This is a genomic window from Stutzerimonas stutzeri (assembly GCF_000952685.1).
GTDB lineage: Bacteria > Pseudomonadota > Gammaproteobacteria > Pseudomonadales > Pseudomonadaceae > Stutzerimonas > Stutzerimonas stutzeri_E.
In genome coordinates this window covers 57,323-114,993 of the sequence record NZ_JYHV01000007.1, presented here as the reverse complement: position 1 = coordinate 114,993, position 57,671 = coordinate 57,323, and the positions used below count along the sequence as shown (strand labels likewise).

Sequence of the window (57,671 nt, the reverse complement as noted above, 5' to 3'; positions counted from 1 at the left end):
GACCAACGCCAAAACCTTCCGAACCAAGCGCGACGCCGAAGACTGGGCACGCCGCACCGAAGACGAAATGGTGCGCGGCGTGTACATCCAGCGCAGCGGCTCCGAGCGCATGACGCTGGAGAAAGCTCTAGAGCGCTACCTGTCCGAGGTGACGCCCAGCAAGAAACCCACTACGCGCAAAGCCGAAGCCACCAAGGCCAAGCAGTTGATCCAGCACCTGGGCAAGTACTCCATGGCCGCCCTCTCCGCTGAAGTCATCGCCAAATATCGCGACACAAGGCTCGGCACCCTGAGCAAGCGCGGCCTTCCCACCAGCAACAATACCGTGCGGCTTGAACTGGCCCTTCTCAGCCACCTTTTCACGGTAGCTATTCAGGAATGGGGCCTGGGACTTACCTTCAACCCGGTGTTGAATATCCGCAAGCCGAGCCCTGGAGACGGTCGCGACCGCCGACTGTCCGCTGACGAAGAAAAGCGTCTGCTCGCTGCGGTGAACAGCCACAGCAACCCCATGCTGGGCTGGATCGTCCGGATCGCCCTGGAAACGGGCATGAGGTCGTCGGAGATAACCGGCCTACGTTGCCATCAGGTAGACCTGAAAAAGCGCGTGGTGCGACTCGCAGACACCAAGAACGATAGCGCCCGCACCGTCCCTCTCACCAAGATGGCCACCGAAACATTCAGGGCCGCCCTGGAGAACCCTGTTCGCCCCAAAGACTGCAACCTAGTGTTCTTCGGTGAGCCGGGAAAGGACGAGAAACGTCGCCCCTATGCTTTCACCAAGACCTGGGGGCTGCTGAAGAAGAAGCTCGGCATGCCCGACATGCGCTTCCACGATCTACGTCATGAGGCGGTCAGCCGCCTGGTCGAGGGTGGCCTATCTGATCAGGAAGTCTCGACCATCAGCGGCCACAAGTCGATGCAGATGCTTAAGCGCTACACGCACCTGCGTGCTGAAGACCTTGTTCGCAAGCTTGATAAGCTCGAGAGGAAAACGACCAGGCGCAGCAGGCAACAGGCTGACAACTGATCTGCAGCCATGCAACCTGGCATTTTTTCACCGCGCTTACTGAGGGCTTTAACTGACCCAGCTTCGGTCACCAGCGCTCAGGCATCTTCGCTGTCTGGCTTGTAGAAAAGATCCCAGCTGCTCTGGTGCGTAACGCGAGGGTCTTGTCCTGGGATCGGAGTCAGTTTGAGGCCGAGGGACTTGCCCTCCTCCAACTGACGCTCCCAGGGCCGGTCAGTGCCTAGCACCCGACCAAGATGCTCAGCACGAGACTCTTCTCGGTCCTCCCAAGCTCTGACAAGCTCCTGATACTCATCGCTGGTTGCCAGTCGATAAGCCACGTCAACTAGATCGCTTCCAACCCAATGCGCCAAGGGAAGCGTCCTCTCAACTGCCGCAAGGCGCGCCTCATCGCTCTCCAGATCGACCTCACCCTCTTCATACAGTCGCTTTGCCAGGGCAATGGCCTTACTGAAATACGCATCCGCACCAGGCTGCTCCGCATGAAGAAACTCAGGGAAGGTCAACGCCGTTAATGGCGCCACATGACCATTGGCCGCATCGGTCACGCCAGTAACCAGCCAGAACGCATATTTCGGCCACAGGTGAGCAATCGACTCGATCATGGCTGAGGTCGGTTTCTGCTTGCGCGAGAACGCACTACGCCACCGGGCGGATGGAATACCTGTGAGCTGGGAGAGCTTTTCCCAGAAGCCGCGACCAGCGTACGGCGGCTGACTCCACAGGCTGAGCAGCGCTGAGAACGGCCCTTCGTGCCCCTTCAGGCTCTCAAGGTCAGCCGGAGACATCTGCTCCTTCAGAATCAGAATGACGCGGTCTTCAATCGTGCTTGACATCGTAAGCCTTCGATCATAAAAAGGACTAAATGTCTAAAATATGGACATTTAGTATTTTTTAAGGACTCTTACGCCTTTTTCGCGTAATGAGCGCAGTGTATCGCAAGCCATACAAGGAGTCGCAAGATGACAGTCGAAGAAACCCTGCTGAACCGCTACGGAGGCTCACCACTGCTTTCCCTGGAGCAGCTCGCAGAGGTGCTACATCGCAGTAAAAACGGCCTGAGAATCTCCCTGAGCGGCGACAACGAGCTGTCCGCGAAGCTACGCCCGTGCAAGGTCAAAATCGGCCGACGGATCTATTTCAAAACCTCTGCAGTCGCTCGCGTCATCGAAGAAGCCTGATCGCCATGAGCATCAAAGCCATGAACTGGGCATGGGAGCAGCCGCTCCCGCCTGTGCCGAAGCTAGTCCTCATGGCGCTCGCTGATAACGCAGATGATCACGGCTACTGCTGGCCGAAGATGAAGACGATTGCAGCGAAGTGCAGCACTTCGGAGCGCACCGTCCAACGCACTATCAAAACCCTGCTGGCTGCCGGCCTGCTCAAGAAGGACGCTCGATTCGATGCCAGCGGCCGGCAGGTTTCTAACGGCTACACACTCGCTTTGACCTACCCCGACAAATTGTCACCCCCGGCTGACGACATCGCCAGGGAGGGTGACACCACTGTCACCCCCGGGGTGACACAGCTATGTCAGGGGGAGGGTGACATAGCTATGTCACCCCTAGAACCACCATATGAACCATCAAATGAATCATCAGTAAGCCGCACGGCAAAACTGACGCGGCTGAGTGCTCTGGAGAGTCAACAGGTCGCCCTGCTGATCAGTTCTGTTCCGGCTGATCAACAGGAAGCGATCACCGCCCAGCTTTTGAACGCACTGGCCAAGGGAACCATCCGCACCTCCCCAACACGCTGGTTGAGAGCTGTCATTCGCCGGACAGGCAGCCACGCGCATCCGAGGAACGCGCCAGAGCTGTCGGAAGCTGACTATGTGAAACGTCTGGTTCAAGGCGGAATATCGTCTGAGGACGCTCACCGCATTGCTCATAAGACCTACAGCCGCCGTGGAGTCAGCCCTTCTGTGAAACTCTGGGGGAGCCACCTCACCCGCCAAACCGCCCAGGGCTGCGGCTGAAAGGACAGCTTGAAGCTGACGAGGTGCGTCACCGCACTTCCCCAGCGCGATTCGTCATGTGTATCGGTAGACGCTGGCTGCATCACCTGACGCCCGCACTGAGCGCAGCACCCAAATTTCCCCTACGCCACAGTAGGTTGCCATCCTGAAACCCTCGGGCTAGAGTGCGCCCGTCGTGGTAAATCCCACGACCGGGCGTCAGAACCCGATTAATCGAGGGCGCGGTTGCGTCATGGCGAAGCGGCAAATACTCCAGTGTTTGCTATCGCTTTTCTATGGCAGGCCGTGCGGGGCAGGCTTTTGCCTGGCCGGTTCCCTCGGTTACCGGTTTCTGACCCCCGTACGGTCTGCCACCATACTGCGTCAGAACGGTGGGTGGCAGCTCCTTAATCAAACCGAGGAGCATAAGGAAAATGCGCTACCCCCTTTTTACCCGAGAGCTCCGCCTTGGGCTTCAGGTCTTGCTGTCCACCTCTGATCTGGAGGTGCGCCATGGCTGAGTTCGAATCCTGCGTTGTACCTTTTCCACTGCAGCGAAGCCCGCTGCATGAATCCGAACGCTCTCCCCTGCCTTCCGAAGCAGCAGCTGAACTACGTGGCGTCATGCTCGGCAATCTGCTTGATCAACTGGCTGAACCGGATGGGCTGCAGCCGGATGATCTGCGCGTGCGGATCGCTGCTTACTCAGCTCTGGATCTGCTCGATGAAATGGTCGTGCTCTATCGCCGAGCCCTATCCGAGGCGCGAGGGGGGGCGAGATGAGCAAAGGCGTAATTACCTGCCTTCCGCCTAACGACGGCCATCCAGGCATGGAAATAGCCTGGGCAGCCGATTGCGGAGAAGCGTTCAACCAGGGCGTGAGGCTGGCCCAGACCTGGCTCGACAATGCCCGCACCGGCTGGCTCTGGGCAATCATGATTGCCGAGCGAGACTTGCTGCCATGCGCAATAGAACGACGAGCCTTCGAAGTGGGGTTCCTCAGCCGCCTACATCAGCGCATATGTGCTCACAGGTGCTGCGGCCACTAAACCACTTTGCCTAGCTCTAGAACGCAGGGGTTCGTGAGCCGGCCTTGCCGGCTTACGTTAACCGTAGGAAAGTCCCACGCTAAGGGTATGCAGAAACTTCCAGCCAACGTAGAACTATTTGAACTATGAGTAAGGCCAAAACACATTTAGGTCAAAGCCTCAGAGCTGACCGGCAGTGATCCGAAAAAAACTCCGATCGCGAGGCGATCTCCATACTTAGCAGGAAGATTAACTCGGTTCGAGAGGAGGTTGTATATCCGCGTTTGAGTAGCTGGCTAAACTGCGAATAGTAAATTTTTTGCGCTGGCGTCGACGATAGCGCGCCCTGACTCGCGTTGCGAAGTATAGAGAAATCACTTCAGTATTAATAAGCATAATTATAAGAGGCAACATACCTAAAGCAACGGACAGCATACCCAGCGTAGTGTCATTCTCGCCTCGAAGCACAAAGATAATCGCCAAGCCAATCAATATAGCGATACCGTAAGCGAGAGCCGTAACTCCAACAAACTCAAGCCTAGCCAAATTACGGAGCGGCTTCAACCTCTCCTTATGTATAGTAATATCCCGCACACGCAACTGCGCCTGATATTGATTCAGAGTGTTATCAATATGTTGCTGCCTCTTAACTCTCTCCTGCTCGGACAAATCCGCCTGTAGCTTGAGCTGATCCTCCAGCAAACGCACCTTAGCCTGACTAACTTCGCCTTCTTCCGCCTTGCGTTCCAGCACTGCCTTTTGTCGGAGCGCATCCTCAATGAACTCGCTTCGCAGAAATGCTGCAACTTCTTCTACGTTGTCCGAGTGAAAGTCTTCCGGCTTCGTTGTGCGTGAACGAAGTTCAGAGAGTAAATAGCCGGCACTGTCGTTGCTCATAAGACCAGATTCCATCTGGTTAAGCAGTGACTTGTAGTCTTCCGCCACCTTGCTACCTGCTTGCGTCGACAGAATTACCTGCGCCCGCGCAACTACGTCGAAGGTAGATGGCAGCTTACCATTTCCAAAGCCCTTATTTAATTTAAACCATAAACGCTCGGTCAAATAGTCTAAGTCCGTCGCAAATGGAATTTGCTTCGGCTCTTGTAGTATCGCTTTGGAAAACGCCAAGACTCGTGTGATGTATTTCCCTGAAACAAGAATGGCTGCAGACTGCTCTAAACCTTGATGACTCACCCCTCGGCGCAAATAATTAATTTTTGTGAACAAGCGCAACACACTTGGAATCTTGTCTTGGTCAAGATCGGGGTGTTCGGCTTGAAGCAATTTAAATGTCCCCATGTCGTCAACCACATATGTGGGGGGATCATAGTAATTCTGACTAATTTCTTCCTGAATACGCAACCGACGAAGATCCTGATAAAATTTAGCTTTTTTCAGCAGAACGTCAGCGGAACTACTACAGCCATTAGTTATATTAATCATTGCAGGTTTAGAGGGATCAGGCTCCTGATGCTGCTCAACGATTTTCTCTGCTGCATAGAAGAAATCCTCAACCTCTCGCTTGGTCTCATCAAAATAGCGGAGCTCGATCTTCGCCCCATGAGAGGTTCGCGCATTGATCTCTCTTATTAATGCATGAAAGTCATCGAAAATATTTTTATGTAAAGTACCATTGAACCCTTGCGAGAAAAATAAAACCTCCGTATCGAGGTAAATAGTGAAATTATTCCGCCATGGTTCATGATTTGCCAAGCTAGATGAATGACAGATTCCACCATAGAGGATTAGCCCTTCCTCAACGCGATTGAGTTTTTCAGTGAATTCTACATCACACGAATACTTAACAATAAACTCGCTAATAAGAAGCGAATTTTCACAAGGTTTTAGCCCTCCTAAAAAATAAGAGTGGAAATCTGCGGAAAGCTGCTCACGATCAGAGCCACTCAACTTCCTTGATGTTACTTTCTCAACGTATTCGGTCAGTGTATTGATAATATAACGCTGCTCGCTTTGGATGCCGGTATAATCATCCTTCAACGAATCAGCCCTGACGAATTGCTCTGTCGTGGTATATATACCCTGGCTTAAGGAAATCTCACCTGCTCGCTTAAGGCGTTTTTTCAGACATGTACGAATGACCGCGTCCGGAATCTTGAAGCCAAAATTTTCCTCCAAGATTCCGGAGCATTCTGTGACATTGAAGCTCCATAACGAACTCCAACTGATAGATGATCGAATAAATTCCGCCAATACATCATAAACATCTTTTTTATTATCGTGAAGCTGCCGAAACAGGGCCGCAGACGCAAGAAGGCGACGATCTTCCATATACTTTTCAACAGTCCTTAACATACTAACCCCGAAACTATTTCGTAGATATAGAGTCGAAAATCAGGGATGCGTTTAATTTTACTTTTAATTCACGTGATGGATCACAGAGCTGCCAACCCTATCAGTATGGCCCATGGCTATCAAAATTACATCTATACGGTTTTCTTGGATCTGCCCCTGAAGCGTTCTGGATGAGACTTCTGCCGAGGGCTACGTTTGGGCAGACGCCTGCTTCTGGCAGACTCCGACCGGTTACCGGCTCAAGCGAGCGTGCGCTGGACAGTTAGGGCAAATGCGAGGGCCGTGTCTGATCCTCCTGAGATATGCCGCCATAACAATGCCGCCACCGAGATAGGCCCGTAACGCAGCTAAAGGACACTATCAGCTAAGTGGCGTTTGGCGATCTGGTGCTGTTGACCTCTGCCAGGCAGCTCAGCACGACTGCCGGTCTCCGAAAATATCGCTATCGGAGGTGGCGGTGGCGCCGCCGCATGTCTGCTAGGCGCACATCATTGGTACCATTCTGGCCAGGCGGCGTTTTACTTGGTGCGGTGTTTGCTGCCGCTCAGCAACCACTAGGGTTAGTTGGACTGGCGCTTGTTTAGCCTGGCGCCTGTCGAAGGGGTAATCTTTCTGGCTCAACCCTTGTGATCAGAACAGTGTCGATGAACATCCGCTATTGCATCGGCGTTGATGTCTATAGTTCGTGCGGTCGAGTACCGCTGGACTGCCATCGCCGGGCATCTAGCGATGAGGGAGCCCCTTCCTCTGCCTAGTTACTCTACTCAGTGGCTCAGAATGCGTAACAAAGGTGGAGGGCAAGATAAAAGGAGGCGGCACTTCGTTGGCCTGAAAAGCAGTCTGCACGGGGGTTGGAGACGGCACTCAATGCATGCATGGGCGTGCCGTGCACAGCGCAAACGCCCGCCAGTCCTGGCTTTGACGCGTGCCTAGCACTCCTTATTGCGATCAGCTTGGAACAGACGTCGATAGCTGACCCTACAGCCGGAAACCGATGTAGATAAAGAATCATGCCTGGAAGCTTGTAGCCCCTGAGCCACAGAACCGCTCGGGAAAAGCCATTTTGTAGCCCAAGGGCTACATCTTCCTGCGTCACGTTTTATGGATGCCCAAGGGCTGCAAATGACCTATTTCAACGATGTTTCTGAAACGCTGAAAAAGGCGCGCGAGCTGGGTCACTAACCCTGATCAGGCGCGCTCACCAAGCCAAGCATCCTGGTTTGAGCATTAGACAGTGAGCCGAATAGCCGGCATTATCGGCTCACCCAATGAGCCGAATCGGCTCGCTAATCGGCTCATAGATGAACACCCCTATGAATGACCCGCTCTGGATCTGGCAGCAACCCAACTGGCCACACTTCAGCTGGCAAGGCGAAACGCTTGCCCCACTGCTGCGCGCCTGCGGTCAGGCTCAAGGACGCTTGTTGGGAATGCTCGGTGCGGTGGGCGGTGACACTGAAGTGCAGAGCAGCCTGGATGCCATGCTTCAGAACATCGTCACCTCTTCAGCCATCGAGGGTGAGCAACTGAATGTCGGTTCGGTGCGTTCATCACTGGCGCGGCGCTTGGGGCTGAGCGCAGAAGGTCGCACCACCTCACGTTCCGAAGGCCTGGCGGAACTGCTGCTCGATGCCACCTGCCTGCATCAACAACCGCTAGACGAACAGCGACTTTTCACCTGGCACCGTTGGCTATTCCCCACCGATGACCAACTGCTGGCTCGACCGCTACACATCGGCAAACTGCGCGGCGAAGAGCCGATGCAGGTCGTTTCCGGTCGCATAGACCGCCCTACGGTACATTTCGAAGCCCCTCCCCGCGCAGGGCTGGAAGCGCAATTGGCGGACTTTCTCGCCTGGTTCGAGAGCAGCCGAAGCGATGCCAACCTTGACCCCTTTCTGCGCGCCGGCATCGCCCATTTCTGGTTCGTCACCCTGCACCCTTTTGATGACGGTAACGGCCGCCTCACGCGCGCCATTACCGACCTTGCACTGGCCCAGGGCGAACAACAGGCCATCCGCTTTTATGCGATGTCCGCGAGCATCCTCGAGGACCGCGCCGGTTACTATCGCATCCTCGAAGCCAGTCAGAAAGGTGGGCTGGATATCACCAGTTGGCTGCAGTGGTTTCTCGCAACCTTACTCAACAGCCTGGAGCAGGCCCTTGCTCGTATCGATCGCGTGCTGGTCAAGGCGCGCTTCTGGCAGGCACACCGCAGCCAAACCCTATCGGCGGAGCAAGTCAAAGTGCTTAACCGCTTGCTCGATGGCGGCGAACGGGGTTTCGAGAACGGTATCAGCGCAGCCCAGTACCAAGCCGTGGCCAAGGTATCCAAAGCAACCGCGACCCGCCACCTGAGCGACCTGCTGGAAAAAGGTTGCATCGAGCGGCTGCCGGGTGGCGGGCGCAGCACTCGTTACCAGATAGCACGCTGAGCTCCTGAGCCGAGCCTGTCAGCCCCTGGTGCGTCATTGCGCCACAGGACAATGTCGCGATTCTATTGTGCCATTGAAGGCCAATTGGCTGCCTGACGGACGGTCAGCTCGCGGCCGCGTTACGGTTTGTCGCAATGCCTGCTGCTTTCGCCGCCACCTGAACTAGTCTCTTCCGACCCAGGGAGCGCCACAGTTCCGCATTGGAGTGCCAGCCAGGTGTGCCCCGTTACGTACGTATAGTCTAGAATTACATACCGCTTTTGGCGTTTAGGTAAGCGGCCTACGGAGGAATCGTGTCACCAAATGCATCACAGCTCTCAGCGCTATCACGGCTGTTTTCCCCTGGCGTTTTCCGTGAAATTTCACAAAAAGGGCAGTCGGCGCTGTTTGCTCGCCTATTCTCGCAGACGGGAATTGTCGGGAGGTCAAACCAAACGGTAGCCGATGCTTTCGATGCAGCTTTTGCAATTCTCCGACGCGCCGGTTACCGAGACGAGTACGTCTATCGCGCCGCGTTGACACAAAATGTTTTACTCGGCACTCATTCTCTCAATAGTGCGAGCATGCTCACCGAGTTCCGTGCGGGGTCTTGCAAAGCCGACTTAGCGATCTTGAACGGAACAGCAACAGTTTATGAAATAAAGTCCGAACGAGACTCCCTTACTCGACTAGAAAACCAAATTAATAACTATAAAAAAGTCTTCGCCAAGATATATGTTATTGCAGGTGAGGCACACGTCAATAGCGTACTGAGCAATACGCCTCTCGATATTGGCGTAATGTGCCTCAACCGCCGAAGCCAAATTTCAAAAATTCGCGAGGCTGTTGATAGATCCGAGAGTGTATGCCCCATTACAATCTTCGAGTCACTACGTGCCGACGAAGCCCGCTCTATTCTTAATGATCTTGGCATAATAGTTCCGGACGTACCGAACACTATACTGCGTAGCACTATGCGCGACTGTTATGCGCAGCTTGCACCAAAAGACGTTCACCACGCGATGGTTCACACCCTAAAACGCACACGGAGCCTTGCCCCTCTCAGCGAATTTATTGAGAGACTGCCGTTATCCCTACGCCCCATAGCGCTTTCGGTACAAATACGCAACACTGTTCAACAGCAGCGTTTTATTGAAGCCGTAAGCCTCCCTCTCATCAAAGCCATGGACTGGAAATAATCTGAATGTATTATCCATATTTTCGCGGAAAACAATTCGAGCTGATTTCCATACGTGACAACGCTCCGCTTATGGCTGCATCGAATTTTGCACCTATAATCGAGCCCGTCCGAGAGGCATTGAGCGGCCTTGAGAGATCAATAAAAGCAGTATGCGAAGCAAATGGAAGAGCGATAGTGATCGTTAACCCATATCATGGCGATCATAGAGAAAACGGGGCCGGAATAACGGATTTCATCCGGGAATATATTGATAGCCCTTCGATTGGTGCCGGAATTCTGCTCCGCCAAGATATGGGAATAGCGGAGGCGATGCAGCTTTGCGAACGACACCACCAACATCAGCTGAACTTTATTCATGCAGGGTTCACACATGGGAAGGAGTTGGCACAAGAGCTAGGAGAGAGGCTGACTACCACACGCCATATTTTTAATGAGAGCCACTGCCAAAAAACTTACCGAAAGCACTTTATCGGAAGCGAGCGCATTCTTCTACGCGACGGATTCAAACGTCGGCGAAATCGAGACTACCCTCCAGTTGAGTTGTTTTCTGATCTTAATGTGACCTTCGAAGAAGAAGGCATGAATGCTTTCGGGGACTTTTCTATTGTCGGGGATGATTATTCAGAATCTGGCGGCCCAGCTTATGCGGTAGCTATCCACCTAACATTTATCGACCCCGATCAAGATGATGCAATGTTTATATATCACTTTGTATCTACAAGCCAAGATACGCCTACTGATCCGGCGGGCAAGTTTGCTGAAGCGCTCGATAAGCTAATTGCAAAATTGGAGTCAGGGAATTCCAAACTATACGAAACAGACGCTCTGAAAGAGTTGCGCTTGCTTCATGCAAAGAGGCATTTCCCTGGATTGGGCTACCTAAAGAAAATCTCGTTAAATCATCACATCGAGACTATGGCCCAATTTTTTAGCTGAGACATTTTATGCCTGCCTACTGCTGCCCTGAGTGCTTTGGTGACCGTGGCTTAAAGCAAAGTATTATTCCGCTGATCTCCAAGACGGTTGGAAGATGTGACTTCTGTGATGCCACTGAGCAAAACCTAGTAGAACCCCAAGCCCTTGCAGAATGGTTTCATCTCTTAATCAGCATTTATGAACCAGATACAAACGGCAAGCTTCTAGTTGAGCGGTTGAAAGAGGATTGGGAACTTTTTTTACACCCGAGAATGGATATTGCTCACGCGAAAGAGTTGCTAGGCGAAATACTTGACGACGGAGATATTGTTCGCCGAAACTTCTCTCCATCTGAGAAGTATAAAAGTGAAGTTCTTGTTAGGTGGGAGACCCTCCGCGACGAGTTAATGTACAAAAATCGCTATTTTTTAGACGAGCCTTTAGATACGGATCGCCTCAAAGAACTATTAGATCATCTACCTGCAGACAATTTACCTCAATTATGGTATCGAGCTCGAATACGCACTGGTCAATCCAATTATGATATAAAAGATATGGGTCCACCGCCCAATCGATTAGCATCTCATGGTCGAGCAAATCCACCTGGCATTCCATACTTGTACGTTGGTTCACAGCCGGACACAGCAGCATCGGAAGTACGGCCTCACACCGGCGAAGTCGCTTGCGTTGCGGAATTCGCTATAACTACCCCTCTTAGAGCGGTTGATCTTCGACATCCCAGAAGACTCGTATCTCCATTTTTGCTGGGGGACGCTAGTGCCATTGGGCAACTGCGCGCAGACATTCCCTTTCTTGAGCGCTTAGGAGAGGAACTAACCAGGCCTGTTCTACCTCAAGGAGCAGCCATTGACTACGTCCCCAGCCAGTACCTTTGTGAGTTTATAAAGAAGAGCGGCTATGACGGAGTTATATACCGAAGCTCAGTCAGCGACGGAATGAATTTGGCACTTTTTAACCCCGCCAAGGCAACGGGCGGAAATGTAAGCCTATACAAAATTAAACGAGTATTGGTGGACGTTCAGAGGGAGGAATGAAAATTGTACTCTGACACTATCTACTCTCTCATTGATCCGCCATCAATAAGTATACCGCCTTGTAACCACCCATATACCCAAATGGATGATAGCCACCAATCCCCCTACTCTCCATAACGATAGATTTAACAGCTCCCAATATTATATCCAGACCGATCCATCTTGCCTCTAGTTCGACAATGCGCAGGACTTCTTCGAGGTCGTCAATCACAAGTCTCTCATACGGTCCTTGGTATAGACCTGACTCATTCACCGCGATGGTAAAATCTACATCACTGGGCAAAGCCTTGGCCAAATTCACCCAAAGAAACCGGTTGCAATGGCCCAGCTCTATTAGGTTTTTTGCCAATGGGCAGCCGGCAATCATGGGGATACCTAAGCTATGCCCCACGGCGGCCGCTACAACTACTTCCTGATTAATCTTAACATTAATCAAACCATCTTCAGCGCTCGAGATCTTAGGACGTCTTGCATAAAGACCTAACACTCTAAATCTCGACTCACGATGTAATCCCCTTGAAAACCTCGACCCCTCACGAGTCATCCATGGATAAATTGGGGTTACGAACGAATACCTCTCTTTCAGTTTTCTGACCAACTCAGGAATAAGCACATACTCTGCAGATCTTTCACAAACATAACTTACTAACTTAGACATAATCCTTGCCGCTAGCCAGTGGCTATCCCTTGATAGACTCGTAGTGATCTATACATTGTACAAGCCTATCCAAAATTGGTCTAAACCCTACAAAATCAATATTTCCCTTTTTAGCCAAAACGACCTTCTTAGCAAATATCTCCTTTCCATACTCTTTAGCAGGATCCATCTTATTTGATGGATTGAATGTTTTTCCGGAGACTATCTCTTTCAATGTGGACCGAGTGAACAGATCCTCAATTGCTGTACTTTTTGCTGTACCCAAAGGGGTTAGCACTAGATAAAGATTATGAAGCACATGAATAAAATCCGAATTTCGGTACCCGGCAACCCCGAGCCCCGTCGGATAAACAGCTGCGTTCGTCATTTTGCTTTTCAGCAAAACCTCAATGGAGTTAAAGCCTGTATCATTATCTAGAATCACAATAACGGGATTGGCAGGCTTTGGTGCCATATAAAAGTCATAGTGCTTTTCGTAAGTTTCTATGAAATCTTTAAGGTAAGAAGACCCACCGTATAATTGAAGAAGAAATCTTGTCCGCTCATTATATTTAAACAGAGAAACCAAAAGCTCATAGGGTTTGGTTGAGGTCTTGGCTCTCGCAAGCTTTGGATATTCAGCGGCGAGTCTATTTATAGCTGATCTTATGTATACGTTGTCAGTCTTTCCCTCACAAAGAATCGTAGGCTTATCGTTACCGTAAAATGCTCGATAATACAAAAACCTGCTAAAAGTTCGCTCCCTACCACTAAGAAGCCCACGAGTATTTAACTTATGATTAGCCAGTGCATACTCTGGATTCAGCGGAATCTTTTGCCGCAGACGATTATAATAGTCAACCTGATCAATAAAATTCAGACGACCCTCTAACTCAAATATGCTGCCATCTTTGATTTCATCGCCGTCTTTTATAGCGAACTTTCCGGTCCTAAAAAGTAAATGACACTGAGATTTTACCGTTCGCCAATACTCACACTTCACATTAGGCTTTCTATTCACCACCAGACCAGTAACATCTTGACGAGAATCCTTATACTGAATCCGTGTTTTCTTTTTATTTAGCTTCAGCCCCGCCCGAGCAAACTCACTCTCAAGATCATCACCATATACGTAGCCTTCAGAATCCCATCTTACAAGATTTGAAGGGAAAACCTTTTCTCTCGTAGAGAAAGTTATATCATCTGCATATCGCGAATACGTGCAAGAATTTTTCCTTGCGAGTGCCGCCAACCTGATATCCAAGCTATGCGTAATCAGATTAGTTATGACTGGAGAGCAAGGACTCCCTTGCGGCAATTTATTATCGTAGCAAGCAATTTGCGCAATTACAGTAGCGACATCCGGACGAAGACGGAAGTTATTATTTTTTATGAAAAAACCTCTAACCCTTCCAAAATTAAAGCTCTCAAAAAAATCCTTTATATCGATATTTAGAACGCTATTCTTATTTAGATGCATCAAAGCGTTTGTAATAATTGATCTCTTGCGCACGAAACCATGAGACAACGTTGAGGTATAGACATACTCCACCCGCTTCGCTCTCTTACCATCTGAAAGCCTATCGGTTTTCGCAAACATTCCTTTTGGCGCGCGCGGCGGCTTTGCTTTATTAATTTCGTCAATGCAATCTTGTAAAAGCGTAGAGAGCGACGACTGAACAGCCTTGAGCCGCTCAGACGGAGAGTTAATTTTTCGTATTCCGCCGCTTTTCTTAGCAATATTAAAACTGGTGTACTGCGTAGAAGGTTTCAACACATACAACAGATACGTAAGAGCGGAGGCTTTAACTCCTAAAAGCAGCGCGAGTTCAGGCTTTGTTCGAACTGCCCGAAGAGCATCGACTTTTCTCATTGTGCGGCACTGAGCTGAGGGGGAAGGGTGGCTTATGGGCACTCCTACGCAAACTGGAGGGACCGTCAAAAGTCGACAAGTCTCATCGGGCAGTCCTTTCGGACATTGTTTTCACTGATCGCGATCCGCGATCCAAAATCTGCCCATAAGCCAAGGACGACGCTATCAAAGCGACATCACTAATTCAAGCCAGATGTTAAAGATCTCATATCGAACGTCTCGGCCATCCCGGTGCCGCTGAAGCAGCGTCCAGACTAACCTGCCCCTTATGCCAAGTTCGCTTGTTCTAATAGCACTTCTTATCGAGAAGTCAGACACTGGGGAAACACGCGCTATGCCCCTCGAGGATGTGGAAGAATCCTCAAATCGGTAAGCGTCCTCGAAAAAACAGTACACTGGCGGTACACTGCCTAGCTTGTGTCACTTTTGCGAAACTTCGCTCAAGCCCAGTAACGACGCTGCTTTCAGCTTATTTTACCTGCGCTGAGCTGCTCACGGTTTTACTGGGTTTGCGGCGTTTCTAGGCAACTCATAATCCTTTGGTCCAGGGCTCGAGTCCGTGGGGGCCACCACATCCAAAGCCGCGCATAGATGAGTCAAAGTGGGGAGGTCACCGCTTTCTGACGACCGCACCCAGTAAACAGGCGACTGAGCACAGCGTCGATGGGCCAATGCGAGTGTTCGCACGAAGTCCAGGCTTGGGGCGTTTTTGCTACGGAGCAGAACGGGAGTCCATGAGGTTGTCTTGCCGCCCGCCACGAGTGTGCGGCGTCTGTATGCGCTCAGCGCCGGGCTTGATCTGTTGGCGATTCAATGCGGTGAATGCGCGCCGCAGCAAGAACGCTGCCACACAGGCTATGGCCAGGAAAGCGATCAACACTGGGATAGCTTGAGCATTCATAGTGTTTTCTCAGTCGAGTGGGTGGCCTTTCGGCCGCGATGGCGAACTGATATTACAGATTATTGGTTCTGATACCAACGCTGCGGATGCGTGCTCGCCAATGCCCCGACGAATGACAAAAAGCAAATATCGGTTTGCGCGTCAACGAATCGGTTCATTGTTTGTCCTATTTCGCGGGCCACCGATTTAGGCATAGCAGCGGAGGGCTACATGAACCGGGACTACACCAGGCAATACCATCAGTTGCGCACTCACATCGATCGCATGCTCGACAGGGGAGCGGTGATCGCGGCCAGGCGGCCGCTTACGATCAGGCGAGGGGATCAGCTTTTCCGAGTGTCGTGCGGAATGCTGATCAGCGAGCTGGCTCTGGCAGATAGCTGAGGGAATCCAGCTGATCATGCCGGGCCAGCGAGGTGCCCGTTCTGCGTCGCTCACCTCCTCTCGTGCATGTGGCACGCGATAACGACCTTAACGAGCATTGAATCCTTGTTCGAGAGGAGCCGGCATCAAGCATAAGTCCTGCTTTGGAGACTGCCGAGGCACACTCCCTCCCCTCGCTGACTAGCTGCGCAGCCTCTTGCCAGCCCCCAGCCGTACGACCAGCGCACCAACTGATGCCAGGGTCGCCACTACCATAACCGCGGGCCATCCCCACTGAGCCAACACGAGGCTACCCAGGCCCGCACCCAGCGCCATGCCAATGAACACGCCGGTAAACAGCACCGCATTCAGGCGGCTGCGGGCAGCCGGTTCGATTCCGTAGACCATCGTCTGGTGAGCCACGAGTGTCGCCTGTACGCCGAAATCGAAACCGATGGCGGCCAGTATGATCAGTCCCAACTGCACGTCGAAAGGTAGTGCACCCGCCAATCCCATCACTGCGAACGACGCGGCGGACAAGCCCGCTCCCAGGCGGGTGACACGCTCCGGGCCGCGGCGATCGGCCAGTCGCCCGGCCAAGGGTGCGGCCAGGGCGCCAGCCGCACCAGCCAAACCGAAGGCGCCAGCCGCCGCGCTACCCAATCCGAAGCTGCCGTGCAGCATCACCGCCAGGGTCGACCAGAATGCGCTGAATGCCACCGATAACAAGCCCTGGGCAAAGGCGGCACGACGCAGCGCCGGATGGCGCAACCAGAGCTGAAACATCGACCCAAGCAGTGCGCCATAACCCAGCGAGGTGGTCGGCGCAAAACGCGGTAGGCTGCGCCAGGCCCCGAGGCAGACCAGCGAGATCGAAACCGCGGCAAGTCCATATACCGTACGCCAGCCGAACTGCTCCGCCACCACGCCGCTCATCACCCGGGACAACAGGATGCCCAGCAACAGGCCGGTCATTACCGTTCCTACGATTTTGCCGCGCTGGGCTTCGGGCGCCAGCGTTGCCGCCGCTGGCACGATGTCCTGCGCGACGGTTGCCGACAATCCGATGGCGAGACTGCCGATCAGCAACCAGCCGACCCCGGGCGCAAAACCGCTGAGCAGCAGCGCCAGCGTCAACGCCACGGCCTTGAACAGAATGATCTTTCGCCGATCGTAACGATCACCCAGCGGAGCCAGCAGCAGGATCCCCAACGCATAGCCTAGCTGGGTAAGCATCGGCACCATGCCGATGGCGCTTTCGCTGGCGTTTATGTCAGGCCCCAGCACACCCAGCATCGGCTGGCTGTAATAGAGCGTGGCGACGCTAAGCCCGGCTCCGGTGGCCAGAAGGGCGACCATGGCGCGGGATGGTTCCTTGAGCGGGGCGGGTGCATACGCCTTCTGCATGGAAGTCATGGCAAAATCCGTTCTGTTTGCGAGGGTGTCATTGTCTTAGCGTGAAGCAGGGCCCTGTAGTAGGCTTCACGGCAAATCTGATATACGTCACGCGCATGACTGGAAACACATCAATCGATCGACTCGAACTGCTGCGTACCTTCGTTCGGATCGTCGAGGCCGGCAGCCTCTCGGCCGCCGCCGAGCAGCTCAAGACCACCCAACCGACCATCAGCCGCCGCCTCCAGGCCCTGGAGCGATCGCTGGGCTTACAGCTGCTGCAGCGATCCACCCACAGCATGCAGCTGACCGGCGATGGCGAGCGCTGCTATGGCTACGGCAAGGCGTTGCTGGAAAGCTGGCAGGAGATGGAGGCCGAGCTGCAGGGCGCCCGAGACGAGCCGCGTGGCACGCTGCGCGTCCAGGTCCCGCACGCCTTTGGCCAGGACCAACTGATCGCGCCGCTGAGCGAATACCTGGGTCGCCATTCGAAAGTGGCGGTCGAATGGTTGCTCCACGACCGACGACCGGACTTCGTTGCCGAGGCCATCGATTGCGCGATTCAGGTCGGAGTGGTGGATGACCCCGCCGTCGTGGCCATCCCTCTCGGCGAGGTTCCACGGATCGTGGTCGCCTCGCCGACGCTGCTGGGCGACCGGCCTATGCCAGCATCCGCCGAGGAACTCGCGCAACTGCCGTGGCTAGCTCTGCGCACCTACTACCACGACGAGGTCGCCCTGACCTGTTTGACCGACGGCCAGCACCATCGCTTCACCATCCAACCCCGCGTGAGCACCGACAGCCTCTACGCCTTGCGCAACTCGGCACTGGCGGGACTCGGCGCCTGCGTCTGCTCGGCCTGGATCGTGGCCCAGGACATTGCCGAAGGTCGTTTGGTGCAGTTGGTACCGCAATGGCAGGCGGCGCCGTTGCCGGTATACCTGATCTACCCCTATGCACGCCGCTATCCCGCGAAACTGCGGTTGTTCGGCGAACTGATCCGCCAGCGCATGCCGCTGCTCACCGGGATGCATCGGGCATCATCGGGAGAGCGCAGGTCCTGAGGTGCCAGAGCAATGCGCTACCGGAGGCGGTCGGGCCAACTGGCACTGCTGGTACTGAACGTGAGGCAGCCATGGCGCCGCAGGCGACAGCGAACCAGCCATCTGGACTTCAGCTGCAGACTTGATATCCCACCGCACGCCTCCACTTAAATAGTCGGCATGTCACCGTGTGGAGATTATCTATGAGCGCCCTCGTCGTCCCCTGTGCGCACTGCGCTGGGCTCAACCGCATCCCCGCCGGCCGATTGACTGAGGGACCGCGCTGCGGCCGTTGCAAAGCCGCGGTATTGAGCGACACCCCGTTCGAACTGAGCCAGGCGAGCTTCGCCAATCAAATCAAGGGCGACTTGCCGTTACTGGTGGACGTATGGGCGAGCTGGTGCGGGCCGTGTCGCAGTTTCGCGCCGATCTTCGAACAGGCGGCTGCGCAGTTGCGGGGCCGCTGCCGGCTGGCCAAGCTGGACAGCGAAGCCAACCCGCAGCTGTCGGCCCAGCTCGGCGTTCGCTCGATTCCGAGTCTGATCCTGTTCAAGCAAGGGCGGGAGATTTCACGCCAAAGCGGCGCACTGCCGTTGCCGCAATTGTTGGCGTGGATCCAGCAGCAGGGCGTGATCACGTCCTGAGAACCACCTAACGGTGCAAGTCCGATGCACCCTGCGTAACGGCGAAGGCACGTAAAACCAGCTACAGACCACAGGTTTGGCTTCTGGTTCCGGGAATGCAGCCTACCTCTTATCAGGATATTTCAAGCAACGTTTGCCTCAGCCCGATCACGATCGGATAATGCCGCCATTTTCACGGCAGACATTTACCGATAGTCGCTTTACAGGGACGTCGACACGCCAATAACAAGGCTCGAGGACGAGCCGGTGAGTTCACGCGTGATTCAATTCGATATCGATCAATGGCAGGCCTGGGCTCCAGGTCTGGCACTCGCTGATGACTGGGCGATTTGGGCTCGGGATTCATACGACCTCGAAAGCAGCGACGCACAGCCGGACGTCAGCTTCCTGCCCGCCATGCAACGTCGACGGCTCAGCCGATTGGCACGCATGGTGTTCGCCGTGGCTGCACCGCTGGCCGCCGGGCAGCCGCCGATGCCCATGGTGTATGCCTCGCGCCACGGAGAAACCGCACGCACTTTTGCCCTCCTCAATGATCTGGCAGGTGGCGAACCCCTTTCTCCCACTCAATTCAGCCTGTCGGTGCACAACGCGGTCATCGGCCTCTGGTCGATTCAACAGCAAGACACCAGCGAGATGACCGCGCTCGCCGCCGAAGGCGACGGCCTGGAACATGCAGTGCTCGAGGCGTCCATGCTGCTCGGCGAAGGCGCGCCGGCCGTGCTGGTGGTAGTTGCCGAAGACCAAACTCCCGCCGTCTATCGACCCTGGATCAGCGACGTCAGTTTTCCCTATGCCGTGGCGCTGTTGCTCAAGCCGGGCCGCTCTTGGCAATTGAGCCTCGAAGCCGCCGGTGACGACGCCACTCCGCGACCGCGACCGCACGCAATCGAGCTGGTCTGCGCACTGCTCAACGGCCAAGCCACCTTCAAACATCAATGGAAGAGACGCCAATGGAACTGGCAGCAGACTCATTGAACAAGCGTCCCAGCGCGCCATGGCTATGGCGTCTGATCGCGACCGGATTATCGTTCGCCCTGTTCGGTCTCGGCGGGCTCTGTCTGCGGCTACTCGTCTTTCCCTTGCTTGGCCTGCTGCCTGGCGATCACGCCACGCGCCGCCGTCGGGCACGTCAGACCGTGAGCCGGCTGTTCTGGCTATTCGTCCAGTTCATGTATCGCAGCGGCGTGCTGACCTACGAAGTCGAAGGCGCCGAGCGCCTCGGCCGCCCTGGACAGTTGGTGATCGCCAACCATCCGTCGCTGATCGACGTGGTGGTGCTGATCGCGCTGATCCGCGACGCCAATTGCGTAGTCAAGCAGAGCCTCTGGGACAACCCCTTCACTCGCGGGCCGATCCGTGCCTCGCGATACATCAGCAACAACGGCAGCGCCGAGATGCTCGATGAAGCCGCCGAAGCACTGCAACAGGGCCAGACGCTGATTATCTTTCCCGAAGGCACTCGCACCACGCCTGGGCAGGCACCGCAGTTCCATCGCGGCGCGGCATCCATCGCCCTGCGTGGCGCGCGCCTGGTGACACCCGTGGTCATCAGCGTGACGCCAACGACCCTGACCAAGGCCGAGCCCTGGTATCGCATTCCGGCAAGACGTTTTCACTTCCACCTGCGCGTCGGTGAGGATATCGACCCACAGGCCTTCGCCGCACAGGGAGCGGCGCCCATCGCCTCGCGGCGACTCAACGACCATCTGCACCGACACTTCATAAAGGAGCTCGCACTCGATGAGCCAACTGCAGCTTGAAATCAAGCAACTGATCATCGACGCCCTGGGTCTGGAAGACCTCGGCCCGAATGACATCGCGGCCGATCAGCCGCTCTTCGGCGAAGGGCTCGGGCTGGACTCGGTCGACGCGCTGGAACTGGGTCTGGCGATTCAAAAGCGCTTCGGCATCAAGATCGACGCCGACGCCAAGGACACCCGCAAGCATTTCGCCAGTGTCGACAGCCTGGCCGCCTACGTCAGCGCCAACCGCGCCGTAGCCTGAGGAGGAGCCCAACGTGAACAGTCGCAACGAGATCTTCCAGACCCTGCGCGATGCGCTGGTCGAACTCTTCGAACTCGACCCCGAGCGCATCAGCCTCGAAGCCAATCTGTATCAGGACTTGGAAATCGATAGCATCGATGCCGTCGACTTGATCGACCACATCAAGCGTCAGACCGGCAAGAAGATCGCCGCAGAAGAATTCAAGTCGGTACGCACCGTGGGTGATGTCGTCGAGGCGGTATATCGCCTGGTAAATCCACAAACGGCTTGAGCCGCACGGTCAAGGAAGCCAGCCGTCACCCGCCCATGCGGCCGGGCAACGGCTCCGATTCTGCCCAACGCGCAAACGGATAGCACAGGATGCAAGCACCCGTACGAACAGGCAAGGCGAACGCCAGCCGGCTGATTGCGCTCGGCCTGTTGCTGGCTGGCCTCGCCTATCCGTTCGCCGTGTACCTGGGTCTTGAGCATCTGTCGCCGCGACTGTTCGCCCTGCTGCTCGGCGCGCTGTGGCTGGCACGGATGTTCAGCGGCAAGCAAACGCCTCTGAACCGCACACTGGCAACCGCAGCCCTGCTGTTCTGCCTCTTGCTCGGATTAGCCGGCGAGCCTGCGCTGCTGCGCTGGTACCCGGTGCTGATCAGCCTAGCGCTGCTCGGCCTGTTTGCCGGCAGCCTCTGCTCCGGCATGCCGATCATCGAGCGTTTCGCACGGCTGAGCGAGCCGGAGCTTCCCCCTGCGGCGGTGCGCTACACGCGGCGGGTGACCTGGGTCTGGGTGGGATATTTCGTCGTCAACGCCAGCATCGCCAGCGGTCTAGCGCTCTGGGCGCCGCTGAGCTGGTGGACGCTGTACACCGGATTGATCGCCTATCTGCTGATGGGACTGCTCTTCACCGGTGAGTGGCTGGTACGCCAGCGCATCAGGAATGCTAAATGAACTGGATTTCCCTCGAACATCTGCTCGATCAAACGCCCAAGTCACGCCCGGTCACACTGGACCCCGGCTTGGACCATGCCGGGCTGCGACAGCAAGCGCTGCGCCTGGCCGCTGGGCTGCGTAACCGCGGTGTCGCCCGCCTTGCGATTCATCTGGAGGATGCGGGCGAGCTGGCCATTGCCCTGCTGGGCGCCTGGCGAGCCGGCGTGACGGTATTACTCCCGGCCGATCTGCAGCCCGCGAGCCGCGCGCGGCTGGCCCATCAGGCCGATCTCTGGTTGACGGATCAGGACGGCGACGCGCGGATTGCCGACCTCATGGCCGAGCCGCTCGAAGGGGCGAAGTTGGATCTGGATCAGTGTCGATTGCTGCTCTGCACCTCGGGCTCCAGCGGCGAACCGAAACTGATCGACAAGCGCCTGCGTCAGTTGGCGAACGAAGTGGAGGTACTCGAAGCCTGCTGGGGGGCCGATCTCGGCGATGCCTGCATGATTGCCAGTGTCGCCGCCCAGCATATCTACGGCCTGTTGTTCCGAGTGCTCTGGCCGCTGTGCGCCGGCCGGCCCTTTCTGCGCCGTGCGCGGCCCTTCTCCGAAGACATCCAACTGGCCAGCCGTCAGCACGCGAGCTTCTGTTGGGTGGCCAGCCCGGCGCTGCTCAAGCGGATGGGCGACAACCTCGACTGGCCAGCCCTGCGCAGCGTGCGAAGGGTTTTCTCCTCCGGCGGACCACTCGACGCGCAGGCCGCGCAGCGTTTGGAGCAGCGCCTCGGTCAAGCACCGACGGAAATCTACGGCAGCTCGGAGACCGGCGGCATCGCCTGGCGACAGGGAGGCAGCCTGTGGCAGCCATTCCCCGCCGTGCAGCTGAGTCTGGACGAACAAGGCGCGCTGCGCATCGCCTCACCCTGTCTGCCGCCAGGCCATGTCGAGCAGACGGCTGACGCGGCGCGTATCGAGTCCGATGGGCGCTTCGAACTGCTCGGCCGGCTGGACCGCATCGTCAAGCTGGAAGAGAAACGCGTCTCCCTGCCGATGCTGGAAGCGGCCCTGGCCACACACCCCTTCGTCAGTGAAGCGCGCCTCGGCGTGGTCGTCGACAACCGCGCGTACCTCGCGGCGCTGGTCGCCCTCAGCGAGGCCGGGCTGCATGCGCTGCGCAACGGCGGCCGCCGCGCCCTGACCGAGGCCCTGCGCAACCACCTGGCGAGTCACTGCGAGACGCTGGCGTTGCCGCGCCGCTGGCGACTGGTGCGACAGCTGCCCTACAACGCCCAAGGTAAGCTGCCGCAGGCGCAACTTGAAACGCTGCTGCAGGCGCCCCGCCCGCTGCAGCCCGAGCGCCTCGGCGTGTCCAGGCACGATGATCAGTGGCACGTCGAGCTGGGCGTACCGCTGGACCTGGCGCATTTCACCGGCCATTTCCCGCAGACGCCGGTGCTACCTGGAGTCGTGCAGATAGACTGGGCCATTGACCTAGCCCGCGAGCTGATCGACGACCTGCCGCCGCGCTTTCAGGGCATGGAAGTCCTCAAGTTCCAGCAACTCGCCCGCCCGGGCGATCAGCTGCAGCTGACCCTGCGCTTCGACCGCGAGCGCAGCAAGCTGCACTTCGCTTACCGCAACGGCGATGCACCCTGCTCGTCCGGCCGCATTCTGCTGGGAGAACACCCGTGACCACCCTCACCCCGATCGCACCCGCCACTGACGCCTCGCCCACGCGGCCAGGCGTCCATCAACAGCTGTCGCTGGCCGTAGATGACGACTGGTTCAAGCCCTGCGCGGTGGTACCGGTCTACAACCACGAGCGCAGCCTGCCGTCAGTGGTTCGCGCGCTGCTCGCCGAAGATTTGCACTGCGTGCTCGTCGACGATGCCTCCCGCCCCGCCGCGGCACAGGTCATCGACGAGCTGGCGCAGCATCCGTCGGTGCATCTGCTGCGGCACGACGAAAACCAGGGCAAGGGCGCGGCGGTGGCCTCCGGGTTGCGTGAAGCGTATCGCCTAGGCTTCAGCCACGCCCTGCAGGTCGATGCCGACGGTCAGCACGACCTGGAAGGCGTGGCGCTGTTTCTCGATCGCGCCAGCCAGGCCCCGGATGCGCTGGTCTGCGGCTACCCCGAGTACGATTCGAGCGTGCCGAAAAGTCGGCTCTACGGGCGCTATCTGACCCATGTATGGGTCTGGATCAACACCCTGTCGCTGTCGATTCGCGACTCCATGTGCGGCTTTCGTGTCTACCCGCTGCAGCCAACCCTGGCCCTGCTCGACTCGACCACGCTGGGCCAGCGCATGGATTTCGATACGGAAATCCTGGTGCGCCTGCACTGGCGTGAGCAACCGATGGTCTGGCTGCCGACGCGCGTGCATTATCCGGCCGATGGCATATCGCACTTCCGCCTGTGGCGCGACAACCTGCTGATCTCCTCCATGCATGCGCGGCTGTTCGGCGGCATGCTTCTGCGTGCGCCGGCCCTGCTCCGGCGTCGGTGGCGCGGGTGAGCGAGAAAGCCGTGGGCACCCACTGGGCGGCACATCGCGAACGCGGCAGCTTCGCCTTGATGAAGCTCACCGCGGCGGCCGTGCGCCTGCTCGGCCGACGTGTCATGGCGCCGCTGCTGTACCTGATCGTGCTGTATTTCTATCTGTTCGGCCGCAGCGCCCGGCAGAGCGCCTGGACCTATCAACGTCACCTCAGCGAGTGGAGCGGTCGCCGCGATCTGACACCCAACTGGCGCACCGTCTTCCGCCAATTCATCCTGTTCGCCGATGCTTTGCTGGACAAGCTCGACGCCTGGGGAGGCCGCCTCGGTCTCGACAGACTGGTATTGCACGACCCAATGAACCTGCACGCCGAGCTCGAAGCACCACGTGGCCAGCTGCTGGTCGGCTCGCATCTGGGCAATCTGGAAATCTGCCGGGCGCTGGCCGAGATGGGCCGCAAGGTGAAGATGAACGTGCTGGTGCATACACGCCATGCCGAGCGCTTCAACCGGTTACTGGACCAGTCGGGCGCAAGCCACCTGCGGCTGATCCAGGTCAGCGAGCTGGACCCGGCTATCATGATGGAACTGTCACGGCGGCTGGATGCCGGTGAATGGCTGGCGATCGCCGGTGATCGCGTGCCGCTGCACGGCACACGCATCGCGACTGCCGATTTTCTTGGCCAGCCGGCCCATTTCCCTCAGGGCCCCTGGTTGCTGGCCGGCCTACTGCAATGCCCGGCCAACCTGCTGTTCTGCCTGAAACACGGCGAGCAGTTCCATGTCCATCTGGAGCCTTTCGCCGAGCGCATCCATTGGCGCCGCGGCGAGCGTGACGCGGTGGTGCAGCAGTGGGTGCAGCGTTATGCCGATCGCCTGGCGGCACGCTGCCTGGAGGCCCCCTTGCAATGGTTCAATTTCTACCCTTTCTGGAATACCCATGAACGACGCTGAGCCCGTGATCTTTGGTGAAAACCACCTGCGCATCGAAGACCTGCTCGCCGTGGCCCAGCGCCGTGCGCCGGCGCGGCTGCAGGCCGATGCGGCCTTCCGTGAACGCATCGCGCGCGGCGCGCAATTCCTCGACACCCTGCTCGACCGGGAAGGCGTGATCTACGGCGTGACAACCGGCTACGGTGACTCCTGCGTCGTCGCCGTGCCGCTGCATCAGGTCGAAGCGCTGCCGCAGCACCTGTTCACCTTTCATGGCTGCGGCCTCGGCAAGCTGCTCGACGCCGAAGCCACCCGCGCAGTGCTGGCCGCGCGCCTGCGTTCGCTGACCCACGGGATGTCCGGGGTGCGCATCGAGCTGCTCGATCGCCTGCAGGCCTTCCTCGAATTCGACGTCCTGCCGCTGATCCCGGAGGAAGGCTCGGTGGGCGCCAGCGGCGATCTGACGCCGCTGTCGTACGTCGCCGCGGCGCTGGCCGGCGAGCGCGACGTGATGTTTGGCGGCGAACGCCGCAGCGCCGCCGAGGTGCATCGTCACCTTGGTTGGACACCGCTGACCCTGCGCCCGAAGGAAGCCCTCGCGCTGATGAACGGCACTGCAGTGATGACCGGCCTGGCCTGCCTCGCCTATGCCCGTGCCGACTACCTGTTGAAACTGGCCACCCGCATCACAGCGCTCAATGTCGTCGCGCTGGAAGGTAATCCCGAGCATTTCGATGAACGATTGTTCGCCGCCAAGCCGCACCCCGGGCAGACGCAGGTGGCCGCCTGGATTCGCCAGGACCTCGCCATCGAGGCGCCGACCGCACCGCTGCATCGCCTGCAGGACCGTTACTCGCTGCGCTGCGCACCGCACGTGCTGGGTGTTCTAGCCGACAGCCTGGGCCTGCTGCGGCAGTTCATCGAAACCGAACTGAACAGCGCCAACGACAACCCGATCATCGACGCGGACAACGAGCGCGTGCTTCACGGCGGGCATTTCTACGGCGGCCATATCGCCTTCGCCATGGACAGCCTGAAGAATCTGGTGGCGAACGTCGCCGATCTGCTCGATCGCCAGCTTGCCTTGCTGGTCGACAGTCGCTACAACCACGGCCTGCCGAGCAACCTCTCCGGCGCGCCCGCCGCCACGGCGATGATCAATCATGGTTTCAAGGCGGTGCAGATCGGCACCAGCGCCTGGGCCGCCGAGGCGCTGAAGAACAGCATGCCAGCCAGCGTCTTCTCGCGCTCCACCGAGTGCCATAACCAGGACAAGGTGAGCATGGGCACCATCGCCGCGCGCGATGCGCTGCGCAGCCTGGAACTGACCGAGCAGGTCGCCGCCGCCACGCTGATCGCCGCCAACCAAGGTGTCTGGCTGCGCCAACGGAGTCAGGGCACACGCCCCTTGCCCGCGCCGCTGCAGGCCATGCACGCCGCGTTGGGCGAGGATTTCCCGCCACTGATCGAGGACCGCGCGATGGAAGGCGAGCTGCGCCTGTGCCTGCAACGCATCCGTGCGCAACACTGGGGGCTCTATGCGTAAGGGCGGCGTGCTGCAAGCAGAGGTCGAGGTTCTGGTGCCCTTCTTCGACGTCGACTCGATGGACGTGGTCTGGCATGGCCATTACATCAAGTACTTCGAAGTCGCACGCTGCGCCCTGCTGGAGCGGATCGGACATAACTACACACAGATGCGCGACGCCGGTTATGCCTGGCCGATCATCGATGTCCAACTGCGCTACATACGTGGCGCCCGCTTCAACCAGCGCATCGTCGTTCGTGCCGATCTGGTGGAATGGGAGAACCGGCTGAAGATCAATTACCTGATCAGCGATGCCGAGACCGGTGAGCGCATGACCCGCGGCAGCACCGTGCAGGTCGCGGTGGAGATCGCCAGTCGCGAGATGCTGCTGGCGTCGCCTATCGTCTTCGTCGACGCCGTGGAGCGAGCCCTATCGTGATCCGACTGTCCAGGCGCCTTGCGAGTCTCTTAACCATGAGCCTGCTGCTGGCGGCGGTCGCGCGCGCCGACACCTTCGATCTGACGCAACTCAGCCGCCAATTGAGTGAGCCCGAAGTCATTCGCGGCAACTTCACCCAGGAGAAATACCTGCGCGCGCTGCCCCAGCCGCTCGTCAGTACCGGTGCCTTTGTTCTGGCGCGTGACCACGGCCTGCTCTGGTTCTTGCGCGAACCGCTGCAGCAGGACTACCGCATCAGCGCTTCGGGGGTTGCCCGACGCGACGCCAGCGGCTGGCACTCGACCCATCAACAGGGCGCCGCCGCGCGTCAGAACGATCTGTTCCTCGCCGTGCTGCGAGGTGACACAGAGGCCCTGCAACGCGACTTCGAGCTGGAGCTCAGCGGCACCGCGGACAACTGGGCGCTGTCACTAACCCCTCGATCGAAACTGCTAGGGCAGATTTTCGCCCGCATTCTCATTCAAGGCGGCCCGACGGCCGAACGCATCGAGCTGCTCGAAACCCAGGGCGACAGCACCCTGCTGTTGCTGACCGACAGCCAGGTCGACGAACAGTTGAGCCCCAGCGAGCAACATGATTTCGCCGACTGACAAAGCGCTCAGGCTCCCGGCCTGGCTTTCCTGGCTGTTCTTCATCGCACTGCTCGGGCTGGTGGCGCTGACCGCATGGCAATGGCGCGGCGGCCCGCCGGTCACGGCCAACCTGCTGAAACTGCTGCCCAGCAGCGCACCCGGCGAACTGGAGCAACTGGCCGAGCAACGGGTACAGCAACCATTGAACCGCGATTTGATGGTGCTGATTCATCATGCGGATGAAGCGACGGCCTTCGCGCTGGCCGATGAAGTCGCCGACAACCTCCGAGGCAGCGGCCTGTTCGCCCAGGTTCGCCGCTCGGTGCAAGCCGACCTGCCGGCGGTGCGTCAGCAGTTGCTCGATCAGCGCTTGGCACTGCTCGATCGGGCAAGTCGAGAAGCCTTCATCGCCTCGCCCGAGGACTTCGTTCAAGGGCGGCTGCAACGCCTTTACAGCCCATTCGAAAGTACCAGCCTGGTGCCGGTCGAGCAGGACTGGTTCGGTTTCGCCGATCTGGCGCAGCGACAACTGCCGCAACCGGGCCATATCCATCCACGTCTCGATGGCCTACTGGTGGCCGAACATCATGGCCAGCGCTGGGCGGTGATTCACGCGCAGACCCACGGTGATGCCTTTGACGATCAGTTGCCTCTGCTGGTGGACGATCAGATTCGCGCTGCACACCATCGGGTAGAGACCGAACAAGGCGAACTGCTCGCCGCTGGCGGCATGCTGCATGCCGCGTATGGCCAGCGCCAGGCACGTGAGGAAGCCAGCCTGATCGGCAGCGTTTCGCTCGTCGCCACACTGGCGGTGCTGCATTTGCTGTTCCGTACGCCGCGTGTCCTGCTGGTGGCATTGCCCGTGGTGGTCGGCGCACTGAGCGGTGCTGCCGCATGCATTGCATTGTTCGGTCAGATCCATGTGTTGACGCTGGTACTCGGCGCCAGTCTGGTCGGGGTCAGCATCGATTTTCCGCTGCACTACCTCTCCAAGAGCTGGACCCTGCGGCCATGGCACGCCTATCGGGCTCTGCGCTTGACGCTCCCTGGCCTGGCGCTGGCGCTGGCGACCAATGTCATCGGTTACCTGGCCATGGGCTTCACCCCGTTCCCGGCGCTGAGCCAGGTGGCGGTGTTTTCCGCGGCGGGCCTGCTCGGCGCCTTCGCCTGTGCGACCTGCCTGTTGCCCTCGCTGCTGAACGCGCCGCTGCGCCCCTGGGCCGCTCCGCTGGGCTGGGCTCAGCGTGGATTGACGCTGCGCAGGGCATTGCTGCGCCGGGTTCCCTCGACCTGGCTGCTGGCCGGCTTCGTGCTGTTCTGCATTGGCGGCATCAGCCAGCTGTCCTTCAAGGATGACCTGCGCCAGTGGGTCAGCCGCGCGCCCGCGCTGCAGCAGCAGGCCGAACGTATCGGCGCGATCACGGGGTTCGAGCCGACCAGCCAGTATTTTCTGGTGCGCGCGGCAACGCCCGATGAGTTGCTGGAGCGCCAGGACGAACTCGCCGCGCGGCTCGATGACCTGGTGGCGGAGCAGAAACTGCACGGCTATCTCGCGCTGAGCCAGTTGGTCGCCTCGACGACCGTCCAGGAAAGTCTGCATCTCGCGCTGCCGCGTTTGCTGGAAGCCAGCCAACCCCTGCTGAAACTCGGTGTCACCGCCGACATCCTGGAAAAGGAACTCGCCGACCTGCTGGCGCAACCCGTGATCGGTCTCGAGGATGTATTGGCCGGGCCACTTGCCGAACCCTGGCGCCCCTTGTGGCTGGGCACCCGAAGTGACGGCTCGGTCGCCGGCCTGGTCAGCCTGCAAGGGCTTCGCGACAGCTCGGCGCTGCACGGTCTGGCCGAAGGCATCGGCGGGGTCAGCCTGGTCGACCGGCCAGCGGAGCTGAACCGCCTTTTTGCCGAGACCCAGCGCCAGGCTGCGTTGCTCAAACTCTGCGCCGCCGTGCTCATTTTCGCCCTGCTGTGTCTGCCGTTCGGCTGGCGCGGTGCGTTGCGCTGTCTGGCCGTGCCGCTGCTGGCGGCGCTCGGCAGCCTGGCGTGCCTGGGCTGGCTGGGTCAGCCGTTGACCCTGTTCGGCCTGTTCGGCTTGTTGCTGGTCACCGCGATCGGCGTGGACTACGCCATCCTCATGCGCGAGCGAATCGGCGGCGCCGCGGTGAGTCTGGTCGGTACCCTGCTGGCGGCGGTAACCACCTGGCTGTCGTTCGGCCTGCTGGCCCTGTCGAGCACCCCCGCGGTAAGTAACTTCGGTCTGGCGGTGGGGCTCGGCCTGGTGTTCGCCTTCGCTTTAGCGCCCTGGGCCGCCGAGCCGGGCACGGAGGCCAGATGTTGATCGAACAACAACTAGCGCTGGCGCAGCTTTCACGAATTGTTGCGTCGACGCCTCAGCGGGCTGAGCGCCACCCCGACTTATTGGCAACAGATATTCCGTCCTGGCCGCCGGGCACGCCTGCTAGCCATCCATTCCATCCCGTCGAACAAGGAAGGTCTAAGTGAACTCAGAACACCGTAGCGTCGTCATCATCGGCGCGGGGCCTTCCGGCGCTATCGCCGCCGCCCTGCTCAAGCGCAAGGGCCATGACGTCTTGATCATCGAGCGGCAGCGGTTTCCGCGCTTTTCCATCGGCGAAAGCCTGCTGTCGCATTGCCTGGATTTCATCGAGGAAGCCGGCATGCTCGAAGCGGTACAGGCCGCCGGCTTTCAGACCAAGCACGGCGCGGCCTTCGGCTGGGGCGAGCGCTACACCGAATTCGACTTCCGTGACAAATTCACCGAAGGCCACGGCAGCACCTATCAGGTTCAACGCGCCGATTTCGACAAGCTGCTGGCCGACCAGGCTGAATCGCAGGGTGTAGAGATCCGCTACGAGGAGGAAATCACCACCGCCGACTTCGATGGCTCGCGCCCGCGTCTGCAGGTGCGTCGGCTGGACGGCAGCGAATATGCCATCGAAGCGGACTTCGTTCTCGACGCCAGCGGCTACGGTCGCGTGCTGCCGCGTCTGCTCGAGCTGGAGGCACCGTCGAGCTTTCCGCTGCGTCGTGCCGTGTTCACCCACATCCAGGACAATATCGACGATCCGCGGTTCGATCGGGAAAAAATCCTCATTACCACCCATCCCGAGCTGCGTGACGTTTGGTTCTGGACTATCCCATTCAGTAACGGCCGCTGTTCCCTGGGTGTCGTCGCCAGCGCCGAACGCTACGAAGGGCGTCCGTTGGATCTGGACGCATGCCTCAGAGAATTCGTGCTGGAGGCGCCCAACCTCAAGCGCATCCTCCAGCACGCCGAGTGGGACACCCCGGCACGGCTGATCGGCGGCTATTCGGCGAACGTCAAGGCACTGCACGGTCCGGGCTTCGCCCTGCTGGGCAATGCGGCGGAATTCCTCGACCCAGTGTTCTCTTCCGGTGTCACCATCGCGATGCGCTCGGCGAGCATGGCGGCCGCCGTTCTGCATCGCCAATTGACGGGCGAAGCGGTGGATTGGGAAACCGAATTCGCCGCACCGCTCAAGCGAGGCGTGGACACCTTCCGAACCTATGTCGAGGGCTGGTACGACAGTAGTTTCCAGAACGTAATCTATTACGAACACGCCCAGCCGGAGATTCGCAGGATGATCAGCTCGATCCTCGCCGGCTACGCCTGGGACACCGCTAACCCCTATGTCGCTGAACCCAAACGCCGCTTGCGGGTGCTGGCCGAGCTGTGCGGCCCCTCGGTGCCGGCGTGAGTTGTCCGGCATGATCGCAAGACATACACCGCACCTGGCCTGGCTCGCGTTGCTGCTGATGCTCGGCGCCTGCGCCCAGCATCTGCCATTGCCGACACATACGGCGCAGCTAACGTTGCCGATGCAGTTGCATATCCAGCGCCGGAGTGCGGACGAGACACGCGACTGGCTGTTGGTCATCCAGCGGGAAGGCACCGCCGTGCGCTGGTCACTGCTCGATCCGCTGGGCGTTCCGCTGGCGCGCCAGCTGCTGCGCGATGGTCACTGGCAGGCGGACGGCCTGCTGCCACCTAACCCCGAAGCACGCGAGCTCTTCGCGGCATTGCTGTTCGCGCTGAGCCCAGCCGAGCAGATGGATGAGCTCTACGCCGATACACGCTGGACTCAGCAGTCGGACGGGCGATCACTCACAGCCGACGGGGCCGCCTGGCAGGTTCGGTATTTGAAGAAGGGCCGTTTCGAACTCGACGTCGGGCCGAGGCTGTCCTATGGTGTCGCCCCCATCGCGCCTGCCGGAGCCCGCCAGCAATGACTGCCTACCTGAATGCCCTGGGGTTGGTCTGCGCGCTGGGTCGCGGCAAGGCTGAGGTAGCCCGGCGCCTGCTGGACGGTGACGGTTCGGGCATGCAGCCCTATGCGCAAGCGGTCGTCGGCCGCCAGCTGCCGGTCGGCGCGGTCACTGGCGAACTGCCCACTCTCACCGACACTCCGCTGCGTCACACCACGCGCAACAATCAGCTGCTACTCGCGGCGGTCGAGCAGATCGAAGCCGAGCTGCATGAGGCCGTTGCCCGCTTCGGCCCATCCCGCATCGGCGTGGTAATGGGTACCAGCACCACCGGCATTCAGGAAGCCACTCAGGGCATCACCGGCCTGGTGCGTCACGGGCAGCTACCGGCCAGCTATCACTACGGTCATCAGGAGCTTTGTGCTCCCGCCAGCTTTCTCAGCGAGCGGCTGCAGCTGAGCGGTCCGAGTTATTCGATCTCCACCGCCTGCACTTCGAGCGCTCGAGCGTTGCTCAGTGCCAAGCGGCTATTGGATATGGGCATTTGCGATGCGGTGATCTGTGGCGGCGTTGATAGTCTTTGCGATCTGACGCTACAGGGTTTCAGCGCCCTGGAAGCGACCAGCGAGCGCATCTGCAATCCGTTTTCGATCAACCGCGACGGTATCAATATCGGCGAGGCCGCCGCGCTCTTCCTGATGACCCGCGACCCGGCGCCGATCGCCCTGCTCGGCGGTGGTGCCAGTTCCGATGCACACCATATTTCTGCCCCTGACCCGCAGGGCCTGGGCGCCATCGAAGCGATGCGCAAGGCGCTCTCATCGACGGCAACCCAAGCGGAGCAAATCAGCTATCTGAACCTTCACGGCACCGCCACCTGGCACAACGACGCCATGGAAAGCCTGGCAGTCGCCGCGGTGTTTCCGGCTGGCGTGGCCTGTTCGTCGAGCAAGCCGCTGACCGGACACACTCTGGGCGCCGCCGGTGCGCTGGAAGCCGCGTTCTGCTGGCTGACCCTGTCCGAGCACAACGCTGCCCAACGGCTGCCACCGCATCGCTGGGACGGCCAGCGAGATGCCGACCTGCCACGCCTGGATCTGATCGCTGCCGGCACGACGATGGCGGCGGCAGGCCCACGTCGCATGATGAGCAACTCCTTCGCCTTCGGCGGCAACAACATCAGCTTGATCCTGGGAGACGCGCCATGATCGATTGGCCAGTAGCCGAATTGATACCCCATGCGGGAGACATGATCCTGCTCGATGCGGTCGAGGCATTCGACGCGGACAGCATCGATGCTCATTTGAAGGTGAGGCCCGGCGGACTGTACAACCTGCCCGACGGCAGCCTGCCCGCCTGGGTGGGTATCGAAATCATGGCGCAGACGGTCGCCGCGTTCGCCGGTTGCCAGGCACGTCAGGCCGGGCTGCCGGTGGAGCTGGGCTTTCTGCTCGGCACCCGCCGCTTTCAATGCGATGTCGAGCGATTTCCTGTTGGCACTGCGCTGCGCATTCGCGCGCTGCGCTCGCTGCAGGACGACAACGGCATGGGCGTGTTCGAATGCCATCTCGACGGGCCCGGCATCCATGCCGAGGCGCGTCTCAACGTTTTTCGCCCGCCTGAAGTGGCGAGCTACCTTCAAGAGCCCAGCCCATGAGTAACAGTATCCTCATCACCGGCTCCAGCCGAGGCATTGGCCGCGCCATCGCCTTGCGCCTGGCCCGTAGCGGTCACGATATCGTTCTGCATTGCCGCACTCGACGGGACGAGGCAGAGGCCGTCCAGGCAGAGATCCAGGATATGGGTCGCCAGGCGCGCATCCTGCAGTTCGATATCGCCGATCGCGCTCAATGCCGCACGCAGCTGGAAGCCGATATCGAAGCGCACGGTGCCTATTACGGCGTGGTCTGCAACGCCGGTCTCACTCGCGACGGCGCGTTTCCGGCGCTGACCGAGGATGACTGGGATCTGGTCATGCGCACCAACCTGGATGGCTTCTACAATGTTCTGCAGCCGCTGACGATGCCGATGATTCGTCGTCGCCAACCGGGGCGAATCGTCTGCATCACCTCAGTGTCGGGGCTGATCGGCAATCGCGGCCAGGTCAACTACAGCGCCTCCAAGGCCGGCGTGATCGGCGCCGCCAAGGCGCTCGCCGTCGAGCTCGGTAAACGACGTATCACCGTCAACTGCGTCGCACCGGGACTGATCGATACGGATATGCTCAACGACGATCTGCCTATCGAGGAAATGCTCAAGATGATTCCCGCTCAACGCATGGGCACGCCCGAAGAAGTCGCCGGCGCGGTGAATTTCCTCATGTCGGAAGAAGCCAGCTACATCACCCGTCAGGTTCTGGCGGTCAACGGCGGGCTGTGCTGATGAAACGCGTCGTCGTCACCGGCATGGCTGGTATTACATCACTGGGCAGCGACTGGGCGTCCATCGAGACAAACTTCAGCGGCAACCGCAGCGGCATCCGCTACATGCACGAATGGGATCGCTTCACCGAACTCAACACCCGCCTGGCCGGGCCAGTGGATGATTTCGTCGTGCCCAGCCACTGGACGCGCAAACAGCTGCGCAGCATGGGTCGAGTCTCTCGGCTGTCGGTAAAGGCCGCCGAGCAGGCACTCGAACATGCGGGCCTGCTTGATGATGCATCGATCCGCGACGGTCGCATGGGCGTCGCATGTGGCTCGTCCACCGGCAGCACAGAAGAGATCAAAGCCTTCGGCAATATGCTACTCAACTCCGTGGCCGACGGACTGAACGCCAACTCCTACATCCGCATGATGCCGCACACCACAGCGGCGAATATCAGCATCTTCTTCGGACTTACCGGTCGGGTGATCCCCACCTCCAGCGCCTGTACCAGTGGCAGCCAGGGCATCGGCTATGCCTACGAGGCGATCAAGTTCGGCCGATTGCCGATGATGCTCGCCGGTGGCGCCGAAGAGCTGTGTGCCACCGAGGCCATGGTATTCGACGCACTCTATGCGACCAGCCTGAAGAATGATGCACCGCATACCACACCGCGTCCCTATGACGCCGACCGCGACGGCCTGGTGATTGGTGAGGGCGCCGGCATGTTGGTGCTCGAAGAGCTCGAACACGCGCTCGCCCGCGGTGCCACCATCCACGCCGAACTGGTGGGGTTCGGCAGTAATGCCGACGGCCAGCACGCGACCAAGCCCGAACAGCTGACCATGCGCCGCGCCATGGAGCTCGCCCTGGAAGATGCCCGCTTGCAGCCCGAAGCCATTGGCTACGTCAACGGCCACGGCACCGCCACCGAACAGGGCGACATCGCCGAGACCCTGGCCACGCAAGCCTTGTTTGGTTCAGCCATGCCGATCAGCTCGCAAAAGAGTTTCTTCGGCCACACTCTGGGCGCCTGTGGCGCGCTGGAGTCCTGGTTCAGCATCGAAATGATGAACCGCGACCGCTATATCCATACGCTCAATCTGGATAGCATCGATCCGCGCTGCGGCGAGCTGGATTACCTCGTCGGGGCGCCACGTTCGATGCAACATGAATTCGTCATGAACAACAATTTCGCCTTTGGCGGCATAAACACCTCGTTGATATTCCGCCGCTGGGCCTGAATCCCCCCAAAACACCGCAAGGAGAATGCAATGAAGAAAAACACATGGATTGGCGTTGCACTGGTGCTCTGTGCTTTGCCAGGAATCAGCCAGGCCCGCGACACCACCCATTACCTGCCATTCGATCAGGTGGTGGCCGAAGCCACCGCCTCCGGCAAGCTGGACGGCAGCGTGAAGTTCTACCTCGCAGGCAAGACCCCCAAGGGCGCGCAGATCATTCGCAGCGGCGTGACCACCAGCAAGAAGACCAATGCCTTCAACAAGACTGACGAAGGTGCGTGCAGCTGGGCTCTGCAATCGGCGCTGATTGGCATGCAGCAGGCGGCCAAGGCTGCCGGCGCCAACGCCGTGGTGGACATCGCCAGCAACTACAAGCACGTCGAGTACAAAGACAGCCAGAACTACGAATGCCACGCCGGCGCGATCATGGCAGGCGTCGCGCTCAAGGGCGACCTGGCGAAGATCAAGTAACGCACCGGGGCGCTCGGTTACGCCGGGCGCCCCCAATCGCCCACCGAGGTCCCCTCCGTCGCCTTTTGCCGAACGAATAACTGGACCCGCGAGTCAACAGAGCAGACCTTTCCACCCTCGAAGGAGCTGCCCATGTTCGACAAGTCATCGCACAAGTTCGAAATCAACTACATCTTTCAGAACGATCCGCGCGTGCAGATCATCGAGTCGGATGATGAGCGCATGTCACAGGGCAGCGCCGCCCGGCACCTGATCGAGCTGCATAATGGCGATGCCGAGAACAGCCTGGTGATGCCCGAAGCGGGCGCCGATGAGGCCAAGGTGCTGGAGCAGGCCGAGGTGATCGGCATCACCGATATTCGCGTGACCAAACTGGTTCATGAACATAAGCCAGGCACCACACCCGGGCATTATCAACAGCCCTGAACGGGCAGCCCCAAACGAAAAGAGCCGCAACAAGCGGCTCTTTTCTTTCCTGGAGGACTCTATCAACCGTGATAGCGAGCCGACAGTTCGTGCACCGACTCGATGAAGGCGCCGGCGTTGGCCGGATCGACCTCCGGGGTGATGCCATGGCCCAGATTGAACACATGGCCTTCGCCTGGGCCAAAGCTCGCGAGGATGCGCCCAACCTCGGCACGGATCGCCTCCGGCTTGGCAAACAGCACACTGGGATCCATGTTGCCCTGTAATGCGACCTTGTCACCAACACGAGCACGCGCGGCACCGATGTCGCATGTCCAATCGAGGCCCAGGGCCTCGGCGCCGCTCTCGGCCATCGACTCGAGCCAGAGCCCGCCACCCTTGGTGAAGAGGATCACCGGCACACGGCGGCCGTCGTGCTCACGAATCAGCCCATCGACGATCTTCTGCATATAGGCCAGGGAAAATTCCTGGTACGCCGCCGCCGACAGGCTGCCACCCCAGGAATCGAAGATCTGCACCGCCTGGGCACCGGCCAGGATCTGCCCGTTGAGGTAGCTGGTCACCGATTGCGCCAGCTTGTCGAGCAGCGCATGCATGGCCTGCGGGTTTTCGTAAAGCATGGCCTTGGATTTGCGAAAATCTTTCGAGGAGCCGCCTTCGACCATGTAGGTCGCCAGGGTCCAGGGGCTGCCAGAGAAGCCAATCAGCGGCACGCGGCCGTTCAGCTCACGGCGAATGGTACGCACCGCATTCATCACGTAGCCCAGGTCCTTTTCCGGGTCTGGTATCGGTAGCGCCTCGATGTCAGCCATACTGCTGACAACCTTCTTGAAGCGCGGCCCTTCGCCGGTCTCGAAATACAGGCCCAAGCCCATGGCATCCGGCACGGTGAGGATGTCGGAAAACAGGATAGCGGCATCCAGCGGATAACGCTCCAGCGGCTGCAAAGTGACTTCGCAGGCCAGCTCCGGGTTCATGCACAGGCTCATGAAGTCGCCCGCCTTGCTGCGGCTGGCCCGGTATTCCGGCAGGTAGCGTCCGGCCTGACGCATCATCCACACCGGGGTGACGTCGACAGGTTGCTTGAGCAGGGCGCGAAGGAAGCGATCGTTCTTCAAGGCAGTCATGTCTGGGTTCCAGCAAAAGAGTGGCGGCATTGTCGCAAAGCGGAAAACAAAAGGCACGGCGAGCGCCGTGCCTTTTATCCATGGGCTTGATTCTGATCAGGCTTTGACGGGCGTCCGGGCTGGCAAGCCAGTCGTAGGGTGGATGACGCTTTCTCCATCCACCTTAAGACTGCTCGGTGATTGCAGAGCCTCGACCCACCCGGCGAAATCAAACGTCCAGATAGTCCAGAATACCTTCTGCCGCCTGGCGGCCTTCGAAGATCGCGGTCACCACCAGATCGGAGCCGCGCACCATATCGCCACCCGCGAAGATTTTCGGGTTGCTGGTCTGGTGCTTGAATTGACCCATTTCCGGCGCGACGACACGCCCCTGATTGTCGGTCTGGATGTTCTGGCCTTCGAACCACTCGGCCGGACTCGGACGGAAACCGAAGGCGATGACCACCGCATCGGCCGGCAGCACTTCCTCGGAGCCCGGGATCGGCTCGGGGCTGCGCCGGCCACGCGCATCCGGCGCACCGAGACGGGTCTCGACCACCTTGACGCCTTCGACCTTGCCCTCGCCGACAATGGCAATGGGCTGGCGGTTGAAGAGGAACTTAACGCCTTCTTCCTTGGCGTTCTTCACTTCCTTGCGCGAACCCGGCATGTTCGCTGCGTCACGCCGGTAGGCACAGGTCACGCTCTTGGCGCCCTGGCGAATCGAGGTGCGGTTGCAGTCCATGGCCGTGTCGCCACCGCCGAGCACAACGACCTTCTTACCCTTCATGTCGACGAAGTCTTCCGGCGATTTCTCGAAGCCGAGGTTGCGGTTGACGTTGGCGATCAGGAAGTCCAGCGCATCGTGCACGCCCGGCAGGTCTTCGCCCGGGAAGCCGCCCTTCATGTAGGTATAGGTGCCCATGCCCATGAACACCGCGTCATAGTCGGCCAGCAGCTGGTCGATGGTCACGTCCTTACCGACTTCGGTGTTCAGGCGGAACTCGATACCCATCCCGGTGAAAATCTCACGGCGACGGCTGAGAACGCTTTTCTCCAACTTGAACTCGGGAATACCGAAGGTCAGCAAGCCGCCGATTTCCGGATTCTTGTCGAAGACCACCGGGGTAACCCCGCTGCGCACCAGCACGTCGGCGCAACCGAGACCGGCCGGGCCGGCACCGATGATCGCGACCTTCTTGCCGGTCGGCTTGACCTTGGACATGTCAGGGCGCCAGCCCATGGCGAACGCGGTGTCGGCAATGTATTTCTCCACCGAGCCGATGGTGACCGCGCCAAAACCATCATTGAGCGTACAGGCACCCTCGCACAGACGATCCTGCGGGCAGACGCGCCCGCAGACTTCCGGCAGGGTATTGGTCTGATGCGCCAGTTCGGCGGCGGCGAGAATGTTGCCCTCGGAGACCAGCTTGAGCCAGTTGGGAATGTAGTTGTGAACCGGGCACTTCCACTCGCAATAAGGGTTGCCGCAACCCAGGCAGCGATGGGCCTGCTCGCAGGCCTGTTGCGGCTTGAAGGGTTCGTAGATTTCGACGAACTCCTTCTTACGCTGGCGCAGCAGCTTCTTTTTCGGATCCTTGCGCCCGACTTCGATGAACTGGAAGTCGTTATTCAGACGTTCAGTCATTTCAAAACCTCTTAGCGGCAGCCGCAAGCCCAAGGCTGCTAGCTGCATGACAATCACGGAGCGGGGCGGGCCTCGGACTGATCGCCGAGGCTTGCCGCTTGAATCTGCTTTTTATTGGGGGTTGGCCCGAGTGGTCGACAACAACGACGCCAGGTTGGCCGCCTTCGGCTTGACCAGCCAGAAGCGACGCAGGTAGTCGTCGAGATTCTCCAGGAGTTTCTCTCCCCATGCGCTGCCGGTTTCGGCGACGTACTCGCGCAGCACTTCTTGCAGATGGCTACGGTGGGCTTCCATCGCCTCACCCGTGATGCGCTGCAGGTTTACCAACTCGTTGTTCACCCGATCGACGAAGCTGTTGTCCATGTCGAGGACATAGGCGAAACCACCGGTCATACCGGAACCGAAGTTGTAGCCGGTCTTGCCTAGCACGCAGACGAAGCCGCCGGTCATGTATTCACAGCAATGATCGCCGGTGCCTTCCACGACTGCATGCGCGCCGGAGTTACGAACGGCGAAGCGCTCCCCAGCCGTGCCGCCAGCGAACAATTTGCCGCCAGTGGCGCCATACAGGCAGGTATTGCCGACGATGGCCGAATCCTGCGACTCGAACCCGCTGCTCTTCGGCTGGGTGATGACCAGCTTGCCGCCGGTCATACCTTTGCCGACGTAGTCGTTGGCATCGCCTTCCAGATACAGGTGCAGGCCGCCGGCATTCCAAACGCCGAAGCTCTGACCCGCAGTGCCCTTGAAACGGAAGGTGATTGGCGCATCCTTCATTCCCTGGTTCCCGTGCACTCGGGCGATCTCGCCGGAAACACGGGCACCAATGGAGCGGTCGCAGTTGCAGATATCCAATTCGAATTCGCCTCCGCTCCTGGCGTCGATAGCCGAGCGCGCGAGCCTGACCATTTCTTCGGCCAGCAGCCCCTGGTCGAACGGCGGGTTCTTCTCCACTTCGCAGAACTGCGGCTTGTCGGCAGGTATGTAGTCACTGCCGAGCAGAGGCGTCAGATCAAGATGGTTCTGTTTGGCGGTCTCGCCTGGCAGCATTTCAAGCAGGTCGGTACGCCCGATCAGTTCCTGCAGGCTGCGCACGCCCAGCTTGGCCAGCCATTCACGAGTTTCCTCAGCGACGAAGCTGAAGAAGTTGACCACCATGTCGACGGTCCCAATGAAATGGTCCTTGCGCAGCTGATCGTTCTGCGTTGCGATACCCGTAGCGCAGTTGTTCAGATGGCAAATGCGCAGGTATTTGCAGCCCAGCGCGATCATCGGCGCCGTACCGAAGCCGAAGCTTTCGGCCCCCAGGATGGCGGCCTTGACCACATCGAGACCGGTCTTCAGACCACCGTCGGTCTGCACCCGGACCTTGCCACGCAGGTCGTTGCCGCGCAGGGTCTGGTGTGTCTCGGCCAGACCGAGCTCCCAAGGCGAGCCGGCATAACGGATCGAGGTCAATGGCGAAGCGCCGGTGCCGCCGTCATAGCCGGAGATGGTGATCAAATCTGCATAAGCCTTGGCGACCCCGGCGGCAATGGTGCCAACGCCAGGCTCGGCCACCAGCTTGACCGATACCAGTGCCTTGGGATTGACCTGCTTGAGGTCGAAAATCAGCTGAGCCAGGTCTTCGATCGAGTAGATGTCATGATGCGGCGGCGGTGAAATCAATGTTACGCCGGGCACTGCATAACGCAGCTTGGCGATCAGGCCGTTGACCTTGCCGCCTGGCAGCTGGCCGCCCTCGCCGGGCTTGGCGCCCTGGGCAACCTTGATCTGCAGCACCTCGGCATTGACCAGATACTCCGGCGTCACGCCGAAACGGCCGGTCGCCACCTGCTTGATCTTCGAGCTGCGGTCGGTGCCGTAACGCGAAGGGTCTTCGCCACCCTCTCCCGAGTTGGAACGCGCACCGATGCGATTCATTGCCGCCGCGATGGCTTCGTGGGCCTCCGGCGACAGCGCGCCGAGCGAAATGCCGGCCGAGTCGAAGCGCTTGAGAATCTGCTCCAAGGGTTCGACTTCTTCCAGCGCCAGCGGTTTGTCCGACACCTTGAGCTTGAGCAGATCGCGCAACATCGCCACGGGACGCTGGTCGACAAGCGCGGTGTACTCCTTGAAGCGGTTGTAGTCACCTTCTTGCACCGCAACCTGAAGCGCCGCCACCACGTCGGGGTTGTAGGCGTGGTATTCGCCACCGTAAACGAACTTCAGCAGGCCACCTTGCTGGATCGGCTTGCGGGTACTCCAGGCCTCTGCCGCGAGGGCTTTCTGCTCGGCTTCCAGATCGGCGAAGCGTGCACCCTTGATGCGGCTGGCAACGCCGCGGAAGCTGACGTCGACGACCTCATCGGACAGACCGACTGCTTCGAACAGCTGGGCCCCGCGGTACGAGGTGATGGTCGAGATGCCCATCTTCGAGATGATTTTCAGCAGCCCCTTGGAAATGCCCTTGCGGTAGTGCTTGAACACCTCGTAGAGATCACCCAGCACTTCGCCGGTGCGGATCAGATCGCCGAGCACTTCGAAAGCGAGGAACGGATACACCGCCGTCGCGCCAAAGCCGATCAGTACCGCGAAGTGATGCGGGTCTCGCGCGGTAGCCGTTTCCACCAGGATGTTGCAGTCGCAGCGCAGGCCGGTTTCGATCAGACGATGATGCACCGCACCGACCGCCAGCGACGCGTGCACCGGCAGCTTGCCCGGCTGGATAGCGCGGTCGCTGAGAATCAGCATGACTTTGCCGCTGCGTACGGCTTCCTCAGCCTGGTCGGCGATATTGCGGACCGCGGCTTCCAGGCCGAGGGATTCGTCGTAATTGAGATCGATCAGCTGACGTTCGAATCCGGGACGATTGAGCTCCATGATCGTCCGCCATTTTGCCGGAGAGATTACCGGCGTGGTCAGAATCGCGCGGTTGGCGTGATCGGCGGTTTCTTCGAAGAGATTGCGCTCGGCACCCAGGCAGGTTTCCAGCGACATCACGATGGATTCGCGCAATGGGTCGATCGGAGGGTTGGTCACCTGCGCGAACTGCTGACGGAAGTAGTCGTACGGCGAGCGCACCCGGCGCGACAGCACGGCCATGGGCGTGTCGTCGCCCATGGAACCCACCGCTTCCTGGCCCTGCTCGGCCAGCGGACGCAGCACCTGGTCACGCTCCTCGAAGGTGACCTGATACATCTTCATGTATTGCTTGAGCTGGTCGGCGTCGTAGAAGGCCGAGCCGTGATCGTTATCGTCCAGGGTCGACTGGATACGCAGCGCATTCTGGCGCAGCCACTTCTTGTACGGATGCTGCGACTTCAGGCGGTTGTCGATGTCATCGGTATGCAGGACCTGCCCCGTTTCGGTATCTACCGCGAGGATCTGGCCCGGACCCACACGCCCCTTGGCGATAACGTCTTCCGGCTTGTAATCCCATACACCGACTTCGGAGGCGAGGGTGATGTAACCATTGGTCGTGGTCACCCAACGCGCCGGACGCAGACCGTTGCGGTCGAGCAGGCAGACCGCATGGCGACCATCGGTGAGCACCACGCCAGCCGGACCATCCCACGGCTCCATATGCATGGAGTTGAATTCGTAGAAGGCTCGCAGGTCGGGGTCCATGGTTTCGACGTTCTGCCAGGCCGGCGGAATGATCATGCGCAGACCACGGAACAAATCCATCCCACCGGTGACCAACAGCTCCAACATGTTGTCCATGCTGGAAGAGTCGGAGCCGGTACGGTTGACCAGCGGATCGAGGCTTTCCAGGTCCGGCAACAGCTCGTTGGCGAATTTCAGTCGACGCGCCTGAGCCCAGTTGCGGTTACCGGTAATGGTGTTGATTTCGCCGTTATGGGCGAGAAAGCGGAACGGCTGCGCCAGAGGCCACTGCGGCATCGTGTTGGTGGAGAAACGCTGATGGAATACGCAGATGGCAGTCGCCAGGCGCTCGTCGCCGAGATCGGGATAGAACTGCGCCAGGTCGGCCGGCATCATCAGGCCTTTGTAGATGATGTCCTTGTCGGAAAAACTGCAGACGTAGAATTCCTTGTCCGCGGCCAGCGCGACTTCCGCGCGGCGGCGCGCGAAGAACAGCTTGATGCCGAACTCGCGCTCGGATAGACCATCAGCGGAGACGAACACCTGCTCGATGCGCGGCAGGCGCTCCAACGCCAGACGACCCAGTACGGTGGTATCGACCGGAACCTCGCGCCAGCCGACCAGTGTCAGCCCTTGGGCTACGATCTGTTCGTTGAGCTGGATCCGGGCCGCATCCGCCTTGGCCGCGTCCTGGCTGAGAAAGATCATGCCGACGGCGTATAACGTCGGAAGGTCGGCATCAAAATGCTGCTTGGCCATGGCGCGCAGGAACGCATCGGGTTTCTGCATCAGCAGGCCACAGCCATCGCCAGTTTTGCCGTCGGCGTTGATGCCGCCGCGGTGGGTCATGCAGGTGAGGGATTGAATAGCGGTCTGAAGCAGGTGATGGCTTGCCTCGCCCTGCATGTGGGCGATCAGACCGAAGCCGCAGTTATCCTTGAACTCTTCAGGACGAAACAGACCTGCTCTCATAGGCACTCCACCAGCTAAATGCGTTGTAAATCAACCCCTTATTGACGGCGCACGGAACCGCCCCGTCATACACGTGGGCAAAAGGGGGAGCAGTTTACAAAGCCCGGTAGAACGACACAATTTTATTTTTGCAAGCCCCAAAAAGGTGCATTGCGCACTTTTTTGGGGCATCCGCTAGCGCGCGTTAGTGATTTCCTGCTGCACACTGGCGAAACTCCGAGCCCATGGCTTGCCTACCTTCAGCGAGGCCGGCAACGCCTTGATGGCCTCTAGCGCGGCATTTCGGCTTGGGAAACTACCATGGGTGACAACGTATAGCGGCTTGCCCTCATGCTGCTTGACGAAATACCTGAAGCTATCGCCGTGTTGCTTCACCAACGCTTCAGCATTGCTCCGAGTACGCGTTCCCAGCACCTGGACCAGGTAATTGCCCTTAGGCTGGCTGGCGTACCAGCTGGCCGCAGGCGCAACCGCAGCGGGTGTCGCGACAACTTGCCGCACCGCTTCTGGAGGAGACTCAGGTTTCGGAGCCGGCTCGACCGTCGAGCCTTGCACAGGAGCAGGACTCGCAGTCTCAGCGGGCGCTTGGGCGACGTCGCGCACCGGCTCGCCGCTCACTACCGGCTCCTCTACCAACGCACCCGATGCGTCATCCGGCTCGGCACTACCGGCTGCAGCTAAAGGTTCGCGAACAAGTGGCTGCTCTGGCTGGGGTGGATTGGGATCAGGCGTCGCCTCCCCAGGATTGCCAGGCGCATTGGACGCCGGCTCCTGCGAGGATGAAGCAGGTCCGGCCGTACCCAGCGGCAAGCTGGTGGTCGTGGGCGCCAAAGGCTCATCGCTCGAGTCACGCATAAGCAACGCAATTACGACGACAAAAACGACCGCAGCCAAGGCCAGCAGGTGTTTCATCGGCAGCGGCAAACGCCATCCAGCGGACTTTCGGCGCCCCTTCGAATGCTGCATCGTATCGAGAAGCTCATCACGGGCCGCTTGATTGATAGCACCAGGCCAGCCACCAGAATGCTCGTGGATACGAAGGATCTGTTCTTCACTGAAACAGTCCAGCCCGCTCCCGGCACCCTCGAGGCGCAACGCCAGGTACTCACGAGTCTCTTCCTCCTCGTAGGGTTGAAGCGCGATTACATGGAAGCGCTCCTCACCTTCTACCAGAGCCTCAAGGCGCCCTACCAAAGCATGCTCACCGAACAGGAATACGTGCGGCCGGCCTTGGGGGCTGCCTTGGGCCAATCGCAACAATGTCTCGACAGCTGCGCCAGTCAGTCGTTCGGCATCATCGACCAGCAAGTAGACCTCTTGGCCAGTCAATGCCAACTGGACGATCTGCGCCATGATCGATTCGAAGTCGGCACCTTGGCTGCCGAGCGCCTGCGCGATTTGCTGCAGCACCACATTCGAGTCAATGGTCTCCTGCGGCGAAATGATCACGCTTTGTACGGATTGCTTGTTGCTGCTGGCAACAAGCGCCTGGCGCACGAGCGTCTTGCCGCTCCCTTCAGGCCCGGTTACCACCAATAGCAACTGGCTGTAGCGAGCAAGATGGTGCAATTGCCCCAGCACCGGCTTGCGCTGGGCCGGGAAGAATTTGAAGCCAGGCACGCGAGCAGCGAAAGGGTCATGACTGAACCCGTAATGGTTCAGATACGAATCGTCGGCAGACAAACTGGTCATGGAAATCTCTTAGGTTCTTAACTCTTGCGTAAGCGCGTCGTAATTGACGTTCAATGTGGCTTCCAGCAGCTCGCGAGGGAAATCGCCGGTGACCAACGCCTCACCCAACCGCTTGAGCAGCACCAACCGCAACTGCCCGTTCAGGACTTTCTTGTCGACCGCCATATGCTGGAGAAAATCTTCGGCTCGCATGTTGCTCGGAGGCACCACTGGCAAACCAGCACGCGCCAGGAGGCGCACGGCGCGGTCTCGCTCACCGACAGTGATCCATCCAAGCTGCCGAGACATCTCGAGCGCCATGACTGTGCCAGCCGATACCGCCTCACCATGCAGCCAGACACCGTAACCCTGATGGGTCTCGATGGCATGACCGAAGGTATGACCAAGATTCAGCGTTGCGCGAATGCCCGACTCTCGCTCATCTGCGCCAACCACGCGCGCTTTGGCCGCACAAGAGCACCTTATCGCTTCGGTAAGCGCCGCCTGATCCAGCCCACGTAGCTTGTCGATATTCTCCTCTAGCCACCCCAAGAACGGCTCGTCGCAGATCAAACCGTACTTGATTACCTCAGCCAAGCCAGCCGACAGCTCTCGCACCGGCAACGTTGCCAGCGTAGAGGTATCAATCAGTACTGCTTGCGGCTGATAGAAGGCACCGACCATGTTCTTGCCGAGCGGATGATTGATACCAGTCTTGCCACCGACCGAAGAATCGACCTGTGACAGGAGCGTTGTCGGTACCTGGATGAAATCGACTCCACGCTGGTAACTAGCAGCCGCAAAACCGGCCATGTCGCCAACCACCCCACCACCCAACGCGATAATAGTGGTGTTCCGGTCGTGCCTGGCTGTCAGCAACGCATCGAAGATCGACTGCAGCGTCTGCCAGTCCTTGTATGCCTCTCCATCAGGCAGCACGATCGGCGTGATGGCGTACCCGGCCAGGCTGCGTGAAAGACGCTCAAGGTAGAGCGGCGCAACGGTGTCGTTGGTAACAATGGCGACTTGCTTGCCGCGGATATGGCGGGATAACAGCTCACCGCGATCAATGAGCTGCTCGCCAATATGGATCGGATAGCTACGCTCGCCGAGATCGACATGTAGAGTCTGCATAGGGCCCCCACGCTTAAAGGGAGCTAGGATAGCGCAGATCGCCCCAGGCTTTCACGAGGTGCTAAGGATTGGAGTTGAGCGAGAATTTCAACCACAACCAGCCGCGGGGGGCGCTCATCCGTCTGGATGATCATGTCCGCGACCTCACGGTACAGAGGATCCCGCTCAGCCATCAGATTCGTGAGCGTCTCGCGAGGATTGGGTTTTTGCAATAGTGGACGATTGCGATCGCGAGAGGTGCGGTCGAGCTGCTGCTCGACCGAGGTGCAAAGGTAGATCACCCGACCACCCGCGCGTAAGAGTCGACGATTATCCGGCCGCAGCACAGCACCACCGCCGGTTGCCAACACGACGCCACGCATCTGGCACAAATCAATGATGGCCGCGTGTTCTCTTTCGCGAAACCCCTGCTCACCCTCAACATCGAATATCAGCGGAATACTTGCGCCCGTGCGCTGCTCGATCTCCTTATCGGAATCCCGAAAGGGAAGACGAAGCTCCTTGGCAAGCAGGCGCCCGATGGTGCTTTTACCGGCACCCATCGGACCCACGAGAATGATATTCGGCATCAAAACTGTTTAACGGCTGGCCTGGATCGCCTGATTATTCATGATCCGCGGAGTAATGAATACAAGCAGCTCGGATTTTCTATCCTGAACCAGATCGCGACGGAATACCCGCCCTACGAAGGGCAGATCACCCAGGAAAGGAACCTTATCGACGGACTTGCTTTGAGTATTCGAGAACACGCCGCCGATGACAATCGTTTCGCCATCCGTCACCAACACTTTGGCGTTGACTTCGTTCTTGCGGATGGCAGGAACACCACCAGTACTAGCAGCCTGAGAGAAATCAGGCTCGTCCTTGGTGACCTTCACTTCCATAATAATGCGATTGTCCGGAGTGATTTGCGGGGTAACCTCCAAGGAAAGTGCTGCCTCCTTGAAGGAGGTGCTAGTCGCACCGCTTGAGCTCGCCTCCTGATAAGGGACTTCAGAGCCTTTCAGGATCTTTGCGGTCTCCTTGTCTGCGGTGACGACTTTGGGCTGGGACACCACCTCACCGTTGCCGGTCTTCTCCATAGCCGAGAGCTGCAAATCAAGAATGGCATTATTGGTGATAAAACCCAAACCGATGCCGGACGTCGCACCTATCGCACCCATATCGACAAACGGGGTGTTCAGCGGAACCTCAGGGATTCCACGGAAGCGACCGACCTGCCGAGAGGGTATATAACCATCTTCACCCGGCTTGCCGCTTGCATCCGGGTCATCGGCGACTCCGAGCTGACCATTCTTGCCCCAAGCGTTCCACTTGTCTCCAGCCCAGAGATTCCCCCCCCAACGGACACCCAGGCTCTTGTCATAATCGACGTTAGCCTCAACGATCCGAGCCTCGATCATGACCTGGCGCACCGGAATATCCAATTGCGCAACGATACGACGAAGCTCGTCAAGTCGTTCCTGGGTCTGATAAGCAATGATGTTGTTGGTACGGTCATCGACCGCGATTGATCCGCGATCATTGCTCTCGCCGCCTTTATCGGTCACGGATTGAAACAAGCGAGCGATATCGGCAGCTTTAGCGTAGTTGACCTGCACCACCTCGCGACGCAGAGGTGCCAACTCAGCGATCTGGCGTTGCGATTCCAACTCTTGACGTTCACGTGCAGCAATTTCGTCCGCCGGAGCTACCAGCAGGACGTTGCCCACCTGACGCTTGTCGAGGCCCTTGGTTTTCAAGACAAGATCCAACGCCTGGTCCCACGGAACGTTCTGCAAACGCAACGTGATATTGCCCTGTACGGTATCACTCGCTACCAGATTCAAATCAGTGAAGTCTGCAATCAGCTGCAGAACAGAACGAACGTCGATATCTTGGAAGTTCAGCGACAGCTTCTCTCCAGAATAGGTGAAATGCTGCGCATTGCGCTTCTCGACATCGGCTTCGCTAAGCGGCTTGACGCTGATAGTCAGCTTGTCGTCGGTCTGGTACGCCAGATAGTCGTATCGCCCGCTAGGCTCGATCGCAATGCTTGCGCCATCGGCCTTACTGCTCGAATCGACAAACTTGACCGGCGTGGCGAAGTCCTGCACGTCCAACCTGACCCGCAGCGACTCCGGTAATTGCGTCTTGGCGAACGATACGCGGATCTTGCCGCCCTGCTCCTCGATACTCGGACTGATCGATGGGTCCGACAGAGTAATGACTACGTTACCGGCACCGTCTTCCCCGCGACGAAAATCGATGTTGCTAATCGACTTGCCCGTGGCCATTGAGGCGACCGGCGCGCGCCTATCAACCGGTGCAACCGGCGCGGCCGGGACCGCAGCGGGTGATGCGCCGTTTTCGCCCAGAACGACAAACACATTGCTCCCGTCGACTCGGGTCGAATAGGGAACCAGAGAGGTGAGGTTGACGATAAGTCGGGTGCGGCCCTGTGCCTCGACGACCGTTACACTCCGCGCATTGCCAACGCCGAGTTCTCGGTTTTTGGACGCCAGCTTGCTGGAGACACCCGGCAGATCAAGGGCGATGCGAGCGGGCTGGTCAAGCGTGTATCCGCGCGGAGCAGGCACCGGCTCGTCGAAGGCCAGTTTCAGCTCAACACGGTCTCCGGGTAGCGACGCAACATCGAGCGAATTCAGATTCGCGGCCAGCAGCGCGGGCGAAATAATCGCCGCCAGCAAAGACAAGCCGAGACGAGAGAGAGTGGTATTCATAAAAGGCTTCCGTTGTGCAGACCGGTATAGGTTTTCCATTTTTGCCATGACTCAGGAGCGCTCTTTCAAGGTCAGGCTACGCGGGCGCTCAAGCCACCCACCCTCTCCGTCCGGAACGATTTCAAGCACATCCACCTCGGCCTCGCTGATTTCAACGATACGACCATGGTTGCGCCCCAGATAGTCACCGACCTTGACTCGGTGAACCCCGTCGCCGCCTTTGATCAAGGCGTACTTACCTGCGTCGTTGGTCAACGTGCCGACCATGACGAAGTTTTCGATATTGAATTGTTCGAGGAACTGCTTGATGCGCGTCTCGTCAGGGTGAATATCTTTTGAACCCTTCTGCCGCTGAGTCAGATCGATCTTCATTGGCGGCTGGAATGGATGGCGCAGCGATGAAGCGCTATAGGTAAACGCCTCATATGGCAGAAACGCTGGCAATGGTTCTATCGATCCTTTGGGCTTGGCGCGCACTTCGTCCATGTAAGCACGTAGATCGTCGAAATCTCCGTTAGCGCCACATCCGGCCAGTAACACCAAGCCCATGCTCAGCGCGATAAGTCGGGCTCCATTCATTTCTGCAGCCCCTTGTCGTTATAGCGATAGGTCTTGGCCAGGATGCTCATGTGCAGCTTGGAAGAGGAATCCTTGCTCTGAGGCTTTATCTCGAAATCATGCAGGGTAACGATCCGTGGCAAACTCGACACGCCGCTGACAAACGTTGCGAGGTCGTGATAGCCACCGACCACTTTGATCTGTATCGGCAGCTCGATATAGAACTGCTGCGTCACTTCCGGCTGCAACTTGATCTCTTCGAACTCCAGCCCACTGCCCAGGCCGGTGCGGGTAATGTCTTCGAGCAAACCCGGCACTTCGGTATCGCTCGGCAACTGGCGCAACAAGGCACCAAACGATGCTTCCATCTCGACCATCTGCGCCTTGTACGCTTCCAGATTCGCTGCCTGAAACGCCTTCGTGGAGAATTGCTGCTTTAGCGTTTCCTCCTGCGCTTGCTGCTGCTCCAGGCTGACTTGCATGTCGCTGAGGTAGAAGTAATAGCCACCTCCGAGCACCAGCATCATCAGCAATACTGCAGCTATCACCTTTACCGCAGCGGGCCAGGAGCCCACGTTGTTCATGTCCAAGTCGCTCAGGTCGACGCTACGCAGACTTTCTAAGGAGTTCGCCAGACTCATGGCTTATCTCCTTCGGCTGCGACAGCCGGCTGCGTCTGCTGAACCGTTAGCTGAAACACGTTTTCCTGATCGACCGCACCCGCCGTGACAGCCTTCACCTCGTTCAGGTTTGGCGCTTCCAGCCATTCAGAACCATCCAAGTTGCGCATCAGGTTAGAGACCCGGTTGTTGGATTCAGCACCACCGACAATGGCGATGTTCTTGCCAGTCATTTTCAATCCGGTGAAATACACGCCATCGGGAAGCGTGCGTACCAGCTGATCAAAAACCCTGCCGATGATGGGGCGATTGCCCTGCAGATCCTGAATAATCTTCATACGCTCAAGCAATTGCTGCCGACGCTCACGCAGTTCTTTGATTTCCGCGATACGCGTATCCAGCACCGCAATCTCTTTGCGGATGAAGTCATTTCGCGCGTTCTGCCGTTCAATGGCATGGGTGAAGTACTGATCCGCGAGAAACAGCAGGCCCACCGCCACGACAGCCACACCGGCGAGCGACACCAGGAAGCGCTGCTTACGCTCTTCACGAAGCTGCTCGCGCCAGGGCAATAGGTTGATCCGGGCCATCAGTCGAAACTCCTCAAGGCCAACCCGCAGGCAATCATCAGGGACGGCGCATCACTGGCGAGCGCGCCAGCGTTGACCTTGCTACTCAACGCCATATCGGCAAACGGATTGGCGACTAAAGTCTGAGTCCCGATTTTCTGCTGAATCAACCGATCCAGCCCCGGAATCGATGCCGTCCCGCCAGCCAGAAGGATGTAGTCCACGTCATGGAACTGCCCGGCGGCGAAGAAAAACTGGAGCGAGCGCGACACCTGCTGAACGACCGCTTCTTTGAACGGCTGCAATACTTCGCTGTCATAGTCGTCTGGGAGGCCTCCTTGCTTTTTGGCAAGGCCAGCTTCTTCCATCGATAGCCCGTAGCGACGCTGAATCTCTTCGGTAAGCTGACGCCCACCGAACAACTGCTCGCGGGTATAGATCGTGCGGCCGTTGTGCAACACGCTCAGCGTGGTCATGGTCGCACCGATGTCGACCAGAGCAACGGTCAGCTCGTCGTGACCGGCACCCAGCTGGGGCGCTAGCAAACCAAATGAACGCTCCAGCGCATAGGCTTCGACATCGACAACCTTGGCCGTCAGTCCAGCCAGGGCCAGAGCCGCTTCGCGAATCTCTACGTTTTCCTTGCGACACGCCGCCAACAGCACCTCGACGCGTCCCGGGGCGCGAGCGGCCGGCCCCTGCACTTCAAAGTCGATAGCGACTTCTTCCAGCGGGTAAGGAATGTACTGATCCGCTTCGATCTTCAGCTGATTTTCCAGGTCGTCGTCGCTCAACCCGGCGTCCATTTCGATGCTCTTGGTGATGACCGCCGAACCGGAAACCGCTACTGCGGCGGATTTCACACCGGTTTTCGCTTTAGCTAACAACCGAGACAGCGCCTGGCCCACACCGTCCAGTTCAGCGATGTTCTTTTCTACCACAGCGTTCGGCGGAAGCGGCTCGACCGCAAATGACTCAACCCGATACCGGGAGCCTGAGCGGCTTAATTCGAGCAGCTTGACAGACGTCGAACTGATGTCGATCCCAAGCAGCGTATTCGCTTTCTTAGTGAAGAGCCCTAGCACGGCCGATTTCCTATCTTTATCCGCTACTTACGGATTAATTATGTTTGTCCGCATTAAATAACAGCCTTGACAGAAGCGCAAATGGCTCCCCAGCAAAAAAACCGCTTATAATGTGAACGGTTTTTCTTTTCAGCACTGTCTGCGGCTTACACCTCATTTCCCACCCTGGATTCAATAAACCCCGATGCGTTTTCTGAAGTTTTTCCTATGGTCGTGCTTGGCTGTTTTCTGTGGACTTTTACTCAGTCTCAGTGGCGCGTTTCTTTACCTCAGCCCCAACCTGCCATCGGTCGACTCGCTACGCAGCATACAGCTCCAGATTCCGCTGCGCGTCTACAGCGATGACGACAAGCTGATCGCCGAGTATGGCGAAATGCGTCGTTCCCCCATCGGCTTCGACGAGATACCCAAGGATTTCATCGCCGCATTGCTGGCGGCCGAAGACGACAACTTCGCGAATCATTATGGCGTCGATGTTTCCAGTCTGATGCGCGCTGCCACGCAATTATTGAAAACCGGCCATATTCAGACCGGCGGCAGCACCATCACTATGCAGGTGGCGAAGAATTACTTCCTCACCAGCGAGCGAAGCTTTTCGCGGAAGATCAACGAGATCCTTTTAGCCCTTCAGATCGAAAGGGAAATGCGCAAGGATGAGATCCTTGAGCTGTACGTCAATAAAATTTATCTGGGCAACCGAGCTTACGGTATCGAAGCGGCATCGCAGGTCTACTACGGCAAACCCATCGGCGATCTGAGCCTCGCGCAGATGGCCATGATCGCAGGCTTACCGAAAGCACCGTCTGCATTCAACCCACTGGCCAACCCAGAGCGTGCCAAGGAGCGGCGTGACTGGATTCTTGGACGAATGTACCGGCTCGGAAAAATAGACGAGACCCGCTATCAGCAAGCGCTGACAGAGGTTGTCGATGCGTCCTATCACGGGTCATCGCCGGAACTTGACGCACCTTATATAGCGGAGATGGCACGTGCCGAAATGGTCGGTCGTTTCGGTAGTGCTGCTTACACCGATGGATTCCGCGTTTACACCACCGCCACCAGTGAGCGTCAGCTCGCTGCCAACCAGGCGCTTATCCAGGGATTGATCGAGTACGACCAGCGTCACGGCTATCGCGGCCCGGAAGCTCGGCTGACCGGCACCGACCGGGAGAGCTGGCTGAAGGAATTGGGCAACTATCGCAGCCAGGCCGGCGTGCTCCCTGCTGCCGTAAGTGCCGTCTCCAAAGATGGGATCAAGGTCCTCCTTCGTGACGGCAGCGAGCGCAGCATCAGCTGGGAAAGCATGAAATGGGCTCGCCCGTTCATTAATACCAACAGCCTGGGGCCCCAACCCAGGTCACCATCGGAAATCGTCAAGCCAGGAGATGTCATCCGCGTTCAGATCCGGGATGACGAAGTGCTGTTCAGCCAGATACCCCAGGCTCAAGGCGCACTGGTATCCCTTGATCCGCTTGACGGCTCCATCGAAGCGTTGACCGGTGGTTTTTCCTTTGGGCAAAGCAACTACAACCGCGCTATCCAGGCCAAGCGTCAGCCCGGCTCAAGCTTCAAACCTTTTATCTATAGCGCCGCATTGGATGCCGGATTCACCCCTGCGACTCTGGTCAACGACTCCCCTATCGTCTTCGTCGAGGAAGGCCTGGACCGCGTTTGGCGCCCCAAGAATGACAACAATACCTTTCTAGGCCCGATCCGGCTGCGCGAGGCGCTTTACAAATCACGCAACCTGGTCTCGATTCGCCTGCTGCAGACGCTTGGCCTTCCGTACACCCTCGACTACATCAAACGCTTTGGATTCAAATCCGAAGACCTGCCTGCCAACCTGTCGCTGGCGCTTGGTACGGCAACCCTGACGCCAATGGAAATCGCTACCGGCTGGACAGCATTCGCGAACGGGGGCTACAAGATCGAACCCTATCTGATCGAGCGCATCGAGGATCGAGACGGAAAAATCATCTTCGAGGCGAACCCGGTGCGCGTACCGGAGCAAGGCGACACAGCAGCGAAGGATGAAGCGGCGGCCACCGCCTACGCACAGATCGACACGCCACTGGCGAGCGACTCGCAGCCAGCCAGGCCGGCGCCCGCGTATGCGGAGCAGATCATCGACGAGCGCACCGCCTACATCATGACCAGCATGCTGCAGGACGTCATCAAGCGCGGCACAGGCAGACGGGCTTTGGCGATGGGGCGCGGGGATCTTGCAGGAAAGACCGGCACGACCAACGAGTCCAAGGACAGCTGGTTCTCCGGCTACAACGCTGACATCGTGACCACGGTCTGGACAGGCTTCGATCAACCCCAAACGCTCGGTCGGCGGGAATATGGCGGAACGGTAGCGCTGCCGATTTGGATGAAGTACATGAGCGCCGTGCTGGACGGCGCCCCCGAGCATGCGCCCGCCGAACCGGAAGGCATTTTGACATTGCGAATCGATCCCAAAAGCGGCCGAGCGGCAGCCCCAGGCACACCTGACGCTTACTTTGAGATCTTTCGAAGCGAAGACTCGCCGCCTGACATGAATGACGAGATGATTCCAGGCTCAATGTTGCCCGACAGCCCGCTACCAGCATCCGAAGCCGCACCGATCGATCTGTTCTAGATCCTCTGCATCCCCCGACGCCCGCTCCTGATCGCAGCGGACTCGGGGGGATCACAGGCCGCAAGCGCGCTCCAGTGCGCCAAGCTTCTTACCATAGCCCGAAATAGAAAACCCCAGCCGGGGCTGGGGTTTTTCCGAGTGCCGCGCACCCGCCGAAGCGGGGCTATGGCCGAGCTAATCAGCCATTGAACACGTCGTGAACCGACTTGAGCGGGTAATTCGACGGATACGGCAGTGTCGCCACGCCGCTTTCGATCGCTGCTTTGGCCACCGCGTCGGAGACGAGGGTGATCAGGCGAGGATCCATCGGTTTCGGAATGATGTATTCACGCCCGAACTGAAGCTGCTCAACGCCATAAGCAGCAGCCACCTCAGCCGGAACCGGCAGCTTGGCCAGCTCACGCAGAGCCACCGCAGCAGCGATTTTCATCTCCTCATTGATGCGCGTCGCACGAACATCCAGCGCCCCACGGAAAATGAACGGGAAGCCCAGCACGTTGTTGACCTGGTTCGGATAATCCGAGCGGCCAGTAGCCATGATCACATCGGGACGGGTCGCGTGAGCGAGCTCTGGGTTGATCTCCGGATCGGGGTTCGAGCAGGCGAACACTACCGGGTTCGCTGCCATCAGCTTGAGGCCTTCGGCGCTCAACAGATTGGGGCCGGACAGGCCTACAAAGACGTCAGCGCCATCGAGGGCATCATCCAGCGTGCGCTTGTCTGTCTCATGGGCAAACACCGCCTTGTACTGATTCAGATCGTCACGACCAGCATGGACTACACCCTTGCGATCGATCATGAAAATGTTCTCGACCTTCGCCCCCATACTGACAAGCAGCTTCATGCAAGAGGTCGCCGCAGCGCCGGCGCCGAGGCAGACGATCTTGGCCTGCTCCAGCGTCTTGCCAGCGATTTCCAATGCATTGAGCATGCCCGCCGCAGTAACGATAGCGGTGCCGTGCTGGTCGTCATGGAATACCGGAATGTCGCATTGCTCGATCAGCGCCCGCTCGATCTCGAAGCATTCAGGCGCCTTGATATCTTCCAGGTTGATGCCACCGAAGGTGATGGAAATGCGCTTGACCGTATCGATGAAAGCCTGAGGACTTTCCGCATCGACTTCGATATCGAACACGTCGACACCAGCGAATCGCTTGAACAGAACGCCCTTGCCTTCCATAACCGGCTTGGATGCCAGCGGCCCCAGATTGCCCAGACCAAGAATCGCGGTGCCGTCGGAGATCACCGCGACCAGATTGCCTTTACCGGTGTATCGGTAAGCCAGCTCCGGATCACGGGCGATTTCTCGAACCGGTTCCGCCACGCCAGGGCTGTAGGCCAGTGACAGATCACGAGCGGTGGAAGTGGGCTTGGTCAGCTCGACACTCAGCTTTCCCGGACGAGGCTGGGAATGATAGTCGAGAGCGGCAGTTTTCAGGTCAGTCATGAGGCATTCCGCTTATTTTACTGGGACAGACAGGGGGCCGAGCATACGCCAAGACCGAGCGCCGTCACAAGCCAACGGGAAAGGTGACTGTCAAGACCTGGCCCTACGACTTTCAGTTAAGCCGAGCCAAAAATTTTCCCGCCCCGCCAGCTAACGACGAGTTACGGCAGCGGAACAAGCATTGACGGGTGGCTTGCTCTCAGTAGCCAGCGAGCCTGACGCGACAAATCCGCACGCCCCTTGCGATCGATCACCCAACCCCTTGCTTCGACCTGCTTGCCTGGCAGGTCTTTCAGCGAATCGGCGAATGACGCAACGGCTTCACGGGGAACCTGAATCACCAGAGGGCCATCCAGCTCCAACCAGACGCCACCACGATTGGTCTCCAGTCGATCGACCCGCGCCCTGACCAGTGCAAAACCACCGCGGCGCAGGCGCTCAGCCGAGGTGATCGGGGGCTGATGCCAGACACCTTTGCCGGCAAGCCGAGCCTGCTGTTCCACGGCGAGATGACAGTCAGCCAGCAGCGTGTTCGGTGCGATGGCGACAAAAAAGCCCAGCCCTTCGGCAAGCAGAACAGCTTCGAGATTTTCACCGTGCGAGTCGAAGGCATGGGCCAGCAGTCGGCCGTAATGATCACTGGCCTCCTGACCGAGCCGCAGCCCCACGCGTCCGCCGCTGGCGTTTACAAGTGCTTGCAGCCGACGCTTGGCCGCCTCCGCGAACGGTTCGGCACTGCGCCCCTTGCGGCCGACTTCAGGGGCATTCACGCCGATGAGGCGTACGCGACGCCCATCGACCAGGCGCAGAGTATCTCCGTCGATGACTGTTGCGACCTTCGCTGACGGCAGCGGGCCGCTAACAGGACAAAGCGCCTGCGCCTGCAGACTGAAGAAGACGGAAACGAAAAAGGCGCCCACCAGGGACGCCTTTTTAAGATGCTCGGAAAACCTCATGGGATTCCCGTCGCGGCGACAGCTTACTTCGCGCCGAACACACCGAAACGCTGCTTGAAGCGGTCGATACGGCCGCCGGTGTCCAGCACTTTCTGCTTGCCGGTGTAGAACGGATGGCACTCAGAGCACACGTCGATGTTCAGGTTCTTGGCCAGCGTGGAGCGAGTCTTGATGACGTTGCCGCAGCTGCAAGTGGCTTCGATTTCAACGTAGTTAGGATGGATATCGGCTTTCATGGAAAAATCCTCTAGGACTTGTGCCGCCACCCGACCCTATGTCGAGTACCGCACGGAAGGGCGCGAATGATACCAGAGACCGTTAGTGATGCAAGGGCAGCTGATCGATCGGCGACAGCCCCCGATCACAGGCATCTGGCTATCGAACCGACTCTTGAACGCATGCCGGTCTGTTGCAGCGCTGGATCGTTTAACATCGGCGTTCGCCTCCAAGGACTTTCGTGTGCCCCAACCCATACTTCGCCTCGCGCTACCCTCCCCGTTGCGCAGACTCTTCGATTACCTCCCCCCAA

53 protein-coding genes (2 of these 53 running past the window's edge) are annotated in these 57,671 nt (G+C 58.8%); 34 read left to right on the top strand and 19 right to left on the bottom strand.

The genetic code is table 11. From position 1 onward, the window contains the following. Window positions 1–1,030 carry the 3' portion of a tyrosine-type recombinase/integrase gene (locus UF78_RS02705; RefSeq protein WP_045160526.1) on the top strand. 65 nt of this gene lie to the left of the window's left edge, so 1,030 of the gene's 1,095 nt are visible here — the last part of the coding sequence; the start codon falls outside the window, past its left edge; its stop codon occupies window positions 1,028–1,030. A gap of 77 nt (window positions 1,031–1,107) precedes the next feature. On the opposite strand, the gene UF78_RS02700 is transcribed toward UF78_RS02705, so the two are convergent. Further along, window positions 1,108–1,866: a hypothetical protein gene (locus tag UF78_RS02700; RefSeq protein ID WP_045160525.1), complete on the bottom strand. Its 759-nt coding sequence runs from the start codon at window positions 1,864–1,866 to the stop codon at window positions 1,108–1,110. A 126-nt stretch (window positions 1,867–1,992) separates the two neighbouring features. Between UF78_RS02700 and UF78_RS02695 the strand changes: the two genes are divergently transcribed. The 4 genes from UF78_RS02695 to UF78_RS22965 all read left to right on the top strand — a co-directional run bounded on the left by UF78_RS02695 (window position 1,993) and on the right by UF78_RS22965 (window position 4,036). Beyond that, a complete protein-coding gene (locus UF78_RS02695) occupies window positions 1,993–2,211 on the top strand; it encodes a hypothetical protein (protein ID WP_017363018.1) in 219 nt (72 codons plus the stop codon). A gap of 5 nt (window positions 2,212–2,216) precedes the next feature. Further along, window positions 2,217–3,008, top strand: coding sequence for a helix-turn-helix domain-containing protein (locus UF78_RS02690; protein ID WP_052679271.1), 792 nt, complete (start codon window positions 2,217–2,219; stop codon window positions 3,006–3,008). Window positions 3,009–3,500: 492 nt separating this feature from the next. After that, complete coding sequence (locus tag UF78_RS02685; protein WP_017363020.1) at window positions 3,501–3,770, top strand: hypothetical protein; 270 nt, start codon at window positions 3,501–3,503, stop codon at window positions 3,768–3,770. Beyond that, entirely contained in the window at window positions 3,767–4,036 is a 270-nt protein-coding gene (locus UF78_RS22965) for a LasR-specific antiactivator QslA (RefSeq protein WP_045160523.1), read from the top strand. Before UF78_RS02685 ends, UF78_RS22965 begins: the two co-directional genes overlap by 4 nt. Before the next feature lie 228 nt (window positions 4,037–4,264). Here UF78_RS22965 and UF78_RS02675 read toward each other — a convergent pair whose 3' ends face one another. Further along, window positions 4,265–6,304: a hypothetical protein gene (locus UF78_RS02675; protein WP_045160522.1), complete on the bottom strand. Its 2,040-nt coding sequence runs from the start codon at window positions 6,302–6,304 to the stop codon at window positions 4,265–4,267. 1,337 nt (window positions 6,305–7,641) lie between these two features. Between UF78_RS02675 and UF78_RS02670 the strand changes: the two genes are divergently transcribed. The 4 genes from UF78_RS02670 (at window position 7,642) to UF78_RS22505 (ending at window position 11,913) form a co-directional block, all read left to right on the top strand. Then, window positions 7,642–8,763 (top strand): Fic family protein, encoded by a 1,122-nt coding sequence (locus UF78_RS02670; protein ID WP_045160521.1) that lies wholly within the window; start codon window positions 7,642–7,644, stop codon window positions 8,761–8,763. A gap of 293 nt (window positions 8,764–9,056) precedes the next feature. After that, complete coding sequence (locus tag UF78_RS22510; RefSeq protein ID WP_080890539.1) at window positions 9,057–9,941, top strand: sce7726 family protein; 885 nt, start codon at window positions 9,057–9,059, stop codon at window positions 9,939–9,941. A gap of 5 nt (window positions 9,942–9,946) precedes the next feature. Then, on the top strand, window positions 9,947–10,879 hold the full coding sequence (locus tag UF78_RS02665) for a sce7725 family protein (protein ID WP_045160520.1): 933 nt from the start codon (window positions 9,947–9,949) through the stop codon (window positions 10,877–10,879). Between the two features lie 8 nt (window positions 10,880–10,887). Beyond that, the gene (locus UF78_RS22505; protein ID WP_080890538.1) at window positions 10,888–11,913 is read left to right on the top strand and encodes an RES family NAD+ phosphorylase; all 1,026 of its coding nucleotides are present in this window, start codon (window positions 10,888–10,890) and stop codon (window positions 11,911–11,913) included. Between the two features lie 28 nt (window positions 11,914–11,941). Here the strand turns inward: UF78_RS22505 and UF78_RS22825 are convergent, their stop codons facing one another. The 3 genes from UF78_RS22825 to UF78_RS02650 all read right to left on the bottom strand — a co-directional run bounded on the left by UF78_RS22825 (window position 11,942) and on the right by UF78_RS02650 (window position 17,103). After that, window positions 11,942–12,571: a hypothetical protein gene (locus UF78_RS22825; protein WP_155397591.1), complete on the bottom strand. Its 630-nt coding sequence runs from the start codon at window positions 12,569–12,571 to the stop codon at window positions 11,942–11,944. Window positions 12,572–12,593: 22 nt separating this feature from the next. After that, window positions 12,594–14,423 (bottom strand): retron Ec67 family RNA-directed DNA polymerase/endonuclease, encoded by a 1,830-nt coding sequence (locus UF78_RS22500; RefSeq protein ID WP_080890537.1) that lies wholly within the window; start codon window positions 14,421–14,423, stop codon window positions 12,594–12,596. Window positions 14,424–15,888: 1,465 nt separating this feature from the next. Next, entirely contained in the window at window positions 15,889–17,103 is a 1,215-nt protein-coding gene (locus UF78_RS02650) for an MFS transporter (protein WP_045160518.1), read from the bottom strand. A 95-nt stretch (window positions 17,104–17,198) separates the two neighbouring features. On the opposite strand from UF78_RS02650, the gene UF78_RS02645 reads away from it, so the two are divergent. The 23 genes from UF78_RS02645 to UF78_RS02540 all read left to right on the top strand — a co-directional run bounded on the left by UF78_RS02645 (window position 17,199) and on the right by UF78_RS02540 (window position 36,442). Then, complete coding sequence (locus UF78_RS02645) at window positions 17,199–18,146, top strand: LysR family transcriptional regulator (RefSeq protein ID WP_045160517.1); 948 nt, start codon at window positions 17,199–17,201, stop codon at window positions 18,144–18,146. 182 nt (window positions 18,147–18,328) lie between these two features. Further along, a complete protein-coding gene (trxC, locus tag UF78_RS02640; RefSeq protein WP_045160516.1) occupies window positions 18,329–18,769 on the top strand; it encodes a thioredoxin TrxC in 441 nt (146 codons plus the stop codon). 258 nt (window positions 18,770–19,027) lie between these two features. Then, entirely contained in the window at window positions 19,028–19,747 is a 720-nt protein-coding gene (locus tag UF78_RS02635; RefSeq protein ID WP_045160575.1) for a beta-ketoacyl synthase chain length factor, read from the top strand. Beyond that, window positions 19,723–20,532 carry a lysophospholipid acyltransferase family protein gene (locus tag UF78_RS02630; RefSeq protein WP_045160515.1) on the top strand — a complete coding sequence of 270 codons (810 nt, stop codon included), beginning with the start codon at window positions 19,723–19,725 and terminating at the stop codon, window positions 20,530–20,532. Before UF78_RS02635 ends, UF78_RS02630 begins: the two co-directional genes overlap by 25 nt. Further along, the gene (locus UF78_RS02625; protein WP_021207070.1) at window positions 20,513–20,776 is read left to right on the top strand and encodes a phosphopantetheine-binding protein; all 264 of its coding nucleotides are present in this window, start codon (window positions 20,513–20,515) and stop codon (window positions 20,774–20,776) included. Before UF78_RS02630 ends, UF78_RS02625 begins: the two co-directional genes overlap by 20 nt. A 13-nt stretch (window positions 20,777–20,789) precedes the next feature. Then, complete coding sequence (locus UF78_RS02620; RefSeq protein WP_021207071.1) at window positions 20,790–21,047, top strand: acyl carrier protein; 258 nt, start codon at window positions 20,790–20,792, stop codon at window positions 21,045–21,047. 89 nt (window positions 21,048–21,136) lie between these two features. Continuing rightward, window positions 21,137–21,715, top strand: coding sequence for a membrane protein (locus UF78_RS02615; protein ID WP_045160514.1), 579 nt, complete (start codon window positions 21,137–21,139; stop codon window positions 21,713–21,715). Then, window positions 21,712–23,391, top strand: a complete 1,680-nt coding sequence (locus UF78_RS02610) for an acyl-CoA synthetase family protein (protein WP_045160513.1) — start codon at window positions 21,712–21,714, stop codon at window positions 23,389–23,391. Before UF78_RS02615 ends, UF78_RS02610 begins: the two co-directional genes overlap by 4 nt. Beyond that, on the top strand, window positions 23,388–24,215 hold the full coding sequence (locus UF78_RS02605) for a glycosyltransferase family 2 protein (RefSeq protein ID WP_080890536.1): 828 nt from the start codon (window positions 23,388–23,390) through the stop codon (window positions 24,213–24,215). Before UF78_RS02610 ends, UF78_RS02605 begins: the two co-directional genes overlap by 4 nt. After that, window positions 24,212–25,150, top strand: a complete 939-nt coding sequence (locus UF78_RS02600) for a glycosyl transferase (RefSeq protein ID WP_045160512.1) — start codon at window positions 24,212–24,214, stop codon at window positions 25,148–25,150. Before UF78_RS02605 ends, UF78_RS02600 begins: the two co-directional genes overlap by 4 nt. Beyond that, entirely contained in the window at window positions 25,137–26,675 is a 1,539-nt protein-coding gene (locus UF78_RS02595; RefSeq protein ID WP_045160511.1) for an HAL/PAL/TAL family ammonia-lyase, read from the top strand. The genes UF78_RS02600 and UF78_RS02595 overlap by 14 nt, the downstream gene beginning before the upstream one ends. Beyond that, window positions 26,668–27,093 carry an acyl-CoA thioesterase gene (locus UF78_RS02590; protein ID WP_045160510.1) on the top strand — a complete coding sequence of 142 codons (426 nt, stop codon included), beginning with the start codon at window positions 26,668–26,670 and terminating at the stop codon, window positions 27,091–27,093. The genes UF78_RS02595 and UF78_RS02590 overlap by 8 nt, the downstream gene beginning before the upstream one ends. Window positions 27,094–27,128: 35 nt before the next feature. Continuing rightward, entirely contained in the window at window positions 27,129–27,704 is a 576-nt protein-coding gene (locus tag UF78_RS02585) for an outer membrane lipoprotein carrier protein LolA (protein WP_045160509.1), read from the top strand. Continuing rightward, complete coding sequence (locus UF78_RS02580; protein ID WP_045160508.1) at window positions 27,688–30,027, top strand: MMPL family transporter; 2,340 nt, start codon at window positions 27,688–27,690, stop codon at window positions 30,025–30,027. The genes UF78_RS02585 and UF78_RS02580 overlap by 17 nt, the downstream gene beginning before the upstream one ends. Next, a complete protein-coding gene (locus UF78_RS22820; RefSeq protein ID WP_155397590.1) occupies window positions 30,021–30,191 on the top strand; it encodes a hypothetical protein in 171 nt (56 codons plus the stop codon). Before UF78_RS02580 ends, UF78_RS22820 begins: the two co-directional genes overlap by 7 nt. Continuing rightward, window positions 30,188–31,429, top strand: a complete 1,242-nt coding sequence (locus tag UF78_RS02575) for an NAD(P)/FAD-dependent oxidoreductase (protein ID WP_045160507.1) — start codon at window positions 30,188–30,190, stop codon at window positions 31,427–31,429. The genes UF78_RS22820 and UF78_RS02575 overlap by 4 nt, the downstream gene beginning before the upstream one ends. 10 nt (window positions 31,430–31,439) lie before the next feature. Beyond that, the gene (locus tag UF78_RS02570) at window positions 31,440–31,961 is read left to right on the top strand and encodes a DUF3261 domain-containing protein (protein WP_045160506.1); all 522 of its coding nucleotides are present in this window, start codon (window positions 31,440–31,442) and stop codon (window positions 31,959–31,961) included. Continuing rightward, window positions 31,958–33,145 carry a beta-ketoacyl-[acyl-carrier-protein] synthase family protein gene (locus tag UF78_RS02565; RefSeq protein ID WP_045160505.1) on the top strand — a complete coding sequence of 396 codons (1,188 nt, stop codon included), beginning with the start codon at window positions 31,958–31,960 and terminating at the stop codon, window positions 33,143–33,145. The genes UF78_RS02570 and UF78_RS02565 overlap by 4 nt, the downstream gene beginning before the upstream one ends. Beyond that, window positions 33,142–33,594, top strand: coding sequence for a hotdog family protein (locus tag UF78_RS02560; protein WP_045160504.1), 453 nt, complete (start codon window positions 33,142–33,144; stop codon window positions 33,592–33,594). The genes UF78_RS02565 and UF78_RS02560 overlap by 4 nt, the downstream gene beginning before the upstream one ends. Next, window positions 33,591–34,319, top strand: a complete 729-nt coding sequence (gene fabG, locus UF78_RS02555) for a 3-oxoacyl-ACP reductase FabG (RefSeq protein ID WP_045160503.1) — start codon at window positions 33,591–33,593, stop codon at window positions 34,317–34,319. The genes UF78_RS02560 and fabG overlap by 4 nt, the downstream gene beginning before the upstream one ends. After that, the gene (locus tag UF78_RS02550) at window positions 34,319–35,545 is read left to right on the top strand and encodes a beta-ketoacyl-ACP synthase (RefSeq protein ID WP_045160502.1); all 1,227 of its coding nucleotides are present in this window, start codon (window positions 34,319–34,321) and stop codon (window positions 35,543–35,545) included. Before fabG ends, UF78_RS02550 begins: the two co-directional genes overlap by 1 nt. A gap of 30 nt (window positions 35,546–35,575) precedes the next feature. Continuing rightward, window positions 35,576–36,016, top strand: a complete 441-nt coding sequence (locus UF78_RS02545) for a hypothetical protein (protein WP_045160501.1) — start codon at window positions 35,576–35,578, stop codon at window positions 36,014–36,016. 132 nt (window positions 36,017–36,148) lie between these two features. Further along, entirely contained in the window at window positions 36,149–36,442 is a 294-nt protein-coding gene (locus UF78_RS02540; protein ID WP_045160500.1) for a hypothetical protein, read from the top strand. A gap of 62 nt (window positions 36,443–36,504) precedes the next feature. Here the strand turns inward: UF78_RS02540 and hemE are convergent, their stop codons facing one another. The 11 genes from hemE to UF78_RS02485 all read right to left on the bottom strand — a co-directional run bounded on the left by hemE (window position 36,505) and on the right by UF78_RS02485 (window position 52,116). After that, entirely contained in the window at window positions 36,505–37,569 is a 1,065-nt protein-coding gene (gene hemE / locus UF78_RS02535; protein ID WP_045160499.1) for a uroporphyrinogen decarboxylase, read from the bottom strand. Window positions 37,570–37,777: 208 nt separating this feature from the next. Then, complete coding sequence (locus UF78_RS02530) at window positions 37,778–39,196, bottom strand: FAD-dependent oxidoreductase (RefSeq protein WP_045160498.1); 1,419 nt, start codon at window positions 39,194–39,196, stop codon at window positions 37,778–37,780. Between the two features lie 111 nt (window positions 39,197–39,307). Next, complete coding sequence (gene gltB, locus UF78_RS02525) at window positions 39,308–43,756, bottom strand: glutamate synthase large subunit (protein WP_045160497.1); 4,449 nt, start codon at window positions 43,754–43,756, stop codon at window positions 39,308–39,310. A gap of 174 nt (window positions 43,757–43,930) precedes the next feature. Next, complete coding sequence (locus tag UF78_RS02520) at window positions 43,931–45,448, bottom strand: SPOR domain-containing protein (protein ID WP_045160496.1); 1,518 nt, start codon at window positions 45,446–45,448, stop codon at window positions 43,931–43,933. A gap of 9 nt (window positions 45,449–45,457) precedes the next feature. Next, window positions 45,458–46,561 carry a 3-dehydroquinate synthase gene (gene aroB / locus UF78_RS02515; protein ID WP_045160495.1) on the bottom strand — a complete coding sequence of 368 codons (1,104 nt, stop codon included), beginning with the start codon at window positions 46,559–46,561 and terminating at the stop codon, window positions 45,458–45,460. A gap of 23 nt (window positions 46,562–46,584) precedes the next feature. Then, window positions 46,585–47,130, bottom strand: coding sequence for a shikimate kinase AroK (gene aroK / locus UF78_RS02510; RefSeq protein WP_045160494.1), 546 nt, complete (start codon window positions 47,128–47,130; stop codon window positions 46,585–46,587). A 9-nt stretch (window positions 47,131–47,139) separates the two neighbouring features. Continuing rightward, window positions 47,140–49,284 (bottom strand): type IV pilus secretin PilQ, encoded by a 2,145-nt coding sequence (gene pilQ, locus UF78_RS02505; RefSeq protein ID WP_045160493.1) that lies wholly within the window; start codon window positions 49,282–49,284, stop codon window positions 47,140–47,142. A 51-nt stretch (window positions 49,285–49,335) separates the two neighbouring features. Continuing rightward, window positions 49,336–49,863 carry a type 4a pilus biogenesis lipoprotein PilP gene (gene pilP, locus UF78_RS02500; RefSeq protein WP_045160492.1) on the bottom strand — a complete coding sequence of 176 codons (528 nt, stop codon included), beginning with the start codon at window positions 49,861–49,863 and terminating at the stop codon, window positions 49,336–49,338. Then, window positions 49,860–50,483 carry a type 4a pilus biogenesis protein PilO gene (gene pilO / locus UF78_RS02495; protein WP_045160491.1) on the bottom strand — a complete coding sequence of 208 codons (624 nt, stop codon included), beginning with the start codon at window positions 50,481–50,483 and terminating at the stop codon, window positions 49,860–49,862. The genes pilP and pilO overlap by 4 nt, the downstream gene beginning before the upstream one ends. Beyond that, a complete protein-coding gene (pilN, locus tag UF78_RS02490; protein ID WP_045160490.1) occupies window positions 50,480–51,052 on the bottom strand; it encodes a type 4a pilus biogenesis protein PilN in 573 nt (190 codons plus the stop codon). The genes pilO and pilN overlap by 4 nt, the downstream gene beginning before the upstream one ends. Beyond that, entirely contained in the window at window positions 51,052–52,116 is a 1,065-nt protein-coding gene (locus UF78_RS02485) for a pilus assembly protein PilM (RefSeq protein WP_045160489.1), read from the bottom strand. The genes pilN and UF78_RS02485 overlap by 1 nt, the downstream gene beginning before the upstream one ends. A gap of 184 nt (window positions 52,117–52,300) precedes the next feature. Between UF78_RS02485 and UF78_RS02480 the strand changes: the two genes are divergently transcribed. Next, window positions 52,301–54,739 (top strand): penicillin-binding protein 1A, encoded by a 2,439-nt coding sequence (locus UF78_RS02480; RefSeq protein ID WP_045160488.1) that lies wholly within the window; start codon window positions 52,301–52,303, stop codon window positions 54,737–54,739. A gap of 178 nt (window positions 54,740–54,917) precedes the next feature. Here UF78_RS02480 and UF78_RS02475 read toward each other — a convergent pair whose 3' ends face one another. From UF78_RS02475 to rpmE, 3 genes are all read right to left on the bottom strand, one after another. Beyond that, window positions 54,918–56,186 carry a malic enzyme-like NAD(P)-binding protein gene (locus UF78_RS02475; protein ID WP_045160487.1) on the bottom strand — a complete coding sequence of 423 codons (1,269 nt, stop codon included), beginning with the start codon at window positions 56,184–56,186 and terminating at the stop codon, window positions 54,918–54,920. A gap of 161 nt (window positions 56,187–56,347) precedes the next feature. Next, window positions 56,348–57,142: a thermonuclease family protein gene (locus tag UF78_RS02470; RefSeq protein WP_045160486.1), complete on the bottom strand. Its 795-nt coding sequence runs from the start codon at window positions 57,140–57,142 to the stop codon at window positions 56,348–56,350. A gap of 23 nt (window positions 57,143–57,165) precedes the next feature. Next, the gene (rpmE, locus tag UF78_RS02465; protein WP_045160485.1) at window positions 57,166–57,378 is read right to left on the bottom strand and encodes a 50S ribosomal protein L31; all 213 of its coding nucleotides are present in this window, start codon (window positions 57,376–57,378) and stop codon (window positions 57,166–57,168) included. 223 nt (window positions 57,379–57,601) lie between these two features. Here rpmE and UF78_RS02460 point away from each other — a divergent pair, with 223 nt between their 5' ends. Then, window positions 57,602–57,671, top strand: partial view of a primosomal protein N' gene (locus tag UF78_RS02460; RefSeq protein ID WP_045160572.1) — the start only. 2,153 nt of this gene lie beyond the right edge of the window; only the first 70 of its 2,223 coding nucleotides appear in the window; its start codon is at window positions 57,602–57,604; the stop codon falls past the right edge of the window.

Bases quoted from the DNA above. Each gene is read 5' to 3' on its own strand.
- gltB (WP_045160497.1), bottom strand. From the start codon at position 43,756: ATGAGAGCAGGTCTGTTTCGTCCTGAAGAGTTCAAGGATAACTGCGGC.
- UF78_RS02570 (WP_045160506.1), top strand. From the start codon at position 31,440: ATGATCGCAAGACATACACCGCACCTGGCCTGGCTCGCGTTGCTGCTG.
- UF78_RS22825 (WP_155397591.1), bottom strand. From the start codon at position 12,571: ATGTCTAAGTTAGTAAGTTATGTTTGTGAAAGATCTGCAGAGTATGTG.
- UF78_RS02585 (WP_045160509.1), top strand. From the start codon at position 27,129: ATGAGCCTGCTGCTGGCGGCGGTCGCGCGCGCCGACACCTTCGATCTG.
- UF78_RS02530 (WP_045160498.1), bottom strand. From the start codon at position 39,196: ATGACTGAACGTCTGAATAACGACTTCCAGTTCATCGAAGTCGGGCGC.
- UF78_RS02690 (WP_052679271.1), top strand. From the start codon at position 2,217: ATGAGCATCAAAGCCATGAACTGGGCATGGGAGCAGCCGCTCCCGCCT.
- UF78_RS22505 (WP_080890538.1), top strand. From the start codon at position 10,888: ATGCCTGCCTACTGCTGCCCTGAGTGCTTTGGTGACCGTGGCTTAAAG.
- aroB (WP_045160495.1), bottom strand. From the start codon at position 46,561: ATGCAGACTCTACATGTCGATCTCGGCGAGCGTAGCTATCCGATCCAT.
- UF78_RS02480 (WP_045160488.1), top strand. From the start codon at position 52,301: ATGCGTTTTCTGAAGTTTTTCCTATGGTCGTGCTTGGCTGTTTTCTGT.
- UF78_RS02595 (WP_045160511.1), top strand. From the start codon at position 25,137: ATGAACGACGCTGAGCCCGTGATCTTTGGTGAAAACCACCTGCGCATC.
- pilO (WP_045160491.1), bottom strand. From the start codon at position 50,483: ATGAGTCTGGCGAACTCCTTAGAAAGTCTGCGTAGCGTCGACCTGAGC.
- UF78_RS02520 (WP_045160496.1), bottom strand. From the start codon at position 45,448: ATGACCAGTTTGTCTGCCGACGATTCGTATCTGAACCATTACGGGTTC.
- UF78_RS02565 (WP_045160505.1), top strand. From the start codon at position 31,958: ATGACTGCCTACCTGAATGCCCTGGGGTTGGTCTGCGCGCTGGGTCGC.
- UF78_RS02475 (WP_045160487.1), bottom strand. From the start codon at position 56,186: ATGACTGACCTGAAAACTGCCGCTCTCGACTATCATTCCCAGCCTCGT.
- UF78_RS02470 (WP_045160486.1), bottom strand. From the start codon at position 57,142: ATGAGGTTTTCCGAGCATCTTAAAAAGGCGTCCCTGGTGGGCGCCTTT.
- UF78_RS02540 (WP_045160500.1), top strand. From the start codon at position 36,149: ATGTTCGACAAGTCATCGCACAAGTTCGAAATCAACTACATCTTTCAG.
- UF78_RS02560 (WP_045160504.1), top strand. From the start codon at position 33,142: ATGATCGATTGGCCAGTAGCCGAATTGATACCCCATGCGGGAGACATG.
- pilN (WP_045160490.1), bottom strand. From the start codon at position 51,052: ATGGCCCGGATCAACCTATTGCCCTGGCGCGAGCAGCTTCGTGAAGAG.
- UF78_RS02550 (WP_045160502.1), top strand. From the start codon at position 34,319: ATGAAACGCGTCGTCGTCACCGGCATGGCTGGTATTACATCACTGGGC.
- UF78_RS02645 (WP_045160517.1), top strand. From the start codon at position 17,199: ATGACTGGAAACACATCAATCGATCGACTCGAACTGCTGCGTACCTTC.
- pilP (WP_045160492.1), bottom strand. From the start codon at position 49,863: ATGAATGGAGCCCGACTTATCGCGCTGAGCATGGGCTTGGTGTTACTG.
- UF78_RS02650 (WP_045160518.1), bottom strand. From the start codon at position 17,103: ATGACTTCCATGCAGAAGGCGTATGCACCCGCCCCGCTCAAGGAACCA.
- UF78_RS02580 (WP_045160508.1), top strand. From the start codon at position 27,688: ATGATTTCGCCGACTGACAAAGCGCTCAGGCTCCCGGCCTGGCTTTCC.
- UF78_RS02630 (WP_045160515.1), top strand. From the start codon at position 19,723: ATGGAACTGGCAGCAGACTCATTGAACAAGCGTCCCAGCGCGCCATGG.
- pilQ (WP_045160493.1), bottom strand. From the start codon at position 49,284: ATGAATACCACTCTCTCTCGTCTCGGCTTGTCTTTGCTGGCGGCGATT.
- aroK (WP_045160494.1), bottom strand. From the start codon at position 47,130: ATGCCGAATATCATTCTCGTGGGTCCGATGGGTGCCGGTAAAAGCACC.
- UF78_RS02700 (WP_045160525.1), bottom strand. From the start codon at position 1,866: ATGTCAAGCACGATTGAAGACCGCGTCATTCTGATTCTGAAGGAGCAG.
- UF78_RS22500 (WP_080890537.1), bottom strand. From the start codon at position 14,423: ATGAGAAAAGTCGATGCTCTTCGGGCAGTTCGAACAAAGCCTGAACTC.
- trxC (WP_045160516.1), top strand. From the start codon at position 18,329: ATGAGCGCCCTCGTCGTCCCCTGTGCGCACTGCGCTGGGCTCAACCGC.
- UF78_RS02625 (WP_021207070.1), top strand. From the start codon at position 20,513: ATGAGCCAACTGCAGCTTGAAATCAAGCAACTGATCATCGACGCCCTG.
- UF78_RS02670 (WP_045160521.1), top strand. From the start codon at position 7,642: ATGAATGACCCGCTCTGGATCTGGCAGCAACCCAACTGGCCACACTTC.
- UF78_RS22820 (WP_155397590.1), top strand. From the start codon at position 30,021: ATGTTGATCGAACAACAACTAGCGCTGGCGCAGCTTTCACGAATTGTT.
- fabG (WP_045160503.1), top strand. From the start codon at position 33,591: ATGAGTAACAGTATCCTCATCACCGGCTCCAGCCGAGGCATTGGCCGC.
- UF78_RS02590 (WP_045160510.1), top strand. From the start codon at position 26,668: ATGCGTAAGGGCGGCGTGCTGCAAGCAGAGGTCGAGGTTCTGGTGCCC.
- UF78_RS02615 (WP_045160514.1), top strand. From the start codon at position 21,137: ATGCAAGCACCCGTACGAACAGGCAAGGCGAACGCCAGCCGGCTGATT.
- UF78_RS02675 (WP_045160522.1), bottom strand. From the start codon at position 6,304: ATGGAAGATCGTCGCCTTCTTGCGTCTGCGGCCCTGTTTCGGCAGCTT.
- UF78_RS02610 (WP_045160513.1), top strand. From the start codon at position 21,712: ATGAACTGGATTTCCCTCGAACATCTGCTCGATCAAACGCCCAAGTCA.
- UF78_RS22965 (WP_045160523.1), top strand. From the start codon at position 3,767: ATGAGCAAAGGCGTAATTACCTGCCTTCCGCCTAACGACGGCCATCCA.
- UF78_RS02545 (WP_045160501.1), top strand. From the start codon at position 35,576: ATGAAGAAAAACACATGGATTGGCGTTGCACTGGTGCTCTGTGCTTTG.
- rpmE (WP_045160485.1), bottom strand. From the start codon at position 57,378: ATGAAAGCCGATATCCATCCTAACTACGTTGAAATCGAAGCCACTTGC.
- hemE (WP_045160499.1), bottom strand. From the start codon at position 37,569: ATGACTGCCTTGAAGAACGATCGCTTCCTTCGCGCCCTGCTCAAGCAA.
- UF78_RS02695 (WP_017363018.1), top strand. From the start codon at position 1,993: ATGACAGTCGAAGAAACCCTGCTGAACCGCTACGGAGGCTCACCACTG.
- UF78_RS02665 (WP_045160520.1), top strand. From the start codon at position 9,947: ATGTATTATCCATATTTTCGCGGAAAACAATTCGAGCTGATTTCCATA.
- UF78_RS02685 (WP_017363020.1), top strand. From the start codon at position 3,501: ATGGCTGAGTTCGAATCCTGCGTTGTACCTTTTCCACTGCAGCGAAGC.